General features: G+C 68.0%; 52 protein-coding genes and 1 other annotated feature (2 of these 53 running past the window's edge). Of the genes, 26 read left to right on the top strand and 26 right to left on the bottom strand.

Translation table 11 applies throughout. The features are described from left to right. The 10 genes from HNR07_RS10265 to HNR07_RS10225 form a co-directional block, all read right to left on the bottom strand. Nucleotides 1–1,307 carry the 5' portion of a bifunctional DNA primase/polymerase gene (locus HNR07_RS10265; RefSeq protein ID WP_184364580.1) on the bottom strand. The gene continues 871 nt to the left of window position 1, outside the view, so 1,307 of the gene's 2,178 nt are visible here — the first part of the coding sequence; the start codon lies at nucleotides 1,305–1,307; its stop codon lies off the left edge, out of view. A 202-nt stretch (nucleotides 1,308–1,509) separates the two neighbouring features. Then, complete coding sequence (locus HNR07_RS10260) at nucleotides 1,510–1,899, bottom strand: hypothetical protein (RefSeq protein WP_184364579.1); 390 nt, start codon at nucleotides 1,897–1,899, stop codon at nucleotides 1,510–1,512. A 2-nt stretch (nucleotides 1,900–1,901) separates the two neighbouring features. After that, entirely contained in the window at nucleotides 1,902–2,264 is a 363-nt protein-coding gene (locus HNR07_RS36285) for a zinc finger domain-containing protein (protein WP_425572593.1), read from the bottom strand. Nucleotides 2,265–2,266: 2 nt separating this feature from the next. Further along, nucleotides 2,267–2,794, bottom strand: coding sequence for a hypothetical protein (locus tag HNR07_RS10255; RefSeq protein WP_184364577.1), 528 nt, complete (start codon nucleotides 2,792–2,794; stop codon nucleotides 2,267–2,269). Next, nucleotides 2,791–2,988: a hypothetical protein gene (locus HNR07_RS10250; protein ID WP_184364575.1), complete on the bottom strand. Its 198-nt coding sequence runs from the start codon at nucleotides 2,986–2,988 to the stop codon at nucleotides 2,791–2,793. The genes HNR07_RS10255 and HNR07_RS10250 overlap by 4 nt, the downstream gene beginning before the upstream one ends. Then, entirely contained in the window at nucleotides 2,989–3,225 is a 237-nt protein-coding gene (locus HNR07_RS10245) for a hypothetical protein (protein WP_184364574.1), read from the bottom strand. A 673-nt stretch (nucleotides 3,226–3,898) separates the two neighbouring features. Continuing rightward, entirely contained in the window at nucleotides 3,899–4,312 is a 414-nt protein-coding gene (locus HNR07_RS10240; protein ID WP_184364573.1) for a hypothetical protein, read from the bottom strand. Between the two features lie 2 nt (nucleotides 4,313–4,314). Then, a complete protein-coding gene (locus tag HNR07_RS10235; protein ID WP_184364572.1) occupies nucleotides 4,315–4,620 on the bottom strand; it encodes a hypothetical protein in 306 nt (101 codons plus the stop codon). After that, nucleotides 4,617–4,850, bottom strand: a complete 234-nt coding sequence (locus HNR07_RS10230; RefSeq protein ID WP_184364571.1) for a hypothetical protein — start codon at nucleotides 4,848–4,850, stop codon at nucleotides 4,617–4,619. Before HNR07_RS10230 ends, HNR07_RS10235 begins: the two co-directional genes overlap by 4 nt. 886 nt (nucleotides 4,851–5,736) lie before the next feature. After that, on the bottom strand, nucleotides 5,737–6,336 hold the full coding sequence (locus tag HNR07_RS10225) for an ISAs1 family transposase (RefSeq protein ID WP_376769914.1): 600 nt from the start codon (nucleotides 6,334–6,336) through the stop codon (nucleotides 5,737–5,739). A 71-nt stretch (nucleotides 6,337–6,407) separates the two neighbouring features. On the opposite strand from HNR07_RS10225, the gene HNR07_RS34320 reads away from it, so the two are divergent. After that, nucleotides 6,408–6,824, top strand: coding sequence for a hypothetical protein (locus tag HNR07_RS34320; protein WP_221318652.1), 417 nt, complete (start codon nucleotides 6,408–6,410; stop codon nucleotides 6,822–6,824). 23 nt (nucleotides 6,825–6,847) lie between these two features. After that, entirely contained in the window at nucleotides 6,848–7,858 is a 1,011-nt protein-coding gene (locus tag HNR07_RS10215) for an IS3 family transposase (protein WP_184371167.1), read from the top strand. A 289-nt stretch (nucleotides 7,859–8,147) separates the two neighbouring features. Here HNR07_RS10215 and HNR07_RS34860 read toward each other — a convergent pair whose 3' ends face one another. Both HNR07_RS34860 and HNR07_RS10205 read right to left on the bottom strand, forming a co-directional pair. Further along, nucleotides 8,148–8,426 carry a transposase family protein gene (locus HNR07_RS34860; protein ID WP_246420232.1) on the bottom strand — a complete coding sequence of 93 codons (279 nt, stop codon included), beginning with the start codon at nucleotides 8,424–8,426 and terminating at the stop codon, nucleotides 8,148–8,150. Between the two features lie 170 nt (nucleotides 8,427–8,596). Continuing rightward, a complete protein-coding gene (locus HNR07_RS10205) occupies nucleotides 8,597–8,935 on the bottom strand; it encodes a hypothetical protein (protein WP_246420230.1) in 339 nt (112 codons plus the stop codon). 99 nt (nucleotides 8,936–9,034) lie between these two features. Between HNR07_RS10205 and HNR07_RS10200 the strand changes: the two genes are divergently transcribed. The 8 genes from HNR07_RS10200 (at nucleotide 9,035) to HNR07_RS10165 (ending at nucleotide 21,298) form a co-directional block, all read left to right on the top strand. Further along, entirely contained in the window at nucleotides 9,035–9,805 is a 771-nt protein-coding gene (locus HNR07_RS10200; protein ID WP_184364570.1) for a helix-turn-helix domain-containing protein, read from the top strand. Then, a complete protein-coding gene (locus tag HNR07_RS10195; RefSeq protein ID WP_184364569.1) occupies nucleotides 9,805–9,975 on the top strand; it encodes a DUF397 domain-containing protein in 171 nt (56 codons plus the stop codon). The genes HNR07_RS10200 and HNR07_RS10195 overlap by 1 nt, the downstream gene beginning before the upstream one ends. A gap of 239 nt (nucleotides 9,976–10,214) precedes the next feature. Then, on the top strand, nucleotides 10,215–12,017 hold the full coding sequence (locus tag HNR07_RS10190; protein WP_184364568.1) for a hypothetical protein: 1,803 nt from the start codon (nucleotides 10,215–10,217) through the stop codon (nucleotides 12,015–12,017). 72 nt (nucleotides 12,018–12,089) lie between these two features. Next, a complete protein-coding gene (locus HNR07_RS10185; protein WP_184364567.1) occupies nucleotides 12,090–12,740 on the top strand; it encodes an alpha-ketoglutarate-dependent dioxygenase AlkB family protein in 651 nt (216 codons plus the stop codon). 34 nt (nucleotides 12,741–12,774) lie between these two features. Then, a complete protein-coding gene (locus tag HNR07_RS10180; RefSeq protein WP_312893725.1) occupies nucleotides 12,775–18,585 on the top strand; it encodes a type I polyketide synthase in 5,811 nt (1,936 codons plus the stop codon). Nucleotides 18,586–18,718: 133 nt separating this feature from the next. Next, entirely contained in the window at nucleotides 18,719–19,171 is a 453-nt protein-coding gene (locus HNR07_RS10175) for an acyl-CoA thioesterase (protein ID WP_184364566.1), read from the top strand. Between the two features lies 1 nt (nucleotide 19,172). After that, complete coding sequence (locus tag HNR07_RS10170; protein WP_184364565.1) at nucleotides 19,173–19,688, top strand: flavin reductase family protein; 516 nt, start codon at nucleotides 19,173–19,175, stop codon at nucleotides 19,686–19,688. Further along, the gene (locus tag HNR07_RS10165; protein WP_221318771.1) at nucleotides 19,685–21,298 is read left to right on the top strand and encodes an acyl-CoA carboxylase subunit beta; all 1,614 of its coding nucleotides are present in this window, start codon (nucleotides 19,685–19,687) and stop codon (nucleotides 21,296–21,298) included. The genes HNR07_RS10170 and HNR07_RS10165 overlap by 4 nt, the downstream gene beginning before the upstream one ends. A gap of 24 nt (nucleotides 21,299–21,322) precedes the next feature. On the opposite strand, the gene HNR07_RS10160 is transcribed toward HNR07_RS10165, so the two are convergent. Beyond that, on the bottom strand, nucleotides 21,323–21,985 hold the full coding sequence (locus HNR07_RS10160; RefSeq protein WP_184364563.1) for a TetR/AcrR family transcriptional regulator: 663 nt from the start codon (nucleotides 21,983–21,985) through the stop codon (nucleotides 21,323–21,325). Nucleotides 21,986–22,064: 79 nt separating this feature from the next. On the opposite strand from HNR07_RS10160, the gene HNR07_RS10155 reads away from it, so the two are divergent. Beyond that, nucleotides 22,065–23,296 (top strand): IS3 family transposase gene (locus tag HNR07_RS10155; protein WP_246420228.1). Its coding sequence is split into 2 segments (ribosomal slippage): nucleotides 22,065–22,350 and nucleotides 22,350–23,296, totalling 1,233 coding nucleotides; the frame shifts between segments, so codons are not numbered across the junction. After that, nucleotides 22,343–22,456: a sequence feature (AL1L pseudoknot), on the top strand. (Overlaps the previous gene by 114 nt.) A gap of 208 nt (nucleotides 23,297–23,504) precedes the next feature. On the opposite strand, the gene ltrA is transcribed toward HNR07_RS10155, so the two are convergent. Then, nucleotides 23,505–24,974, bottom strand: a complete 1,470-nt coding sequence (gene ltrA, locus HNR07_RS10150; RefSeq protein ID WP_221318691.1) for a group II intron reverse transcriptase/maturase — start codon at nucleotides 24,972–24,974, stop codon at nucleotides 23,505–23,507. 754 nt (nucleotides 24,975–25,728) lie between these two features. Here ltrA and HNR07_RS10145 point away from each other — a divergent pair. The 10 genes from HNR07_RS10145 to HNR07_RS10100 all read left to right on the top strand — a co-directional run bounded on the left by HNR07_RS10145 (nucleotide 25,729) and on the right by HNR07_RS10100 (nucleotide 39,125). Further along, the gene (locus tag HNR07_RS10145) at nucleotides 25,729–26,550 is read left to right on the top strand and encodes a transposase family protein (RefSeq protein ID WP_184364562.1); all 822 of its coding nucleotides are present in this window, start codon (nucleotides 25,729–25,731) and stop codon (nucleotides 26,548–26,550) included. 626 nt (nucleotides 26,551–27,176) lie between these two features. Then, complete coding sequence (locus HNR07_RS10140; RefSeq protein ID WP_312893723.1) at nucleotides 27,177–28,007, top strand: helix-turn-helix transcriptional regulator; 831 nt, start codon at nucleotides 27,177–27,179, stop codon at nucleotides 28,005–28,007. 1 nt (nucleotide 28,008) lies between these two features. Next, complete coding sequence (locus tag HNR07_RS10135; RefSeq protein ID WP_184364560.1) at nucleotides 28,009–29,031, top strand: DUF1702 family protein; 1,023 nt, start codon at nucleotides 28,009–28,011, stop codon at nucleotides 29,029–29,031. A gap of 108 nt (nucleotides 29,032–29,139) precedes the next feature. Further along, nucleotides 29,140–30,087 carry a DUF1702 family protein gene (locus tag HNR07_RS10130; RefSeq protein ID WP_221318770.1) on the top strand — a complete coding sequence of 316 codons (948 nt, stop codon included), beginning with the start codon at nucleotides 29,140–29,142 and terminating at the stop codon, nucleotides 30,085–30,087. Continuing rightward, the gene (locus HNR07_RS10125; protein WP_184364557.1) at nucleotides 30,084–31,439 is read left to right on the top strand and encodes a cytochrome P450; all 1,356 of its coding nucleotides are present in this window, start codon (nucleotides 30,084–30,086) and stop codon (nucleotides 31,437–31,439) included. Before HNR07_RS10130 ends, HNR07_RS10125 begins: the two co-directional genes overlap by 4 nt. 56 nt (nucleotides 31,440–31,495) lie before the next feature. Next, complete coding sequence (locus HNR07_RS10120) at nucleotides 31,496–32,065, top strand: DUF5987 family protein (RefSeq protein WP_184364556.1); 570 nt, start codon at nucleotides 31,496–31,498, stop codon at nucleotides 32,063–32,065. Further along, on the top strand, nucleotides 32,062–33,711 hold the full coding sequence (locus HNR07_RS10115; protein ID WP_184364555.1) for an FAD-dependent oxidoreductase: 1,650 nt from the start codon (nucleotides 32,062–32,064) through the stop codon (nucleotides 33,709–33,711). Before HNR07_RS10120 ends, HNR07_RS10115 begins: the two co-directional genes overlap by 4 nt. Nucleotides 33,712–33,806: 95 nt before the next feature. Continuing rightward, nucleotides 33,807–34,793 carry a carboxymuconolactone decarboxylase family protein gene (locus HNR07_RS10110; protein WP_221318769.1) on the top strand — a complete coding sequence of 329 codons (987 nt, stop codon included), beginning with the start codon at nucleotides 33,807–33,809 and terminating at the stop codon, nucleotides 34,791–34,793. Continuing rightward, nucleotides 34,790–35,614: a TIGR03084 family metal-binding protein gene (locus tag HNR07_RS10105; RefSeq protein WP_312893721.1), complete on the top strand. Its 825-nt coding sequence runs from the start codon at nucleotides 34,790–34,792 to the stop codon at nucleotides 35,612–35,614. The genes HNR07_RS10110 and HNR07_RS10105 overlap by 4 nt, the downstream gene beginning before the upstream one ends. A 232-nt stretch (nucleotides 35,615–35,846) precedes the next feature. Beyond that, nucleotides 35,847–39,125: a BTAD domain-containing putative transcriptional regulator gene (locus HNR07_RS10100; RefSeq protein ID WP_184364554.1), complete on the top strand. Its 3,279-nt coding sequence runs from the start codon at nucleotides 35,847–35,849 to the stop codon at nucleotides 39,123–39,125. On the opposite strand, the gene HNR07_RS10095 is transcribed toward HNR07_RS10100, so the two are convergent. Both HNR07_RS10095 and HNR07_RS10090 read right to left on the bottom strand, forming a co-directional pair. Next, nucleotides 39,115–39,489, bottom strand: a complete 375-nt coding sequence (locus HNR07_RS10095; RefSeq protein WP_184364553.1) for a hypothetical protein — start codon at nucleotides 39,487–39,489, stop codon at nucleotides 39,115–39,117. The genes HNR07_RS10100 and HNR07_RS10095 overlap by 11 nt on opposite strands. Nucleotides 39,490–39,548: 59 nt before the next feature. After that, nucleotides 39,549–41,360, bottom strand: a complete 1,812-nt coding sequence (locus HNR07_RS10090) for a hypothetical protein (protein WP_184364552.1) — start codon at nucleotides 41,358–41,360, stop codon at nucleotides 39,549–39,551. Between the two features lie 341 nt (nucleotides 41,361–41,701). Here HNR07_RS10090 and HNR07_RS10085 point away from each other — a divergent pair, with 341 nt between their 5' ends. The 3 genes from HNR07_RS10085 to HNR07_RS10075 all read left to right on the top strand — a co-directional run bounded on the left by HNR07_RS10085 (nucleotide 41,702) and on the right by HNR07_RS10075 (nucleotide 44,514). Continuing rightward, nucleotides 41,702–42,127 carry an SgcJ/EcaC family oxidoreductase gene (locus tag HNR07_RS10085; protein WP_184364551.1) on the top strand — a complete coding sequence of 142 codons (426 nt, stop codon included), beginning with the start codon at nucleotides 41,702–41,704 and terminating at the stop codon, nucleotides 42,125–42,127. A gap of 131 nt (nucleotides 42,128–42,258) precedes the next feature. Further along, complete coding sequence (locus HNR07_RS10080) at nucleotides 42,259–42,927, top strand: DUF899 domain-containing protein (RefSeq protein WP_184364550.1); 669 nt, start codon at nucleotides 42,259–42,261, stop codon at nucleotides 42,925–42,927. A gap of 6 nt (nucleotides 42,928–42,933) precedes the next feature. Continuing rightward, entirely contained in the window at nucleotides 42,934–44,514 is a 1,581-nt protein-coding gene (locus tag HNR07_RS10075) for an MFS transporter (RefSeq protein WP_184364549.1), read from the top strand. Nucleotides 44,515–44,577: 63 nt separating this feature from the next. On the opposite strand, the gene HNR07_RS10070 is transcribed toward HNR07_RS10075, so the two are convergent. Further along, on the bottom strand, nucleotides 44,578–46,140 hold the full coding sequence (locus HNR07_RS10070; protein ID WP_184364548.1) for a GMC family oxidoreductase: 1,563 nt from the start codon (nucleotides 46,138–46,140) through the stop codon (nucleotides 44,578–44,580). A gap of 31 nt (nucleotides 46,141–46,171) precedes the next feature. Further along, complete coding sequence (locus tag HNR07_RS35880) at nucleotides 46,172–47,350, bottom strand: acyl-CoA dehydrogenase family protein (RefSeq protein ID WP_184364547.1); 1,179 nt, start codon at nucleotides 47,348–47,350, stop codon at nucleotides 46,172–46,174. A gap of 277 nt (nucleotides 47,351–47,627) precedes the next feature. Between HNR07_RS35880 and HNR07_RS10060 the strand changes: the two genes are divergently transcribed. Both HNR07_RS10060 and HNR07_RS10055 read left to right on the top strand, forming a co-directional pair. Beyond that, a complete protein-coding gene (locus HNR07_RS10060) occupies nucleotides 47,628–48,095 on the top strand; it encodes an SgcJ/EcaC family oxidoreductase (protein ID WP_312893719.1) in 468 nt (155 codons plus the stop codon). Nucleotides 48,096–48,155: 60 nt separating this feature from the next. Continuing rightward, the gene (locus HNR07_RS10055) at nucleotides 48,156–48,608 is read left to right on the top strand and encodes an SgcJ/EcaC family oxidoreductase (protein ID WP_184364544.1); all 453 of its coding nucleotides are present in this window, start codon (nucleotides 48,156–48,158) and stop codon (nucleotides 48,606–48,608) included. Nucleotides 48,609–48,766: 158 nt separating this feature from the next. On the opposite strand, the gene tpx is transcribed toward HNR07_RS10055, so the two are convergent. The 8 genes from tpx to HNR07_RS10015 all read right to left on the bottom strand — a co-directional run. Next, nucleotides 48,767–49,285 (bottom strand): thiol peroxidase, encoded by a 519-nt coding sequence (gene tpx, locus HNR07_RS10050; RefSeq protein WP_184364543.1) that lies wholly within the window; start codon nucleotides 49,283–49,285, stop codon nucleotides 48,767–48,769. 54 nt (nucleotides 49,286–49,339) lie between these two features. After that, a complete protein-coding gene (locus HNR07_RS10045) occupies nucleotides 49,340–50,332 on the bottom strand; it encodes an NAD-dependent epimerase/dehydratase family protein (RefSeq protein WP_184364542.1) in 993 nt (330 codons plus the stop codon). Nucleotides 50,333–50,334: 2 nt separating this feature from the next. After that, nucleotides 50,335–51,681, bottom strand: a complete 1,347-nt coding sequence (locus HNR07_RS10040; protein ID WP_184364541.1) for a nucleotide sugar dehydrogenase — start codon at nucleotides 51,679–51,681, stop codon at nucleotides 50,335–50,337. Nucleotides 51,682–51,759: 78 nt separating this feature from the next. After that, nucleotides 51,760–53,064: a lipopolysaccharide biosynthesis protein RfbH gene (gene rfbH / locus HNR07_RS10035; protein WP_184364539.1), complete on the bottom strand. Its 1,305-nt coding sequence runs from the start codon at nucleotides 53,062–53,064 to the stop codon at nucleotides 51,760–51,762. Between the two features lie 40 nt (nucleotides 53,065–53,104). Beyond that, on the bottom strand, nucleotides 53,105–54,175 hold the full coding sequence (locus HNR07_RS10030; protein WP_184364538.1) for a glucose-1-phosphate thymidylyltransferase: 1,071 nt from the start codon (nucleotides 54,173–54,175) through the stop codon (nucleotides 53,105–53,107). Continuing rightward, nucleotides 54,172–55,332: a DegT/DnrJ/EryC1/StrS family aminotransferase gene (locus tag HNR07_RS10025; protein ID WP_184364537.1), complete on the bottom strand. Its 1,161-nt coding sequence runs from the start codon at nucleotides 55,330–55,332 to the stop codon at nucleotides 54,172–54,174. The genes HNR07_RS10030 and HNR07_RS10025 overlap by 4 nt, the downstream gene beginning before the upstream one ends. Continuing rightward, nucleotides 55,329–56,663 carry a nucleotide disphospho-sugar-binding domain-containing protein gene (locus HNR07_RS10020; protein WP_184364536.1) on the bottom strand — a complete coding sequence of 445 codons (1,335 nt, stop codon included), beginning with the start codon at nucleotides 56,661–56,663 and terminating at the stop codon, nucleotides 55,329–55,331. The genes HNR07_RS10025 and HNR07_RS10020 overlap by 4 nt, the downstream gene beginning before the upstream one ends. A 38-nt stretch (nucleotides 56,664–56,701) precedes the next feature. Continuing rightward, nucleotides 56,702–57,113 carry the 3' portion of an SAM-dependent methyltransferase gene (locus HNR07_RS10015; RefSeq protein ID WP_246420225.1) on the bottom strand. The gene runs 401 nt beyond the window's last position, so 412 of the gene's 813 nt are visible here — the last part of the coding sequence; its start codon lies off the right edge, out of view — the gene reads right to left on this strand; its stop codon occupies nucleotides 56,702–56,704.

Here is a 57,113-nt window from a genome sequence, read left to right as displayed (position 1 = left end):
TCCAGAGTGAAGAAGCAGTTGTGCCGTACCTGCTTGGTGACGCGAACCTTGACCGGGGTTCCGTCCTTCTTCTTCTCAGTGTGACTGTCCTCGTAAGTCACACCCCAGTAAGCAGCCGAGAAGCCTTCACCCGAACCAATAGGAAGACCGTCTCGGAACCCTTCGAGGTCTAGCGGAGTAGGCATGAGCTTCTTGCCAACGGAAACGCTAGACGACTTACCCGCACCGGACTGACCAACCACGGCAACGAACAAGTTCAGGGAAGCAGGCGACTTGACACCGGTCTTAATGCGGGTGTTGTGGTCAACCATCGCACTCATACGGGCAAGCGTCGTGTACAGAACAGCATCCGCACTGGATACCCGGGAATGCGCGGCATCCCGGATGTGCTTAAGCGACTTGCGAGACTCCCAGAACGAAGCAGGAAGGTTGAGCTTGTTGACGTCACAGGGATCCCCGTCAGTCAGGGGAGTGTCAGCGATCAGGTAAAGGCCGTTGAGTCCTCGGTTGAACTCTCCGGACGCGTCGCGTTCACCCTCAACCTGAGACAGGTACAGCCCTTCGAGGGTGTCCATAGCGGAACTGACACCCTGGTGACCCGACTCGCCTAGCTTCATCAGGTTGTACTGACCGGTGATCATCGACCCGTAGCGCGACGCGCCGTTGTCAGTGCGCGCGTTGTACCTGTCGAGTACCTGCGTCACTTCGTCACACGGAAGCCCCTCGGTGAGAAAGGCGTCTTCGCATCCTTCGGTGCGCTTCTCAGCGACGTTCACCCGATCCTTGCGCAGGTGTTCCAACCACGCGTCAGGAAGCTTGGGAAGGGACTCGGGTCCATTCTTCCACATAGGCTCTTCATTAACCGGGTGCCAACGGTAGGTATTCCCGGTCTTCTCGTGCTGGGAAGGCTCGACAACAACCGTCCTGTGGAACCACTGGATTAGCTCGATACCCGGTAGTTCACCGACCGACTCAAAGTCATCCGGAACCCTGAACAGGTAGATACCGCTGGGGGCTTCTCGCGACCCGCTTCGGTCAGTATCAGGAAGCGGACCTAGCTTGCGCTCAAGCCGCGCGAGGGTGTCACCCCCGACCTTTCCGTCATAGGCGTCAACATCAATACCGATGACACCCTTGGGAAGTCGCAACGCGATGTTCTCGCCCTTGCGCGGCATGTCGGGAGTGGTGTTGTCAGTGCGTCCGGTCAAACCGCTTCGAGCAGGCTTCTTGCCAGCAATCCCAATGGGCTGCCATCCGGTCGCTACGTATTCGTCGAACTGCTTGCGTGGTACACTATTAATGGACATAGCATGTATCCTTCTTGTTGAGCACCCTGGTTGGGTGTTGTGAACTTCATGCGGTTCCTCTTCCTGGTGGTGCGGGAATGTGTGCAGGGTCTTCTTGGTGGATAAGGGGGCTTCTTCCTTCGGGAGGAAGCCCCCTTGTTGTTTCCAAGGACCGTGGGGGATCCCGCTATTCAATTGTATCGTTCGCTGACCGAATGGTCAGTTATTCGTCGGGAACGACCATCACCGTCTTGGTGTCGTCGGTCCAGACCATTTCGTCAGCGGGTACGACACGCTCGGAGTTTTCGATGTCTCGCACGTGCCGTCCGTTTTCGTCCACGGTAAAAACCCGCTTGGAAACGTGCCACACCCGCACGCGGTGCGGGTCGATGCTGTCGTACCGCTTACCGGTCTCGCGCTCTTCAACGAACTTGTATTCCGGAGACCAGCGTCCGTTGTTGTTGGAACCCCGGGTGCGGGTTAGGTGCATCTTCCGGTTTCCCCGCTTGACGTCGCAGTCAATCCAGGGTCGCGCCTTACAGGTGGGACACACCCTGGACAGGTAACAGTCTTCGAAGCTGGGAAGCGGGGTGTAAATCGTCTTGGTATCCATGTTCATCCTTCGTTTTGGTTGTCGTATCGAGCCTTCAGTTCCGCACCCCGCTTGGATCGTTGCGCGTGCCATTCCACACGACCCGTACAAGGGTTGCCCGGAGCAGCCTTGCATTGTCTAGCTGGACACCTGACAGTCAGGGTGAAGCTTTCCACCAACGAACTGTCCCCAAGGGGCTCGACTATCTGAACCTTGCGTCCCTTGTTCAGGGAGGCAGTCCGCTTCTTCCGGGTGGCTTCAAGTGAGCGTTCCCAGTTGGCAGACTTCTGGACTCGCGACCTGTGGTAACTCCCGAAAGAGAAGGTCCGACACGCCTCACCCTTGGTCGCCCCGCATTCGCAGGAAACCTCAATCGGTTCGGTCATCGTCACACCTCCCTCTTGATCTCGGCCGCTACGTACCGAGCGTCGGTTTCACTCAACCCGTATTCACGGGCAATGGTGGCGCGTCCGGGCTTCCTGCCAGGAACCACCCGAAGCTCAGAAACGATCTGGTCGAGGTTGGTGGCAACCTGGGAAACGTCTCCCAGTTCCTTGGGGCGGATCATCCGGAGAACGATTCGTTCCGACATCACCAGGGTGATAACCGGAATGGAAAACGCGAACGCTCCCAACCACCCCGAAGCAATGAAGCCGACCATCCCGGTGCACACCAGAGTCAATCCCAGTCCAACCCAGAAGCCCCCAAGGGAATCCAGGTTCGGATCCATCATGTGGGTAAAGAGCCCCAGGACTAGCAAGCCGTCAATGCACAAGGCAGCGATCTTCGAGTAAACCGGGTGGGTCATCCCAAGAGCCACCAGCCACGTGGTGATGGTCGTAAAATTCACGACCAGCGCTCCCAGGCACATTAGGATGACCACCCCGATCAGGGTTCCTCGGATCCAGGGATTCACTTGCGTTCCTCCCGTAGTCGATCGTTGGCAACGTCGATCAGGTCGCGCTCTTCCACGCAGAAGAACTCATACGCATTGTCAATGTCTTCCGTGGACACGGTCAGGTCCATAAACCAAACCTCTTCACCGGTTCGGTGGGGCTTGGTGACAGGAACAGTCCAGGGATTGAACTCAACAGCGATGAAATTCGACATTCAGGCCACCCCCGCTTCGGTCAGCTTGCGAGCGAAACGGGTGCGGTCATCGGTCGCCAGGTAAGAAAAGGTATCCTCGGCAGTCTCAAGAAGCGCAAGCGTCCTAAGCCGGTTCCACTCGGAACGCGCTTCGATAGTGCGGGGGTCATCGACACCCCAACGCCGGGTGCGAATCGACAGATTGGCTACGGCAGACCGCAACGCAGCGGCCGTAGCTTCAGAGCAGTTGTAACGCATGGTGTAACTCCTGTGGGTTTTCGTTCACGTAGAACGAGTAAGGATCAAAGTGAAGCCGCTTAGTAGCGGCTAGTGATTCTCTGAGGCACCCACAGGTGGCGGAACTGAATCCGACTTCGCTCCTAAGAGCGGGAGATCCATCAAGTCTCTATGACTTGGTCTCCTAGGTACTGCTACCGGGTTACTTTCCTGGACTCTCGGGAACTGGTGTTCTTCACCCGGGGGTCTTCCTAGAAGGTGTTTGGTGACCCGGAACTCTGTGGTTCCGCGTGCTTTACCCTCTGCCTTCTATTCTAGCAAGAGGGCTCTGACGAAATACACACCGGCTTTTCGCAGGTGAAGGGGGTATCCGGGGCTGGTCAGCCGGTAAGAGAACCAGCCCCGGAAGAGTGATCCATGCGGGCTTCCCGTTCGCATGGAAGTTCTAGGGGTGGAGTCCCGGGGCACGGTCCCGTTCCGTGCCCCGGGTCATCCTGGGAATGTACGTCGGGCTTTCAAATCGACGTACGCGGCATGTGCGGGAAGGAGGAAGACCGCTGCCTTGGTTCTGTGTGGGAGCGTCTACGCAATCCTGCGGCGCTCAACCAACGGGGGTGTAAGGCTGTGAGTGTTCGTCCGAACGACTCTCAGCGTGGCTTGTAGGGGACTCCCAGGTATCCACCCGGGTAACTGACTAGCCTTCGTTGGCAGCGGCTTCTACAGCGCGACGCTGCTTCTCTTCAGCTACTCGCTGGTCGAAGTCAGCGGGTCGCGTCGCAAGAGCACGAAGCTTGTCGCGTAGCGAGTCAGCAGCAATCGAGTCACGGTCACGGGCTTCAATGTCCCGTACGGCTTCGTCGACACGCTCCCGGTCAGCCTTCGCGTGCTCAGCGGCACGAGCCGCCTGGATCTCCCGGGTTGCAATCTCCCGTGCCTGGTGAACGGTCATCCCGTGGTTAACCTCTGCAAGCTCGCGAGAACGCTCCCTAATGGCCGCTTCGACCTTTGCCTTGCCCTCTGCGTGGCTCTTCTGCACCTGGGCGTCTGCGTCGCGCTGAGCGTCGTACGTTCCCCTTAGGGCTTCTAGAAGCTTGTCCTTCGTACTCATGGTTAGTCCTTCGTGTTGTTGGGGGCTTGCTTGTTCAGTGCTGCCATCGCGGTTGCTTCGTAGTCGTCTACGCGCTTGTTTGCAATGCGTCGGGCTTCCTCGAAGGTCTTGCCTTGCGACATCAGCAGCTCGACGTGTTCGGAGATTGCGTTACGCATCGCGGTTACCTGTGCGACCAGCGCTTGCACGCGCACGCGGTGCTCTAGAACAGCGTTGCGTCCGCGTGCGATCTCAAGAATCCGGTCACGTGCCGACAGCGGTTCGTCTTCGGTCTGGGGTGACACCCAAGCCTCTACGTTCTGAGTCATGACACGACCTCAGTCTCGTGCCCTCCGGGCACGAGCCCAGTGATCCCGGGGTGTTGCTTCTCCAGAGCGACCAGAGCGCGACCCTGATCGATCCAGGCGTACGCGGTGCTCTGCGCTACCTCGAACGTCCGAGCGATCACGTCAACGTGAACGCCTTCGCTGTAGAGGGTGTACGCCTCGACAGCGCGTTGCCTCAGCCGTGGTGACCGGGGAACCTTCGTGTCCTTCATGGTGTCTCCCTTCTGAGAGTGTTTCGCTATACCACTATTGTACCACGAAGTCAATTCTCGTTATGGAATCGTTATCTAAGACTTGGAACGGGACCCTGTCGACACCAGCGGGTACGGGGTGACGCACTGGAAGACGTGTCCAGGAAGCGGAGCGCAGGAAGCAGGAAGGTGCAGGGACGCTCAACCCCCGGTGCTCCCACGTAAGAGGAAAACGGGTCCTTCCCAAGAAGTACCCAGTTCTCCATGTGCTAGGGGTGTTCCAGGTTCCTGCACCTTCCTGCTTCCTGCGTGTTGGTGGTTGTTGGGGCACGGACCCCCGCTCGTCCCACACAAGGGGAAAACACGTCCCCCTCAAGGAACACCCCCGGCCTTATGTGAAGGTGGCTGAGGGTCCAACACCACCAACACCCCGGGGTGTGAGTGTGAGTCGTTCCGGGCCGCTCTCCCCCGTAAGAGGAAAACGGGTACTCCCCAAAGGAATACCTGTCTGGCTTATGTGAAGAAGGTTCTGAGACTCGTTGAGACTCACACGAAACAGTGTTTCCCCAGGTAGCGGACGCGCTCCCTTGTGAGGTGACATGCGTTGCCTTAATGCGGCTTGGAGTGGCACGAGGTGACACCAGTTGCGTTAATTGCGTACGGTACACGCAGTTAGTTTTCCCACGTCAACCAATGTTCAGGTTTGAGTGGGACTGCTGTTGGATGCGGCCGAAACGTCCCGAACCCGTTCCTTCCCTGGTCAGCGTGATGATTCACCACCAGGACGAAGCTCCGCGGGTGTTCGTGTAGCTACTTAGAGTGATGCTCATAGGCATGAAGAGAGACCAGCAACCCCCCGGTGTGCCAGGGCTGTTGCAAAGTCGGGTGAGGGATTCGTTGCCCCTGTTCAGGGGATCTGGAGTAGCTCTAGAGGGCGAGTGAAGGTCTCGTAGGACACCCAACGGATCGCTTCGGGGATGCTGGTCATCCCCAGCTCCGTCAGCAGCGGAATCGTCAGGTTGCGCAGCATCGCCATGTTCTGTGGGCCGTTCCCGCACCGCACCCTGGAGGCGTCCTCGCCAAAGCTCACGTCCCGCACATGATGCAGCGCCTCGATCCGCCAATGACCCCGCACCAGGCCCGCCAACCGGGCAGCACCGGCCTGCTCTGCGGACAAACTCGTGATCACATAGGCGTAGGTGCGCCGCACCCGGCCAGTGGCCACCTCCTTGACCCACCGGTGCACCCGCACCACCTGGCAGGCGTAGGGAAAAGCGATCCGGGGAGCGGTGAGCACCTTGACCGTGCGCCTCTCCTGGCGCCCGTGCCCACGCGAGGCTTCGGTGAACAGGGCGGGCGCTTGCCTCCACGGAAGTGCTTTGACCTGGTTGAACAAGGTTGGCTGGTTGCGTTTGACGGTGAGTAGGTAGTGGGCCTTGCGTTCCTTGACCAGGTGCTGGGCGGTATCGGTCTGGGTGTGCAGCGCATCCCTCTGTGTCAGGCTCAAGTGGGACACCAAGGGATAACCTTCACTAACTGGCACAAGCAGGGCGAGAACAGGCAACCACCACCGTGACGATGACCAACCACGACCTCCACACCAACGATGAAGGGCCTCGAGCCACCCGGCCCAAGCGCCGGACCTTCACCCACGCCTACAAGCTGCGGGTCCTGGAGGAATACGACACCGCACCCGCCGGCGAGAAAGGCGCCCTGCTGCGCAGGGAAGGACTCTACGACTCCAGCATCCAGCTCTGGCGCAAACAGAGAGATGGCGGCGAACTGAGCACCTCACCGGCCGGGGCGACTTCCAGAAAGAAGACACCTGAACAGGTCGAACTGGAACAGCTGCGCCGGGAGAAAGCCAAACTTGAGCGTGACAACGCCCGGATGTCCAAGAAGCTGACCCAGACCGAGGCAGCCATGGAAATCCTGGGAAAAGCACACGCGCTCTTGGAGATCGTGTCCGAGAGCGCGGACTCGGAGAACTCGTAACCGAGGTTCGCGAGAACACACGAATCCAACTCGAACCGCATACCGGCGTCAAAGAGTCCTGTCGCCTGTCGGGCATCAACCGCTCGACCCACTACCGCAACCGGGACCGAAACCCCTCCGCCCCGACCGAACCCGCCAGGACGCCTCCCCCGAACCGGCTGGAGAGCGAAGAACGCGAACACATCATCGCAGTCCTCAACAGCACGAGGTTTCGGGACAAAGCTCCCCGGCAGGTGTGGGCGGCCCTGCTGGACGAGGGCACCTACCTGTGCTCGGTGGCCACGATGTACCGGCTGCTGCGCGAACGCGGCCAGAGCCGGGAGCGGCGGGCCCAGGCCACCCACCCGCCCAAGACCAAACCCGAGCTGGTGGCCCACGCCCCGAACCAGGTGTGGAGCTATGACATAACGAAACTGCGTGGACCCGGCCCGGGCAGGTTCTTCGATCTGTACGTCATGATCGACATCTACTCCCGGTGCGTGGTGCACTGGGAAATCCACACCAGAGAATCAGGCGAGATCGCCGAAGGGTTCATCGCCAACTCCATCGCGGCCAACGGCCAGATCGCCGCCGAAGTGATCCATTCCGACCGCGGTACCGCGATGACATCGCAGCCCGTTTCCGAGCTGCTGTCCATGCTCGGCATCACCAAATCGCACTCCAGGCCGAAGACGAGCAACGACAACCCCTACAGCGAAGCGCATTTCAAGACGCTGAAGTACTGCCCGGCGTTTCCTGACCGGTTCGGGTCCATTCAGGGAGCCCGGCGGTTCTGCCGCAGATTCTTCCAGTACTACAACCACGAGCACTACCACTCCGGGATCGGGCTGCACACTCCTTTCACGGTGCATATCGGCACCGCGCACGCGATTCAGGACAAGCGAGCGCAAGCCATTGAGGCCTTTCGCGCGGCCAATCCGCAGCGGTTCACCCGCAGGCCTGTGCTTCCTGCTCTTCCCGAGGCCGCGTGGATCAACGAGCCGGACATCGTGCCTACCGCACAGCACAGCGCTGACCTGCGTGAAGCGGCCTGACGATCACCTGCCCCTGTCCGATTCGACTTGACACACTCCGCATCAGCGGAGATCACAGTGCCTTCGATGTCCATCCCGGCCAGGACGTCCTGGAGAGCGGGGATCTCGCTGGTCTTGTCCGCCACCCGGATCTGAGCGGCCACCTGTCCGGTGGGGGTCATCGCGGCCAGTAGGTGCACGGCCTGGGAGCGGCGGGTGCGCGAGCCTCGCACGCTTTTGCCGTCGATGATGAGCACGGCCAGGTCGGCGGCGGTGCTCATGCGGTTCAGCGCGGCGGGGTCCAGGCTGGTCAGCACCCTGCGGATCGTGGCCGCAGAGGGGGCGGTGCGCACTCCGAGTTCGGGGCGGGTGATGCGGGCTCCCAAGCGGGCCAGGGTGTGTTGGGGTGCGTTATGCGCCCACTGGCCGATCCCGCGGTCAGGGAGCGGGCTCCGCAGAGCACGGCGCACAGGCAGATCAAGATGATGCAGCCCAGGCGGTGGCGGCGGCCCCGCCGATCGCGAGGATCGGCTTCTTCTCCGGTGGGCGCGGACAGGGCGGGAGAGGGCGTGGCAGACTGGGGGCGCAACGGAGTCCTTGTGAGGCCAGGGGTGTGAGAGTTCCTGACCTTCTACCAGGGCTCCGTTGTTGTGTGTGGGGTCTTCTACTGGATCGCTGCAGGCTTGTGATCAGTGATAACGCTACTCATCCCCGACTTTGCAACAGCCCTGCCGGTGTGCTGGTCTCTCGGTTCCTGCGTCACTTCCTGCGTGGCAGTGGCGGAGTGAACCCCGCAAACTCGTTGCAGACCTCCCGCACGAGTTGGGCGACGTGGTCGCGCGGGACGTACCGCCACGTCCGACCGTCCCGGGACTGGTAACCCCAGTGGGTTTCGTCTTTGAGCCCCAGTGAGACGTACCCCAGGTACGGGGGTCCGATCAACGCACGGTCAACGTCCGCACCGTACGTCCACGGGAACCGCCTCCACTCGACAGTGAACGCCAACCCCCGCAGGGTCATGAATGCGTCTTTGGCTTCGGTCATCGGGTCGGTTTCGGTGGTTTCGGTCTGCGTCTGAATCTGTCCACGTGCGTCCATAGACCTAGCGTCAGACCACCGCGCGTTGTTTCACAGAAACTGACTTCTAACCCCGGTGGATCTAGTTCTGAGTAGGACAACCTGCGTAGCGTCTGGGACATGACGGAACAAGAATTCGGTCCATACCTCGCACGGGAACGCAAACGTGCTGGTTACACACTTCGTCGACTCGCGAAGGAAGCCGGGACTTCTGCGTCAACCCTGTCCCGCTGGGAGAACAACCACGCTGTCCCGGTGCGGGATGACGCGTTGAAGCTAGACGGGGCACTCGGGTTGAAGGGGACGTTGTTTCGCAAGTGGGAGACGTACACGTCTCCTTCCGCGTTGCTCCCGTGGATGCTTGATGCGGGCAAGCTGGAAGAAGCAGCGACGTCGGTGACGTACGTTTCCCCGGTGTTGGTCCCTGGTCTCCTGCAATCCCCCGGGTACGCGGAAATGATCTTCGCTGAGGGTCAACCGTTGTGGTCTCCGTCAGAGGTCGCGCGGGTAGTCGCTCTGCGGTCGAAGCGGTACGAATACCTGCGTGAGCGCAACAACCCGAAGATCACTGCGGTGTTCCCCGCTGTAGCGCTGTCGATGGTTCCGGACGCGGTTCGTCGTGAACAGGTTGAGCGGCTGGTGTCGTTGATGGATGACGGGGTTCGGGTGCACGTGATCCCACTCCCGGGTGTCCCGATGGGCGTGACGTCTCCACTGCTGCTTGTGAGGCTGGAAGACGGGACACGGGCGGCTTCCTCGGACCACCAGAACGGTAACGTGGTCTTCGACGCAAGCAGCGGTTTGGAGCGGCTGTTTGAGATTGAGCGCCGCGTGCTGTCTGACGCTCTCCCCTTGGAACAGTCTCGGCAGTTGTTGAAGGAGATGATCTAGTGACGGACGGTTGGCACAAGTCCAGCTACAGCAACACGGGTTCTCAGTGTGTTGAGGTGCGGGAGACCCCAGCGGGAGCGGACGTGCGAGACACGGTCAACCGGGACGCGGGTCACCTGTCCTTCCCCGCTACCGAGTGGCGCGCGCTGCTAGCCGCTGAGACGCGCTAGACCCACTGACACGAGACTCCCCTATGTAGTGCGTAGGGGAGTCTCTTCATGTCTGGTGGGTGTGACCTGTGTCACATCCGGCTAGACGCGAAGCTTCAAACGGTTATGATCTGCGTGTAATCACAACTGGACAGGGGTTCCGAGCAGCGGATACCGCTACGGACGGTCAGCGCACCCCGTCAACCTGGGTGTTTGCGTGTCACCGGGAAGCATCCGAATGCACTAACTTGGTCCAAATCATGGCGGCCAAATCTGACCTCGAACTCCTGCGTGCCCACGAACCGGTGCTCATGTGCACCAAGGGGGAGCTCTTCTTCCCCACCGACGTGGACGCCTACGTACGCAACTGCAGCCTCTGGATCGAGGAACCCGGCGGACGCGAGAGCGTCATCGTCCCCGCCGGTGAACTCACCCTCGACCGGCTCTCCCAGGCCGAGGAGGAGTGGCCCGGGCGCCACAAGCACCTGCGTTTCGTGCAGGAGGAGACCCTTCGCGAGGAGGCCCGCCGCTTCAGGGGCATCGCCCGCTCGGTCATCCCCAAGAGCGGTCGCCTGGCCGCCGTGGGCGTGCTCGGCCGCGTCCTGGACATCCTCATGAAGCTCTCGCTGCTCATCCGCGGCGCGGTCCCCGGCGGCGTCACCTTCGCCGCGGTCACCCGCTACCGCGAGCGCGTGGACAACGGCGGCGCCACCTACTACGGGCGCGTCACCCGCGAGGGCGGCTACATCGTCCTGCAGTACTGGTTCTTCTACGCGATGAACGACTGGCGCACCATCTACGGCGGGGTCAACGACCACGAGGCCGACTGGGAACGCGTCACCGTCTACGTGGTGGAGAACCCCGACGGCACCACCCGCCCGGTGTGGGTCGGCGCCTCCTCGCACGAGTACCACGGCGACGACCTGCGCCGCTCCTGGGCGGATCCCGACCTGCACCGTGACGGCGTCCACCCGAAGATCTACGTCGGCGCGGGCTCGCACTCGCACCAGATGCTCCCCGGCGACTACCTCATCCAGGTCGACCCCGCGGTCCTGCGCGGCCTGGTCCGCGGCTGGCGCCGACTCACCGGACGCCTGTTCCGCGCGGACAGCGCCATCAACCGGCACGGCATCGGAGTGCCCTTCGTCGACTACGCGCGCGGTGACGGCGAACGCCTGGGCCCCGGCGGCGACCGCGAGTGGAACGCCGTCCTCATCGACGACGACACCCCCTGGGTGCGCGGCTTCCGCGGCCTGTGGGGCCGCGACACCCGCGACTTCTTCGACGGCGAGCGCGCGCCCAGCGGCCCCCGCTACGAACGCGACGGCACCATCCGCCGCTCCTGGGCCGACCCGCTGGCCTGGGTCGGCCTGCAGAAGGTGGCACCCAGCGAGAGCGCCGCCCGCGCCGAACTGCGCTCCCACGTAAGCGGCCTCCAGACGCGCCTGCGCGACATCGACAGCGACATCGTCAGCCGCCGCGACCACCTCCGCCGGCTCGACTCGGCCCGCATGGTCCTGGACCGCGAGGCCGCCTCCCGGCCGCGCGCCCGCGAGTACTCCCAGCGGATCGAGAAACTGGAGAAGGAACTCGCGGGGGTCTACGAGAAGCGGGTCCTGCTCGCCGACGAACGCGACACCCTGCTGCGTTTCCTGGAGAGTGACACGCCGCTGGTGCCCTCCCCGACCGGGCACCTCAAGGCCCCGCACATGCCCTACGCCTCGGGCGAGCAACGCGCCAACCGCTTCCTGCACCTGTGGGTCGCCCTGAGCACCCCGCTGCTGCTGATCTCGCTGGCGCTGACCCTGTTCCTGCTCGACGGGCAGATGACCCTGTGGGCCATGCTCGGGGTGGTGCTGGCCTTCGCCGCGATCGACTCCGTGGCCCGCCGCAAGTTCGTCCAGTACGTCACCGGGATCGCGATCGCCGCGGTGATCATCGGTCTGCTCGTGGGGGTGGTGGCCGCCTTCATCGCGGACTGGCGCATCGCCATCACCGTCCCCATCGTGCTCATCGTGGTCGTGCTCCTGGTGGTCAACATCCGCGACCTCATGCGCCGCTGATTCTCGCGGAGCCGAACCGAACCCACCCCTGCCCCGCGCGGAAGTGTCACCCGCGCGGGGCAGTATGGGCTTATGGACGACGAAGCGCTGTTCGGCTCACCGCCCGTCACCGTCGCCCCGGGCGCCGTCCACCTGCCCGGCTGGCTGAGCGCCGAGACCCAGGCCGACCTGGTCGGGCGCTGCCGTCAATGGGCCCGGGGCCCCGCCGGGACCCGCCGCCACCCCATGCCGCGCGGCGGCGTCATGAGCGTCTCGATGACCTCACTGGGCTGGCACTGGCGCCCCTACTCCTACGCGCGCGCCCTGCCCGACGGGACCCCGGTCCAACCCTTCCCCGAACTGCTCGGTGCCCTGGCCGCGCGCGCCGTCGAGGCCGCCTACGGCACCCCGCACGAGGGCGACCCCTACGACGTGGCCCTGGTCAACTTCTACGACGCCGACGCCCGTATGGGCATGCACCAGGACCGCGACGAGCTCTCCCGCGCCCCGGTGGTCTCGCTCAGCCTCGGCGACAGCTGTGTCTTCAGGTTCGGCAACACCGAGACCCGCACCCGCCCCTACACCGACGTCGAACTCCGCAGCGGCGACCTGTTCGTCTTCGGCGGCCCCTCCCGCATGGCCTACCACGGGGTGCCCCGCACCCGCCCGGGCACCGCCGACCCCGCCCTGGGCCTGAACGGCCGCCTCAACATCACCATCCGCGCCTCCGGTCTGCCCGGCTGATTCATTCCTGTTTCGCGGAAATGATGACGCTGTTATGGAATATGCGAATCCTTTGACGGCACGATGGAAGAAGACATTCAGTCATTCGTCGCGCATGATTGGTCTAGGTATTCTGGATTATTATATTTCTCTTGGTGGTGCGGGGTTGGTTATGAAGAGTACTCGGATCGCGGTTGTGGGGATCGGTCTGGCCTATCCTGATGCGGATTCCCCCAGTGACCTCTGGGAGAACGTCCTCGCTGGCAGGAGGGCCTTTCGTAGAATTCCGAACGAGCGTATGAATCTCTCTGACTACTGGTCAGAGGATCCCTCCGCTGAGGACAGATTCTACTCGAAAAAGGCCGCCGTGCTCCGCGGGTTCACTTTTGACAGGGTGAGGTACCGGGTTTCCGGGAGTTCTTTCCGCTCCACGGACATGACGCACTGGTTGGCGTTGGAGACGATGTCCCGGGCCTTGCTGGACGCCGGTTTTCCGGAGGGTGACGGACTGCCACGGCGTTCCACCGGTGTGGTGATCGGTAACAGCCTCACCGGTGAATTCTCCCGGGCGAACACGCTGCGGCTGCGCTGGCCCTACGTCCGCCGGACGGTCGCTTCGGCCCTGCTCGACCACGGCTGGGACGAGGACCAGGCCGAGGGGTTCCTGGCCGACCTGGAAGCCTCCTACAAGGCCCCCTTCCCCCGCATCGACGAGGACACGCTCGCGGGCGGCCTCTCCAACACCATCGCGGGCCGGGTGTGCAACCACTTCGACCTCGGAGGCGGCGGCTACACGGTGGACGGCGCCTGTTCCTCCTCCTTGCTGTCCGTGGCCACCGCGGCCACCGCCCTGGCCGAGGGGGACCTGGACGCCGCCCTGGCCGGCGGGGTGGACCTGTCCATCGACCCCTTCGAGGTGATCGGCTTCGCGAAGACAGGGGCGCTGGCCACCGGCGAGATGAAGGTCTACGACAAGGACTCCAACGGTTTCTGGCCGGGAGAGGGGGCGGGCGCCCTGGTCCTCATGCGGGAGGAGGACGCGATCGCACAGGGCAGGCGCATTCATGCCCTGATCGCCGGCTGGGCCGTTTCATCCGACGGCCGGGGCGGCATCACCCGGCCGGAGGAGAGCGGACACCGGCTCGCCCTGGAAAGGGCGTACGCCCGAGCCGGGTACGGAATCGAGACCATCGGTTACTTCGAGGGGCACGGCACCGGCACGGCACTGGGCGACGCCACCGAACTGGCGGCGCTTTCCGGGGCCCGGGCCGCGGCCGACCCCTCCGCTCCACCGGCGGCGCTGGGCTCGGTCAAGGCCAACTTCGGCCACACGAAGGCGGCGGCTGGAGTCGCCGGTCTGATCAAGGCGATCCTCGCGGTGCGCAACGGGGTGATCCCGCCCGCCACCGGCCACCACGACCCGCACCCCTTGCTGGAGGAGGAGACGGCTGCCCTGCGGGTGCCGACCGAGCCCCTCGCCTGGTCGGACGGGTACCCCGTGCGGGCCGGCGTCTCAGCCATGGGCTTTGGCGGCATCAACACCCACATCACCCTGGAGGCCGCGGCCGGGAACCGGGGCGCCGGACTGACGGACCGGACCCGCTCCCTGGCCGCTGGCCGACAGGACGCCGAACTCCTGGTGATCGACGGCACGGACCTCGCTGAGGTCCGGCGAGGGCTGGAAGAGCTGGCCGAGCTGCTGCCCCGCCTCTCCTACGCCGAGCTCACCGACCTCGCGGCCTCCCTCGCGGAGCGGGCCGGTGACCGCCCGGCGCGCGCGGCCGTGGTCGCCTCCTCTCCGGAAGCCGCGGAACGGGCCGTGCGCGTCCTGCTGTCCCGGATGGACGACGGACAGACGGAGGTGATGGCTCCGGAACTCGGTGCCTACCTCGCCCACCGCACCACCGCACCCAGCATCCGGTACCTCTTTCCCGGACAGGGAGCCGGGACCGGCCGCACCGGGGCCCTGCGCCGCCGGTTCGACGCGGCCGACCGCGTCCTGCGCTCGGCTGGTCTGCCCGAGGGCGGGGACCAGGTCGCGACCGAGGTCGCCCAACCCCGTATCGTGGCCGGTTCCCTCGCGGCCATGGCCGTGCTGAATGATCTCGGTGTACGGGCCGACGGGGCGGCCGGGCACAGCTTGGGCGAACTGACCGCCCTGCACTGGGCCGGTGCCGTCGACCAACGGGAAATCCTGGACCTGGCCGCCGCCCGGGGCCGGGCGATGGCGCGGACCGGACGGGCGGACGGCGCCATGGCCGGGCTGGAGACCGGACCCGCCGCGGCCGAGGCCCTGGTCGAGGGCGAGGCCGAGGTGGTCGTGGCCGGGTACAACGGCCCGGAGCAGACGGTGGTCTCCGGTCCCGCCGACGCGGTCGAGCGCGTGTGCGCGCTGGCACGCGCCCAGGGAATCACCGCGACCCGGGTCAGGGTCTCCCACGCCTTCCACTCACCGCTGGTGGCTGCCTCGGCGGAGGTGCTGGACCGCAGGCTCGCCGAGACCGGGTTCGGACCTCTGGCCCCGGGGCTGGTTTCCACGGTCACCGGGAAGGAGCTCGCACCTGACACCGATCCGCGCGCGCTCCTGCGTGACCAGGTCGTCCTCCCGGTACGTTTCCACGAGGCGGTGGTCCGCTTGGCGCGGGACGCCGACCTGATGATCGAGGTCGGCCCGGGGCGGGTGCTCTCGGGCCTGGCGGCCGCGGCCGTCCCGGATGTTCCGATCGCCGCTGTGGACTCCGATTCCCCCTCCCTGGTCCCCTTCCTGCGGGCGGTGGCCGCCGCCTACTCCCTGGGTGCGGCCGTGGACCTGCGAGGACTCTTCGCCGGTCGCCTGTTCAGGGAGCTCCCCGAGGAGTTCGCCTTCCTCGCCAGCCCCTGTGAGAGCGCGCCCGGCCTCGACGTGGGGCGCACCGAGACCGTGCCAGACGGGCACGGAGACGTTTCCGGCCGGGGAGCGCAGGACACACAGGGGGACGGAGCGGCGGACACCCTGGAACTCCTGCGCACGCTTGCCGCCGAGCGCGTGGAGCTTCCGGTCTCCATGGTGGGCGCGGACACCAGACCGCTGGACGACCTGCACCTGAGCTCCATCACGGTCGGCCAGGTGGTCAACGAGGTCACCCGCCGTCTGGGTCTGCCACCGCTCGAAGCGACGTCCGGATACGCCACCTCCACCCTGGGCGAACTGGCCGGAGTGATCGACGGGCTGGCGGACACCGCCGACGGGGGTGCGGCCGCGGGCGAGGCCGCGGGCGCCGCCCCCTGGGTCCGCGCCTTCGAGGTCGCCCACGCGGCCGCACCTGTGCCGCCGCGCTCCGGCTCCGAGGAGGGGGCCGCCTCCGACGGCGGGTGGAGCGTGTACGCCTCCCCGGGCCACCCGCTGGCCGAACCCCTGCGCCGGTCCCTCTCCGGGCTGGGCGAGGGAGTCCTGCTCTGCCTGCCGGACGGCGGGGGACCGGAACTGGTCGGCACCCTGCTCGACGCGGCACGGTCCGGGCTGGCCTCCGGAGCCGGGACCCGGTTCGTGGTGGTCCAGGGCGGCTACGGTGCCTCCGGGGTGGCGCGGACGCTGCACCTGGAGGTTCCCGGGACGCTCACCACGGTGGTCACGCTGGCCGACCCCGAGCCCGTCTCGGCGGACGACCTTCGGGAGGCGGTCCACCGGGTGACCGCCGAAGTCGCCGCCACCACGGGGTTCACCCAGGTCCACTACGACGCGGACGGGCACCGCACCGTGCCGCTCCTGCGCGCCGTCCCCCTGGCGGCCGAACCGGCGCGGGACGCGCCCCTGGGCCCGGACGACGTCGTACTGGTCACCGGCGGGGGCAAGGGCATCACCGCCGAGTGCGCCCTGTCACTGGCCACCGAGTACGGGTCGGCACTGGCCCTGCTGGGTCGCGCCGCCCCGGAGGAGGACACCGAGCTCGCCGCCAACCTGGAGCGCGTGTCGGCGGCCGGGGCCCGGTTCGTCTACCTCCGGGCGGACGTGACCCGCCCGGAGGAGGTCCGTGGCGCCGTGCGCGCGGCCGAGGAGGAACTGGGACCGGTCACCGCCGTACTCCACGGCGCGGGGCGCAACGAACCGACCGCCTTGGCAAGCCTGACCGAACCGCTCTTCCGGCGCACGCTCGCTCCCAAGACCGACGGTCTGACGGCCGTGCTCGACGCCCTCGACCCGGACCGGCTCCGGCTGCTGGTCACCTTCGGCAGCATCATCGGGCGCGCGGGCCTGCGGGGCGAGGCCCATTACTCCACGGCCAACGACTGGCTCACCGAGATGACGGTCGAGTACGGCGCCAAGCACCCGCACACCCGCGTCCTCGCCCTGGAGTGGTCGGTCTGGTCGGGCGCGGGCATGGGGGAGCGGCTGGGCGTGGTCGAGGCGCTGATGCGCGACGGCATCACACCGGTCTCCGCCGAGGAGGGTATCGCGATCTTCCACCGTGTCCTCGCCGACCGCTCCGTCGGGCCGGTGCTGGTCGTCAGCGGCCGCACGGGCGGGCTGCCCACCCTCGCCACCGAGGAGCGCGAACTTCCGCTGGGCCGGTTCGTGGAACGCGTCCTGGTCCACTACCCCGGAGTCGAGCTGGTCACCGAAGCCGTCCTGTCCGCCACCGACGACCCCTACTTGGACGACCACCTGCTCGACGGTGACCTGCTCTTCCCCGCGGTTATCGGAATGGAGGCGATGGCGCAGGCTGCGACTGCGGTCAGCGGCCACACGGGTCCCCCCGTAATGGAGGGTGCGCGATTCCTGCGGCCCGTCGCCGTCCGCCCGGGTGAGACGACCACCGTGCGGGTGGCCGCACTGGTGCGCGACGCGGAGTCGGTGGAGGTCGTCGTCCGCAGTGAGGAGACCGGGTACGACGCCGACCACTTCCGGGCCGTCCTGCGCTGGCCGCGGACGGACCTGGAACGGGGGTACGAGTCGGCCGACGAGCCCTCACCGCCCCTGCCCCGGGTGGCGGTCGATCCGTCTGAGCTGTACGGGGACGTGCTCTTCCAGGGCAAGAGGTTCCAGCGCCTGCTCTCTTACCGCAGGGCCAGCGCGCGCCACGTGGCCGCCGAGCTGTCCACGGCCTCGCCCGGGCACTGGTTCGGGACGTTCCTCCCCCAGGAACGGGTCCTGGCGGACCCGGGTGTGCGGGACGCCGCCATGCACGTCCTCCAGGCCTGCGTCCCCGACGGGACACTCCTGCCCGAAGGGGTGGAGCGGATCGTCCTGGCCAGCCCCCAGGACCAGGAAGAGGCCGAATGCGTTCTCCTGGACGCCTGTGAGCGTTTCCAGGAGGGGGACTCCTATGTCTACGACGTCGACGTGCGCGCCCCGTCCGGCGAGCTGCTCGAACGCTGGGAGGGCCTGAGGCTGCGCGCGGTCCGCAGGAGCGGCGGAGCGGGCCCCTGGGCGCCCGCGCTGCTCGGTTCGCACCTGGAACGGGAGCTCGAGCGGGTGCTCGGCGGTTCCCGTGCGGTCGTGGTCGACCCCGACCCCGCTTCCGGAGCCGGCGGCGGAATCGAGGAGCGCCGGGCCAGGACCGAACTGGCGGTGGGGCGGGCGCTGAACCGCCCCGTCCGGGTCCGTTACCGGCCGGACGGTCGTCCCGAGGTCGAGGGAGCCGTGATCTCCGCCTCGCACGGCGCCGGGGTGACGCTGGCGCTCGCCGGCGGGGGCGCCTGGCCTGTGACGTGGAGACCGTGCGGGAACGCTCCGACGAGGACTGGGCCGGGCTGCTCGGCGGCGGCCTCATGGCGTTGCGTGACCTGGTCGCCGAGCGGGCCGCGGAGTCCCCTCACGTCGCCGCCGCCCGGTTGTGGGGCGCGCTGGAGTGCCTGCGCAAGGCGGGCGGCACCGGACGCTCCCTGACGCTCGATGAGGTCGGCGGGCACGGATGGGTGGTCCTCTCGTCCGGAGACGCCCGGATCGCCACGTGGAGTACCACCCTGAACGGGAACCCCGACCCGGCGATGTTCGCCGTCCTGACCGGAGAGGAGCGCTGATGTCCGACTACTACGAGGTCCGCCACACAGTCGGTTTCGAGGAGACCAACCTGGTGGGCAACGTCTACTACGTCAACTACCTGCGCTGGCAGGGCCGCTGCCGGGAGATGTTCCTCAAGGAGCACGCCCCGGGGGTGCTGGCGGACGTGCGCGGCGACCTGAAGCTCTTCACGCTCCGGGTCGACTGCCAGTACTTCGCCGAGATCACGGCCTTCGACGAGCTCTCGATCCGGATGCGTCTGGAGGAGCTCACCCAGACCCAGGTCCAGTTCACCTTCGACTACTTCCTGTTGGAGGAGGAGGGCGAGACGCTGGTGGCCCGCGGGAGGCAGCGGATCGCGTGTATGCGCGGCCCGAACACCGAGACGGTTCCCACCCGGGTGCCCGAGGAGCTCCGCGAGGCCCTCGCTCCCTACCGGACCGAGGCCGCCGCCCGAGGGGCGGTGGGCTGACATGCCGGACCTGCGCCGGGTGATGTCCGCGTTCGCCACCGGGGTCACGGTACTCACGGTCGGAGGCGACAACCCCAACGGTATGACCGCCAACGCCTTCTGCTCGGTCTCCCTCGAACCGCCCCTGGCGCTGTGCTGCGTGGGCCGTACGGCACGCCTGCACAAGGCCGTCTCCGCCGAAGGGCACTTCGCGGTGTCGGTCCTGTGCGCCGATCAGGAGGCGACCGCCCGCCATTTCGCGGACCGGGCCCGCCCGCACGGATGGGAGCAGTTCGCACCGGTGGCCTGGATCCCCGGCCCCCGCACGGGAGCTCCCCTGATCACCGGCGCGCTCGCCTGGCTGGAGTGCGAGGTGACGGAGGAGATCGTGGCGGGTGACCACACGGTGTTCGTGGGCCGGGTGCTCGAAGCGGCATCGGGGGAGGAGGGCTCCGCCCTGCTGTTCCACGGCGGAGCCTTCCACGGGCTGCCCGGCGCTGCCCCTGCTGTCTCCGACGGGCGGGTGAGAACCGCATGAGCGTGTCCGAGGTCGATCTGCGACCGGTGTCCGTACCCGGACCGGGGGCCGGGGAGGAACTCCGCACCATGGCGGAGCTGCGTCGGGAGCGCGACACCCGCCTGGCCCGTATCGAGGCGGGCGACCCCAACGGTGTCGAACGCCAGCACGAACTGGGCAAGCGCACCGCTCGGGAGCGCCTGGGGCTGCTCCTGGACGAGGGTTCCTTCGTGGAGCTCGGGGTGTTTCGCCGCCGCAGGGAGGCAGGTCCGGACACGGAGGGCCGCCGCCCGCACACCGACGGCGTGGTGACCGGGACGGGCACGGTCGAGGGCCGCCGCGTGTTCGTCTACGCCCAGGACTTCACGATCCTCGGGGGGTCGCTCGGCGCCGAGCACGCGAGCAAGATCCACCGGGTGATGGACCTGGCCCTGGACGCGGGGGCGCCCCTCATCGGGCTGAACGACAGCGGCGGCGCCCGGATCCAGGAGGGGGTGGCGGCACTGGACGGCTACGGCGGGATCTTCCGGCGGCAGGTGGCCGCCTCGGGGGTGATCCCCCAGATCAGCGTCGTCCTCGGCCCCTGCGCGGGCGGGGCCGCCTACTCACCCGCGCTCGCCGACTTCACCTTCATGGTTCGTGGCACGGCGAGGATGTACCTGACCGGGCCGGACGTGATCGCCGCGGTGAGCGGGGAACAGGTGGGCCACGACGAGTTGGGCGGCGCCGACGTCCACGGCGGCCGGACCGGTGTGGCCGCGGTCGTCCACGACGACGAGGACGCGTGCCTTGAGGACGTGCGCCATCTCGTCTCGCTTCTGCCCGACAACAACCTCTCGCATCCGCCCGCTGAGCCGCCGACCGGGGCCCGCGAGGACGTGCGCCCGCGTCTGGCGGACATCGTTCCGGTGGAGCCCAACAAGCCCTACGACATGCGGGACGTGGTCGCCGAGGTGGTGGACGGGGGCGATTTCTTCGAGGTGCACGAGGGGTGGGCGCCCAACGTGCTGTGCGCGCTGGCCCGCGTGGACGGCGCGGTGGTCGGGGTGGTCGGCAATCAGCCGATGGTCCTGGCCGGTGTGTTGGACAGCGACGCCTCGCAGAAGGCGGCCCGCTTCGTCCGCTTCTGCGACGCCTTCAACATCGCGTTGGTGACCCTGGTGGACGTGCCCGGCTTCCTGCCGGGGAGCGCGCAGGAGCACGCGGGTGTGATCCGGCACGGGGCGAAGCTGCTCTACGCCTACTGCGAGGCGACGGTCCCGCGTGTCCAGGTGATCGTGCGCAAGGCGTACGGGGGCGCCTACATCGTGATGGACTCCCGCTCGATCGGAGCCGACCTCTCCCTGGCCTGGCCCGGCAACGAGATCGCCGTGATGGGAGCCGAGGGCGCGGTGAACGTCGTCCACCGCAGGGAGTTGCGGGCCGCGGCCGACCCGGACGCGCGGCGCGAAGAGCTGGTCGCGGACTACCGGGAGCGGTTGATGCACCCCTATCGCGCACCGGAGGAGGGGTTCGTCGACCAGGTGATCGACCCCGCGGACACCCGCGCCGCGGTGGCGGACGGGCTGGCCCTGCTACGGGACAAACGCAGGGAACAGCCCAGGCGCAAGCACGGCAACCTGCCGCTCTGACGCCAGGACTGTCCGGCGGGCTTCTCAGGCCCCGGCCGCTGTCAACGCCGTGAGGCGCGTCGCGGAGTCCGCCACGGACACTCCGGCTGGGCCCGGAAGGTCGCCGCAGCCCACCATGAGGGAGACGAGCTGGTCCTCGAAGCACCGGTCCGCGTCGTAGGGCGGGATGAGGTAGGACCCCAGATCGAGGGTGGTCAGCCCGTGCACCGCGCACCACAGGCGGTGGGAGACCAGTTCGGGGTCGCCGTGGTGGAAGCGACCGGCGGCCATGCAGCGCTGCACGCACTCGGTCACGTTCCGGAGCGTGTAGCGGCCGTGTTGCCTGTCCTCCTCGGAAACGCTGAACCCGGCCAGGGAGCATCCGCCGAACATGACCGCGTACAGGTGCTCGTTGTGCGAGGCGTTGTGGCGGAACGCCCTGCCGAGCAGGGCGAGGTCGGAGACGGGGTCGTCGGTGCCCTCCACCCGGGTGAGGTGTTCCTGGAGGCGGGAGAACCCTTCGCGGACCATTGCGTGCACCAACCCGCCGATCCCGTCGAAGTAGGTGTACACGGCCATGGTCGAGCTGCCCGCTTCCTGGGCGATCCTGCGGGTGGACAGGGCTTGTGGGCCCTCGTCGGTGAGTAGGCGGCCGGCGGTGTCGACGATGTGGGCCCGGGTGTGGGGATCTGCCTTTCTGGGACTCATATGCCCGAGTCTGGCCAAGGCCGTGGGTGTTTCGTGCCGGGTGTGATGGAGGCTCTCAAACCTGGGAAGGATGAGAGACATGCCAGCACCGAGGAAATACCCCGATGAGCTGAGGCAACGTGCCACCCGCATGGCCGTGGACGCTCGCCGGGACCCGGCCAGCCGCAGCGGTGCCATCGCCCGTATCGCCGACCAGCTGGGCATCAACCGCGAGACCCTGCGCAACTGGGTCACCCAGGCCGAGGTCGACGCCGGAGACCGCCCCGGCACCACCACCGACCAGGCCCAACGCCTGGCCGAACTTGAACGCGAAGTGCACGAGTTGCGGCGAGCCAACGCCATCCTCAAGTCCGCGTCGGCTTTTTTCGCGGCGGAGCTCGACCGCCCACACATCAGATAGTCGCGTTCATCGACATCCACCAGCAGGAGTTCGGGGTCGAGCCGATCTGCCGCGTCTTGCAGGTCGCCCCGTCCACCTACTACGCCGCCAAGAACCGGGCCCCGTCACTGCGCTCACGCACCGATGAGGTCACCACCGCCAAGATCCACCAGGTACACGCCGACAACTACGCCGTGTACGGGGCCCGCAAGGTCCACGCAGAGCTGAACCGCCAAGGCCACCGGGTAGCCCGCTGCACGGTCCAACGCCTGATGAAACGGGCCGGGCTACGCGGCATCTCCCGCACCAAGGGACCCCGCACCACGGTCGGGACTACAGCCTCGGACACCCGCCCTGACCTGGTGGAACGCGCGTTCACCGCTGATGCTCCCAACCAGCTGTGGGTTGCCGACATCACCTACATCCGCACCTTCGCGGGCTGGGTCTACGCCGCGTTCGTCATCGACGTGCACTCGCGCCGGGTGGTGGGCTGGCAGGTGGCGAGGTCGCTGCACACCAGCCTGGCCCTGGACGCGTTGGAAATGGCCGTGTGGAACCGGTCCCATGTCGGTCGGCGCATCGACGGTCTGGTCCACCACTCCGACCGCGGCGTGCAATATCTCGCGGTGCGCTACACCCAACGCCTGGCCGAGGCGGGGGCGGTGGCCTCGGTCGGTACCACCGGCGATTCCTACGACAACGCTCTGGCCGAGGCGTTCCACTCGCTGTTCAAGGCCGAGTTGATCCGTAACCGCGGGCCCTGGAAGGGGTTGGACGAGGTCGAGATCGCGGTGGCCGAGTACATCGACTGGTTCAACCACCGCCGTCTGCACGGCGAGATCGGGCTGGTGCCGCCAGCGGAGTTCGAGGACCACTTCTACCGGCAGGAATCGGTGTCAGCACACGACGAAGCGTTGGTTCCGAGCCTCTAAAGAACCCGGCACGAAACAGGGTGTTCGCTACTTGTGGCTGGCGCTTATTACGGCCCGCCGGTTCACCGTGTTTCGGTCTCTTCGTGCGGACGGGTTCGGAGTAGGGTCGGACCGTGGCGCCTTACCGTGATCACTCACGACAGGTTTCCACGGCCCGCCCTCCGAACCCGCCGTGCGCCTTTCAACGCAACGGGCTCTCCACGGTTCCTCAACAGGTTGCAGGTCGTGTGGTCCACGGGGTGGGAATCGAATACCCCCTGAACCGATACCGGGACACCGTGACGTTGGATGCGCCACGGAAAACAGATCCCTGATAGGCGAGCCGCCACCCACGATCGGTGAACCGCCGCCTCAACTCACGCAGACCAATATTGGAGTGCTTGCGGCGGATCCAAGAAGACAACCTCCACCAGGAAAAGGAATCCACAGTGGAGAACATCTTCTTGGACACACCATGACGGAAGTAGTTCGCCCACCCCCGAACCATCGTGTCCACCTCCGCGATCTTGCGTTCGGTGGCCGTGTTCCGGGTGGGTCTGTTCGTTGCCCGCCGCACCCCGTCCTTGATCGCCTGAACGGATTTCTTAGACGGGATGGTGTAGACGTACCGACGTCGGGTCCCTCTCTTCACCCTGCGGCGAATATGAAACCCGAGGAAATCGAACCCCTGGTCGATATGGACAACCCCGGTTTTCTCCTCGGCCAAGCGCAGCCCTAACGGGGTCAGTACCTGGCTCACCTCTTCTTTCAAGACCTCGGCCCGGTCACGGCTCCCTTGCACCATGATGACGAAGTCATCAGCGTAACGAACCAGTTTCCAGTTACCGATTCCCTTCTGGCGACGAACACGTCTACGGTATGCACTGGTTTCCCATTGCGCTGCGATGTATTCGTCCAGTGCTGACAACGCGATGTTGGCCAGCAACGGTGACAGGATTCCGCCTTGCGGCGTCCCGGTGATGGTCTCCTCTCGATTCCCGGACTGTGTCATCACGCCGGATTTCAAGAACGATTTCACCAGCGCGTTGGTCCGCTTGTCCTTGACCCGTCCTCTCACCCTATCCATCAAAGAGGTGTGATCGATCTCGTCGAAGCACGCTTTGATGTCGGCTTCCAGAACCCAGTGGTGGTTCTTCACCGGTGAGGCGAGGCTGTGGATCTCGGCGATCGCGTCCTGAGCGCGCCGGTTGGGCCGAAAACCATAGGAGCAGGGAAGGAAGTCCGCCTCGAAGACCGGTTCCAGCACCGCTTTCAGTGATGCCTGAACCACTCTGTCGATCACGGTGGGGATCCCCAGCTTGCGCAGCTTCCCGCCCGCTTTGGGGATCGCCACCCGACGTACTTCACTGGGTCGGAATTCCCCGCTTTTGAGCAGGTCGCGCACCTGTTGGAGGAACGCATCCCTTCCGATACGGGATCGGACCATGTGCACGGTGACCCCGTCGACTCCTGCTGTCCTGGCACCTTTGTTCCGGGCGGTGCGTTCGAACGCATCGACCAGGAACGCCGGATCATAGACCAGGTTGAATACGTCATCGAACCTGCGTGAAGAATCCTCCTTCGCCCATTGATGGAGTTTGGTCTGCATCTTCCGTACCCGAAAGTAGGCGGTATCGGAATCCGGCCATACGATCGAAGCTCCGGTGTTCACCGGTGCGTCTTCGGATCTTGCATTCACCTGTGTTCTCCTTGGAATCGCTGCCGCCCTTCGCCATGTGACCGGCTTTCCCGGTCTCGGACTACTACGGCGTCTCCGCCCCACTGGCCTTCTTCGGTGAGCATCGCACCTATCCTTTCCTTTCTCGATGGCATCGAGAAGGGAAGGGAGTGAGGACCGGTGGTTCCCACGTTCGCTGTTCTCCGATCGACGGGCGAGGTACCCGGCTTTACCCCCGCAGTATCGCCCTGGTTACGCCGTAGACCTTCACCAGGGCCTCCCTGCCAGATCTCACATACCGGCTCGGGAGTTTTCCACCACGAGAGAGAACTATGGTCCTCTCCGTTGGTGGATGCGCACTGCTTTCCAGCCCGGATCCACCGGGTTAGAGCTGGCGAAAAATTAGGGGGTTTTATGGCACCGGTTCCTTTCGTATACCGTCCCATCTCGCTAACCGCGGCATGACCCATCCGGTAGTACTGGGCCATCCAGGCATTGTCAGGGCTGCTTCCCGTCCTTGGCGGCGATCTCCGCTTCAGACTGCCCCTTGCTTCACCTTCTCGCTACGACGAGAAGGCGGCGGAGTTGCTTTCACCTCCACTCGGATATGTGTTTGAACAGCGCCTCGTGGCGCACATGAGGTTTTCTCAGCGAAATAGCGGGGGCTGTGAGCGAGCGCGAGATCGTACGGGCCGACCTTGACCTCAGACAGACGTGAAGCCCCTGGTAGGACAGGTCTCACCACAAGATCGTCCACAGCACCAGAGGCTTCACGTTGGTCACCTATTCTGCCATGCTCGATGTCCCCCGCCACGTGGTGGAGTTCCTGGCCCGCTTGTTGGCGGCCCACCGGCGGCGGATCGGCACCCCGCAGGGCTCGCGGGCGCTGGGTCCGTTCCGTCAAGCGGTACTTGTGCTGCGCTGGTTCCGTGAGCATGGTTGCGTGCACTGCCTGGCCCGTGATGCCGGTATCTCCCAGGCCACTGGCTACCGTTACCTGCACGAGGGCATCGACGTCCTGGCCGATCAGGCCCCGGGCCTCCACCGGGTTCTGAAGGAATGCCGGGCCAAGGGCCTTGGCCACGTGGTCTTGGACGGGATGCTGGTCGAGACGGACCGTGTCACCGGCACCCATGTGAACAGTCAGGGTAAGCAGGTCGACACGTGGTACTCCGGCAAACACCGTTCCTTCGGGGCGAACGTACAGTTCCTGTCCGCGCCGGACGGTACGCCGCTGTGGGTCAGCGACGCCGAGCCGGGGTCAACGACTGACATTACTGCCGCGCGTGAGCACTGCCTGCCCGCGCTCTACAAAGCCGCCGCTGATGGCCTTCCCACTCTGGCCGACTCCGGGTACCAGGGTGCGGGGATCGGCATCCATCACCCGCACAAGAAGCCGAAAGGCAGCTCCCACCTGCATTTTCATGCTGACACGCAGACCCACAACGCTCTACTGCGAGGGGTCCGGGCTCTGGGGGAGCGTACTGCCGCCGAGCTCAAGGAGCGCTGGCGTGCGCTCAAGCGGGTCACGCTGAGTCCCTCCCGGTTCGGCGACATCACACGATCCGCGCTCGTCCTCAACGGGCAGTGGAAATGATCTTCGTTGAGAAAACCTCAATGATCACCCCTTTTTCTGGCCGACGCGTCGGTGCCGGGCGCCAGGAGTCGCGCAAAGTAGCCGATGCGGCCCGAACGTGACTCGTTGTTTCTTGACTCGGGGGTGCAGGTCTCGCCCAGCCAAAATAAGTACCCGGTTCTGTCTGAATCAATTGCCCGATGATTGCGATTTCTTAGCTTCTCGCACAATCGACAATCACTCAGGGTGGCGCGGCGTCACTGTCGGTGTTTCTCTTGCGGTTGTAAATGAGGGGCGGTCTGTCCTTTTTGTTGCCCCATGGAGCAATCTGGGAGATGATTGCCGCTCTGGCTCGGTGGAACTATGAGTATTGCTTCGCGGCCCTCGGGTTGAGGTCACGCGGGGGTGTACTTGCCTCCGAGTGTGATTGTGGTTTTCTCTTGGTTTGGGATGGAAGGCTGGCGCTCCTTTCTTTGTTTAAGTTACCGTTCGATTGGTTGGGTGGATCAATTATCCTTCGCTGGAGGTCCGTCCCGGCCTGTTTTCGCTCTCTGTTTTTTGCTGCTGCCTCTCTGTGTTGAGTCCTTGATTTATGGTTCTGGTTAATGGGAAAATTTCCCGCCCTCTGCTATGCCTGGGAGAATCGTATGGAGAGAATGGACAGGTCCGTCCGGCAAGCGATCAACACCATGCACAAACGCTACACAGAGGCACTCACGCTGAACCAGATAGCCGCCGAGGTCTTTGTGAGCCCCTATCATTTCTCCCGGGTCTTCGCGCGGGCGACAGGTGTTCCTCCCGGCAGATACCTGACCTCCGTGCGACTGTTCGCCGCCAAACGGCTCCTACTCACGACCGACCTCACCGTCTCCGACATCGTGTGCGGGGTCGGCTACAACAGCGTGGGTACCTTTACTAGTAGGTTCACCCGCGCGGTGGGAATGTCGCCTACCCAGTACCGCGACCCCAGGGTGGCCGAACTGCTTGTGGTCGTCTCCCACGAGTACTCCTGTCTGCCCGGTACGGACGAGATGCGCCGGGCGCGGTTCCTGAAGCCGCGGGCTCCGGGCCCCTGCCACACGATCAGCGGTACGCTCGACCTCCCCGAAGAGGCCGGAGCCAGCGACGTGCTCGTCGCCGTGTTCCCCGAAGCGGTCCCCCAGGGATCACCTGTTGCCTACGAGGTCTTCTCGGCCACCGGCCGGGCGGAGTTCAGCATCGCCGATGTCCCCACGGGGCCGCACGTGGTCATCGCGGTCGCCGTGCCCAAGAGCGACCGCACACGCTCCGGAAGGATGTTCCTCAGCTCCACCCGGCACCCCCTCCGAATCGCCAGAGGACTGCGGACCTACGTACACCTGCCCCTGGAAGAGGTCCAGGAGACGGACACGCCGCTGGCCGTCACTTTGGCCGATCCGTCGGTCACGCTGGAGGGAAAGTTCTCCCGCTCCGCCTGCATCCGTCAGACCGTCGCCTGAGATGGGTGCCGGTCCGCGCCCTGTCGGCGCCCTCGGACGCATGCTGCTCGCACCGCCGCTCCACCGTGTCGGCTTCGCGCACCTGGGATTCCCCGGTCGGGACTCCCCCTCCGCACGCCGCCTGGAGAGGATTCCCGAAGCCGTGGTCTGCGGATTCGAATGGGGGATCGAGGCCCGTGACCCCCGGGAGGTGGAGCATCGGTTGGAGACGGTCGCCCCCGACCTGCGCGGGTTCGCCTTCGAGGGCGTCGCCATGGCGTACACGATCCGTGACGCGCTCCCTCTCGGCGGGAGGGACCGGACCCGTGAGTTCATGCTCGGCCCCGCGTTGCCCCACACGTTCCTCACCTACATCGGCATCGGCTTCGCGATGTCCCGCCTGCCCCGCCCGCTGTGGCGGAACATCCTGCCTGACCTGGAGGGCAACCCCTACCATCCGACCATGAGCTGGCTGGCGGTCGACGGCTACGGCTTCGACCTGGCCTACTTCGACGCCCCGCGCTGGATCGACGGCCAGCGCACACCCAGGCCCTATCCCTGGGAAGGCGCGCCCGAGTACTTCCCCCGAGCCTTCGACCAGGGGCTGGGACGAGCACTGTGGTTCGTCCACGGCGCACGCCACGACGGGGTCGCGGCCGCGGTCGGGCGCTTCCCGCGGCAGCGCCGACCCGACCTGTGGAGCGGGGTCGGCCTTGCCGCGGTCTTTGCGGGAGGCGCGAGCCCCGCGCAGATCCGCGCACTCCTGGACCTCGCGGGCGAGGACGCGCCGCACGTCTTCCAAGGGGCGGTCTTCGCGGCCAAGGCCCGAGTCTTCTCCGGGCACGTGCCCGAACACACGGAGGTAGGAGTCCAGGCACTGACCGGTATGGACTCCGGTACCGCGGCCTCGCTCGCCGACCGGCAGCGCGTCGAACCGGGAGGCGGCGGCACCGAACCCGCCTACGAGGTGTGGCGCGCTCGGGTACGCCGCTGTTTCTTCTGGAGTGCGCCGGACCCCGGCCCTCCTCCGCAGGGCAATCCCTGAGTAGATCCGAACCCGCCACCGCGAGAAGGATGGGGGACAGACCGATCCGGAAGCGACGGGAGCGAGGACCAGTTGGCCACCGTGTGGGGCGCCCTGAGGCGCCGGGTGATGACACCCAACGCATCCGAGACGACAGTGGAGACCCGGGGTTTCCACGACAAGGGACCGCAGGCACGGCAGGTTCTGGAGACCGTGGGGGAGTCCTTCCTCGCCGGTCTCGGGGAGGCGGTGGAGACCGGCTCGCCGGCCGCCACCGACGAAAGGCTGGCCGCGCTGCCCGTCCGCTACCAGGGCTTCGCCTACGAGGGCGCGGCCATGGGGTTCGCACTCCTGGACGGGCTCCTGCCCGGAAGCCGCCGGACCGCGGCATTCCTCCGAGGCCCGGGTGCGGCGCACGTGTACATGGCCTATGTCGGGATCGGCTGGGCCATGGCCCGCCTGCCGAGACCTCTGTGGCCCGACCTGAGCGGTCTCGACCCGCTGCTGCGCTGGCTGGTGCACGACGGCTACGGGTTCCACCAGGCCTACTTCCACACCGACAAGTACGTGCACCGGCAGGCCCGTGACCCCAGGGCGGCCCGGTGGACCGGGGATGGCGCCTACGCGCTGCGGGCCGCGGACCAGGGCATCGGCCGCGCCCTGTGGTTCGTCGGCGGGACCGACCCCGACCAGGTCACCGGACTGGTCGAGCGCTTCCCGGCCTCCCGCCGCCCCGATCTCTACGCGGGGGTCGGGTTGGCCGCCACCTACGCTGGCGGAGCGGACGAGGCCGAGCTCCACCGGCTCCGGGAGCGCGCGGGCACGCACCGCGGTTCCCTGGCGCAGGGCGGCGCCTTCGCCGCCGAGGCCAGGATCCGCGCCGGGCTCCTCGTGCCCCACACCGAACTCGGTGCCGCCGTGCTCTGCGGGACGGACGCGCGGAGCGCGGCCCGTACCTCGCGCGAACTGCGCCCCGACGCCGCAGGACCGGACGACGACACCGCCTACCCCAGGTACGAGGTGTGGCGGGCCGCCCTGGCCCGGGAGCTGGCCCCGCGCGAAGGGGGACTGGCATGACCAGCCCCGGCCTGCGCCATCCGCCGCGTACGCCTTTGTCCGAAGCCCCCGCCATGTTGCGCGACCTGCTCGGGGACCGGCTCGCGATGATGAGCACGGCGACCGACAACCACGGTGACGCCGTGCGTATGGTCGCGGGACCCAAGACCCTGTACTTCTTCAACCACCCCGACCACGCCAAACGGGTGCTGACCGAGAACAGCGGCAATTACCACAAGGGCATCGGCCAGGTTCACGCGAAGAGGGCGCTCGGTAACGGGCTCCTGACCAGCGAGGGCGAACTGTGGAAGGCCCAGCGCCGGACGATGCGTCCGGTCTTCGGCCACCAGCGGATCGCCGGTCAGGCCGACACCGTGGCCAAGGAAGCCGCGGCCCTGGTCGACCGGTTGTGGGCGCGCTCCCGCAGCGGCCCCGTGGACGTGGCCGCCGAGGCCACCGGACTGACCCTGGGGGTCCTGGGCCGTACTCTGCTCGACACCGACCTCCACGCCTTCGACACGATCGGCGAGTCCTTCGAGGCCGTCCAGGACCAGGCCATGTTCGACATGGTCACGATGAACGGGCTGCCCGTCTGGTTGCCCTTCCCCACCCAGACGAGGTTCCGGCGCGCCCGCCGGGAGCTCCAGCGCATCGTGGGCCGTCTCGTCCGTGACCACGTTCCCTCGGCGGGCGCCGACGACGCGCTCTCCCGGGTGATCGCCGACGCCGCGGCCGAGCCCAGCCCCCGGGCCCGCGCCCGCCGGGTGCGCGACGAGTTGGTCACCCTGCTCCTGGCCGGACACGAGACCACCGCCAGCACCCTGAGCTGGGCTTTCTACCTGGTGGACCGCAATCCGGGCACCGCCGAACGGCTTCACGACGAGGCGGTGCGGGTCCTCGGCGACCGACCGCCGACCTTCGAGGACCTGCACGAACTCACCTACACCACGAAGGTCGTCCAGGAGACGATGCGCCTGTACCCGCCGGTGTGGATCCTGCCTCGCAGGGCGCTGGCCGACGACGAGGTGGGCGGATACCACGTTCCCGCCGGATCGGACGTCCTGATCTGCCCCTACACGCTGCACCGGCGCCCCGACTCCTGGGAGGACCCCGAGCGTTTCGACCCGGAGCGCTTCGACTCCGCCAACCGGGACGGACGGCACCGCTACGCCTACATCCCCTTCGGCGCTGGCCCCCGGGTGTGCGTCGGCAGCAACCTCGGGATGTTGGAAGCGGTCTTCGTCCTCGCGACCGTCTCCCGGGAACTGCGCCTCACGCTCGCACCGGGGCACCGGGCCGTACCCGAGCCCATGCTCTCGCTGCGGGTCAAGGGAGGGCTGCCCATGACGGTCCGCCGGGCCCGGAAGGGCTGACCCGGCCACGGCCCGCCAGCCCCACGCACCACTCCGCACCCACAGAGGAGACGACCATGCCCCAGGGCATCCCCGACGCTGAAGACATCGAGACACGAACACTGGAGGCGTTCGCCGACACCATCCTCCCCGGCGCCAAACGCACACCGGACGACGTGATGATCGCCGGACGCTCGCACGACGCGGGAGCGGTCGAGGCGGGCGCGCTGGAACTCCTGCGGACCCCGGCCACCGGGGTCACCTCCGGCCTGGGCGAGTTCGTCGGCCTGCTCAACGACCACGCCGAACACCACGCCGGACTGCGCGGCCTGGAACTGACCGGGGAAGCGCCGCCCTTCGTCCAGTTGCCCTTCGAGGAACGGACCGCACTGGTCACGGCACTCACCTCGCCAGGCCATCCGGAGAAGGAGTTCTGGGTGATGCTGGCGCTCTTCTGCAACATGGCCTACGACAGCGCGGCCCACACCAGTACCCCCGCCGCCATCGCGGCCGGGCACCCGGGCCTGCGGGCCATGGGGTTCGCCGCTCCCGACGCGGACGGCCTGTTGCGTTTCAAGGAGTACTCCTACGGCAGGCCGCTGGCCCGTCTCCACTCGGACACCACTTCCTCGGGGAGCCCCGCATGAGCGTCAAGGACAGTACCGACGTGCTCGTCGTCGGCAGCGGTTTCGGCGGCGCCATCACCGCCTACCACCTCGCGGCGGGCGGGGCGCGGGTCACCGTGCTCGAGCGCGGCCCCTGGCTTGAGAGCGAGGAGTTCGAGCACGACTTCCTCCTCGGTTCCTCCTACACCAGGGCCTTCGACTTCACCGTGGGCGACGGGATGAGCATCCTGGGCGGCAACTGCGTGGGCGGCGGGAGCATGGTGTACTTCGCCGCGCTGCCGCGCGCCCCCCGGTTCGTCTTCGACCGCCGGGGCTCCATCGGGCGGCGCATGTGGCCGCAGGCCATCACGAGGGACACCCTCGATCCCTGGTACGACCGGGTAGCCGAGGCGATGGGCGTGCGCACCCAGGACTGGAGCGACGTCAGCTACGCGGGCGGTCTGTGGGGCGCGGCCTGCGACCACTCCGGTCGCACGGCCAACCCCGTCCCGGTCGCGATCGACAAGGACACCTGCGTCAACTGCAACTGGATGATGGCGGGCTGCCGCTTCGAAGCCAAGAAGTCCCTGATGTTCAACTACCTGCCCGCCGCGCTCGCCCACGGGGCGAGCATACGGCCCCTCCACGAGGTCCAGCGGGTGGAGCGCAAGGTCGACGGCGGCTACCGGGTGCACTACGACGTCATCGACGAGGACGACTACCGCATCAGGACGGACTCCGGCAGTATCGACGCCAAGGTCGTGGTGCTCGCCGCGGGCGCCGGCGCCACACCCGTCATCCTCAAACGGTCCGAGGCCGACCTGGGCACCATGCCCCACGCCGTCGGCCGCTACTTCTCCGGTAACGGTGAACGCCTCAACACGGCCGTGGTCAACGAGGACCGGGTCCGCGACGTCCTCGGACTCTCCCGGGACGAAGATCGCGCCTACGAGGCCTTCCAGATCGGCAAGGGGCCCTGCGTGGCCAACTGGGACCGGCTGGACGCCTCGCTGCCGGAGTACTCCCGCTACTCCCTGGAACAGCTCTACTTCCCGCCCGCGCTGGGCACCATCCTGGCCCAGGTCCCCGGAGCCCCGGCACCAGCCTGGTTCGGTGCGGACAAGAAGGAGATGCTACGCCGCTGGAAGTCGTGGCTGATCGTCTTCACCATGAGCGAGGACGACAACGAGGGGGTCTTCGGCGCTCCTCCGCCCACCGGAAACGCGACCCGGCTCTCCCAGCAGATGCTCGGCAGGGGCTCGCTCAGCTACCGCCCCACCATGAACACCCTCAGGGGATGGGAACAGTCGGACGCCGAGGTCAAGGAGATCCTGGAAAAGGACGGGATCGCCAGCGTCGCCCCCTGGACCAACGACCTGGTCGGCGCCTACACCGTCCATCCGCTGGCCTCGTGCCGGATCGGCGACGACCCGCACACCTCGGCCCTGGACGACCGGCACGAGCTGCGCGGCCACCCCGGGATCTTCGTCACCGACGGCTCCGCCGTTCCCGGCGCCCTGACGGTCAATCCGGCCATGACCATCGCCGCCCTGGCCGAACGCTCGGTGCCGGGCATCGTCGAGGCCGCCCGCGAACGCGGTGTCGACGTCACCTACGGCGCTCCCGCCCCCGACGGCGCCACGTCGGGGCGCGGGAACGTCCTCAAGCTGACCGCACAGAGGACCTGAGGATCACGGCCTCCGTCACCGACCCCCGGGAGGGCCCCGTGTTCCGGACCGCTCTGAGAGCCGCGGTCAGAAGATCCCTGAAGGACGTACGCCACGTGCGGCCCGTTGCACCGCGAAGGGCCCGCGGCGGCATCGCGGACCTCTACCGGCAGTTGGAACGGGATTTCGGTGTCCTGGCCCCGCCTGTCGCCCTGCTCACACCCGCCCCCGAGTGCGCGGCGGCCACCTGGGTGGCGCTGCGCGAGTCGCTGCTGGTCGCCGGGCGAGCCTCGCGTTCCACCCGGGAGGCGGTGGCCACAGCCGTCTCCCGGGGCAACACCTGCCCCTACTGCGTGGAGGTGCACGGCGCTACGCTCGGCTCGCTCGAACCGGGCGGGGGAGGGGGCGACCCGCGGGCCCTGCCCACCGGCGACCGCACGGTACGGGCCGAACTCGACGCCGTCGCCCTGACGTTCGAGCACATCAACCGCCTGGTCAACGTCTTCCTGCCCGATTCTCCCCTGCCCGCCTTCGCCCCCGCGGCGATGCGGGGGCCGCTGCGTCGCGCCACGGGAGCGGCCATCGCCTCGGGAGCCACACGTGCGACCCCGGGGACGGCCCTCGACCTGCTGCCCGAAACGGCACGGCGGGCCCCGGTCCCGGAAGACCTGGGCTGGGCCGTGGCGGCCCCCCGGACACTGCGCGCCCTGACCGCGGCGACCGCGACCATCGACGCCGCCGGATCCCGCGCCGTCCCCGATACCGTCCGGGACCTGCTCCAACGCCACCTCGAAGAGCACGGTACGGGTCCCGCCGGCGTCAGCCGCTCCTGGACCGAGGAACCGGAGCGGGCCCTTCCCGCGGCTGACCGCCCGGTCGGCCGCCTCGCCCTGCTCACCGCCAGGGCCTCCTACCAGGTGGGTGACGACACCGTCGCTGCCTGCCGGGAGGTCGGAACCGATGACGCGACCCTCGTCCGCGTCGTCACCTGGGCTTCCATGACAGCGGCCCGACACACCCTCCGAACCGACGGGCGAGCGCACCCGCGCTCCCTGACCGACCCCCTCCAGGAACCAACGGAGAACGAGAGGAACCAGCCGTGAACAACCTCCCCAACGTCATCACGGAACTGCCCACCGTCATCGAGCACCTGTCCGCCGAGTCCGCGCAGATCGACGCCCTGGTGGCCGACCTGGAGCCAGCCGATTGGGCCCGGCAGACACCGGCTCCCGGGTGGACCGTGGCCCACCAGGTCGCCCACCTGTGCTTCGTCTTCCGGCTGGCCGGAACCGCCGCTTCGGACGCCGACGCCTTCGCCGCCATGACGGCCAAGGCCAGCGAGGACTTCGACGGCGCCGTCAACGCGGTCCTGGCGGCCTACCCCCTGGACGACCCGGAGAAGCTGCTCGCCCGCTGGCGCGCCGACCGTGACTTCGCGGTCGAGGCGCTCGCCGCCGCTCCCGCCGACCAACCGCTGCCCTGGCTCGTGCGCCCGATTCCTCCGGGGGTTCTCGCCTGCGCGGGCATGATGGAGGTCCTCGCCCATGGCCAGGACATCGCCGACGCCCTGGGGGTCACCCCCGAACGCACCGACCGGATCGGCAACGTGGTGGGCTTCGCCATTCTGACCTGGGAGTTCGGTTACCAGTCCCGTGGGATCACCCCGCCGGACACCGAGTTCCGCTACGAGCTCACCTCGCCCTCCGGCGGCAAATGGGAGTTCGGCCCCGCCGAAGCCGAGCAGCGGATCACGGGGGAGGCTGCCGACTTCTGCCTCCTGGTGACGCGGCGCCGCCACCGCGACGACCTTGAGGTGAGCGCGATCGGCGCGGACGCCGACCACTGGCTGGACATCGCCCAGGCCTACCGGGGTCCCGCCGGTGAGGGCCGCAAGCCGGGCCAGTTCGCCACAGGTCAGGGCTGATCACCACGGCCTCGGGTCCCAGGCAGGTCCCGACGCCGATCCGGTTCCCTCGGGGCGGCCCGTTCCGCATCGGCGACCAGCGTTCGCGGCTCGGAGCGAACGCTGGTCGCCGACCCCTTACCGGAGTAACGTGGCAGCGAAAGCTGCGGCGAGACCGCACGCGTCGGCGCCGAGTGCGGAGGGAAGGGACACGTGTCGGCTCCCTGGCCGAGCAACGTGTCTTCGGAAGCCTATGAGATTCGGAGTTCTCGGCCCGGTGGCCGTGTGGACGGAACCGGGCGAGCGGGTCACCGTCCCGGGGCGCAAGGTCCGGGCGCTGCTGGCCTCCCTGATCCTCGCGGAGGGGCGTCCGGTCTCTCCCTCACGGTTGATCGAGGACATCTGGGAGGGCAGCCCGCCCGAGAACCCGAGTGCCGCCCTGCACGCCAAGGTCTCACAACTGAGGCGGGCCCTGGAACAGGCCGAGACCGGAGCCCGGGAGCTGGTCGCCCTCAGGGACGCCGGCTACCTCCTCGCGGTGCGACGTGAGGGGGTGGACGCCTGGCGCTTCCTCGACCTGGTGAACGAGGCGCGCGGGCAGGACGCCCCCGCGGCCCGTGCCAAGGTCCTGACCCGTGCACTGGACCTGTGGAGGGGACCGGCCTACGCTGACTTCGAGGACGAGTCGGTGATCCGCGCGTCCGCCAGCAGGCTGGACGAGGAGCGCGTGGAAGCGCTGGAAGCCAGGGCGGAGGCCCTGGTCGAGGCGGGAGAACACGCCCGGGTCATCGGTGAACTCGAAGAACTGGTGGTCCGGTACCCCCTGCGGGAACGCCTGCGCGCCGCTCAGATGACCGCGCTGTACCACGCGGGCCGCCGGAGCGAAGCCCTGGACAGCTACGCTCGCCTCCGTTCCCGGCTGGCTGAGGAGTTCGGTCTCGAACCCGGGGAGCGGTTGCGCGACCTCCAGGGTTCGATCCTGCGAGGTGACCTGTTCCCAGCGCACGCACCCGGGCCGAAGCCGTCCCGGACCCCGCGTGCCCTATCACGCGCTCTCACCCGCCTGGTGGGACGGGACGGTTTGCTGGACGACCTCAGACGACTCCTGGTGGGTCACCGGCTCATCACCCTGGTCGGCCCCGGAGGTGTGGGAAAGACGCGGCTCGCCCTGGAGGTGGCCGCTCTGGAGGCCGACGCCGGACGCGACGTGGTGTACGTCGAACTTGCCGACCTCGCCACCTCGGCGGAGCCCTCCGACACCGGGCCCCTCGTTGCGAAGTTGGCGCTGGCCCTGGACCTCAGAAAGGGCACCGGGCCCGTGACCGCCGAGGAGGCTGTGGTGGCGGCCCTCGCCGGACGAGACGTCCTCCTGGTTGTGGACAACGGAGAACACGTGGTCGAACCGCTCGCGGCGCTGCTGGGCGGGTTGCTCGGCTACGTCCCCGAAGCGCGGGTGCTGTTGACGAGCCGGGAGCCCCTGGCGCTGCCACCGGAGCGCCGCTACCAGGTCCCCCCGCTGGACCTGCCCGACCCGGAGGCCGCACCGGACCCGGATTCGGCCGCGCGCAGTCCCGCCGTTCGCTTGTTCGTGGAACGCGCCGCGGCGGCCTGCCACGGGTTCACCCTCGACTGGAGCAACGCGGCTGATGTCGTGGCGTTGTGCCGACGACTGGACGGGCTCCCCCTCGCTTTGGAATTGGCGGCGTCCCGCGTGTGCTCCCTGGGCGTGGCCGAGGTGCTCGAACGCCTCGACGGCCGGTTCCACCTGCTGGACAGCGCAAGAGCCGTGTCCGGACGTCGCAGGCGTACGCTGCGTGCGGTCATCGACTGGAGCTGGGACCTGCTTGGGGATGATGAACGCGCGGTGCTTCGACGCCTCTCCGTGTTCTCCGGAGGCTGTGACCTGGCGTCCGCCGAGGCCGTGTGTTCCGGGGGCGGCGTCCGGACCGAAGCCGTGGCCGGTGCGCTGGCCCGGCTGGTCGACCGTTCCCTGGTCACCTCCGTGCGGCCTGACGGCGGCGCGGGAGTGCGTGGGACGAGGCGTTTCGGTCTCCTGGAGACGATCTCCGCGTACGCCGCCGAACGACTGGATGAGTCCGGCGAGCGGGAGCCGGTGTCCCGACGCCATTGGGAGCACCAGACCTCGCTGGTCCGCCGTACCGCGCCACAGCTCCGAGGGAGCGGTCAGCGGGAGGCCCTGGCCCGACTGGACGCGGAGTCGTCGAATTTCCGGGTGGCTCTGGAATCCGCCCTGCGGATGAAGGAGGCGGGCGCGGCCTGGGAGCTGGCTGAGCCGTTGACCTGGTACTGGATGCTTCGGGGCAGGATGGCCGAGGGGCGGGACCTGCTTCACCGGCTCTCGGACCAGGCCGCGGCCCTGCCTCCGGCCCCGCGGGACGACGTGGACGGCTGCTGGCTCGGCCTGGCCCTGTTGGACGGGGCCGGTGCGGACACGGACGGCCGGGTGGGGCAGATCGTGGGGCGACTGCTGGTCGCGGAGCCGGCCTGTTCGTACCGGACCTTGTGGTTTCTCGCCCACGCCCTGCTCAGCACCGGTGGTGATACAGCGGGGGAACCCCTGGCCGAACGTGCGCTGGTAGGGGCACGGGAGTCGGGGGACCGTTGGACCGAGGCGGCCGCGTCATGCGTTCTGGCGGGCCAGGCGCTGTCTCGGGGGGACTTGGCAGCCGCGCGCGGCTGTGGGGAGCAGGGCCGACAGCTGTTCTCCGAACTCGGGGACGATTGGGGCGTCGGTCATGCCTCCTTCGTCCTCGCCTCTCTGTCCGAGGCCGCCGGGGACTACGACCGGGCTCGGGAGCTGCACCGGGACAGCGCCCGACGAGCGCGCAACCTCGGAATGTGGCCCGAGGAGGCTGATGCCGTCACCGGCCTGGCCAGACTCGATCTGTTGGAGAAGGACTACGCCGGAGCCCGGGAACACCATGAGCGGGCCGTCCGACTCGCGGTCGACTGCGGTTACAAGGTGGGCGAACTGTTCGCTCGGATCGGCCTGGGGCTCGGGGCGCGCCGGGAGGGGGAGTACGAACAGGCTCGCGAGCACCTGGACGAGGTGCTCGCGTGGAACCGCCGCTCCGAAGTGGACACCGACGTGGTGGACTCGCTGCTCCTGGTCGAACTCGGACTCGTTGCCGAAGTCCAGGGCCGTGTCGGTGACGGACTCCGGCTCCAAGAACAGGGGTACGCGGCGGCTGCCAGGGTCGGGGACCCCCGGGCTCTCGCACTCTCCCTGGAGGGGATCGCGTCCGCCATGGCTGCGAAGGGTCGCCATACCGTCTCCGCCCGGTTGCTGGGTGCCGCCCACGCCACACGGGAGTCCGTCGGGGCTCCGCTGCCGGACGCGGAGAACGGTGATGTCCGACGGGTCGAGGGCGTGTTGCGGCGCGAACTCGGTGACGCGTCCTTCGAAGTCGTCTTCGCTGAGGGGCGCGGTCTCGAACCGGGGCAGGCGTTCGCACTCGCCTGCCCCGGTCGCTCGGCGCATCAGCGGAGGTCAGGGTCGGTCAGCACGTGAGGGTGACCGTTGCGGACACGCGGTTGAACATCATGTTCGGGTCCCAGACCACGGCCTCGTAGGAATGGGTGCCGCTCCTGCGGCAGTCGAGCCTGACCGACGCCTCGGCACCCGGGAAGACGAAGCGCTCCTCCACCACGCGGGGTTGTGTCGGTGTGGCCACACGCACCAGCCACAGAACGGTCGGTGCCCCGCAGGTGCTGCGCGCGGTTGTGCTCACGTGAGTGCCCTCGGCCGAGAGCGCGGGGTCGTCCGGAACGGACAGGCACGAGGGAAGGGCGGCGGTCGGCGATGGACTGGCCGAAGCGGGTGCCGCCCACAGGAACGGAGCGGCCACCACTGCTGCGCAGACCGTCAGGGTCATGGAACGAGAGAGTTTCACGGGGACCTCCGGTGTCGTATGGTTCGGTGTGCGGGGCGGAGTCAGCCGGCCAGCCGCAGGGCGCGCTCGATCGTCTGCTCCAGGGAATTGCCGTCGGAATCGGTGAGCCCGGCTCGCAGGGAGAGGTACTCGGCCCCGTGCCGGGGGAGCCGGATGATCGCGGTGTACGCACCGGTCCCGTGCGGTACGACCCGGGCCGGCTCCCAGGTGCGGCCGTCGTCGGTCGATGACTCGATGGTCAGCTCCTCGACGGTGCCAGCCGCGGATCCGGGCTGTGAGTCGACGGAGAGCGGGAGGCGGAGCACACCTCGGGCGTGCGCCGAGTTCCACTCGTCGACCTCCGGCTGGTAGCGAACGACCCAGAGGGGCAGGCGTTGCGGTTCCGCCCCCGGTTCGGTGGAGGCGACCGTCCAAGCGGCCTCCACCCGGGTGGACAAGTCAGACACGGACGGACGCGAGGTACGGCTCTCCAACCGCAGCTCACTCGTGCCGGGGAGCAGTTCGGCGCTCAGGTGCCCGGTCTCCGACTCCGCGACGAGTCCACCGTCCTGGTAAAGCCGGATCGAGGCGGAGTCGGTCCGCGAACCACCTTGGTGCATGTCCTGGTCGGAGTACATGGGCATGCCGAACCACAGCTCGTTGCCGGTCCGTACGGCGTGCTCGGACCACAGGAACATGGGCCCCACCACCGCGGCGTTCCACCGTTCCTCGTACTGGTGCCCCGCCTCGTAGGAGCGTGCCACCGAACCGAGCGCGGTGACGTCCTCGACCCGCCCGGCCTCGTTCTCGCGGTTCTCTCCGAACGCGCTGCTCCACTCTGCGTCTCCGGGCTCCAGCAGATGGGTGGTGGAGGAGGGGAGCGCGTGCGGCAGGAAGAGAGTCGCCGTGTGGTCCACACCGGGCGCCGTGCCGAATATCGCCTTCGTCGCTCCGTTCCCCGGGGTCTGCGACAGGTGTTCGGCGGTGACGGAGGCCAGGTCTTCCGGTTCCACCGTCCTGTCGTAGCCGGTGGGGAAGGAGCCCTCGATGGTGTCCAGAAGGTGATAGGTGCTCGGTGAGCCGAGGTAGGAGCCGTCGGTGTTCGGGTGTGCCCAGGTGGAGGCGACGAAAGAGGTGAGGCCCTCGGTCCCTCCCTGAGTACCCTCATCCGGTTCGACCCCGGCCGTGTACAGGCCGGAGAAGTCGTCACCCCTGAGGGAGACGCTCACCGGGACGGCACCCGTCCGGTTCCCCACCCCGACCTCCACCAAGACCGCCTCTGCTCGGGGGTCCCCCAGGACGGTCCCGACGGGTCTGGTCGTGGTGGCGTCCATACGCAGTTCGGTGTCCCCGTCGAGCACGAGGAGGGTGCGCACCAGCCGGTGCCAGTCGGCATCGGGGTCGTCGAAATCGGTGATGTCGGTGACCAACATGTAGCGGCCCTCCGGGAGGTCGAATCTGACCTCAGCCGCATCCGCTCCGAACTCCACCAGTTGCTCGTCCAGCCCGAAGACCATGGAGGCCGCCTCGTCGGTGGTCTCACCGTCCGGCCCCGTGTGGTGGACGGTGAGCGAGTGGCAGGCCTCCCGTCCCTCTCCGCAGCCCCGATCCGCCGAGGGCAGGGGGGCTGGCGCCCCCTCGGTCAGCTCGTAGGCCCCGGCGGCGCCCTCGGCCGCGGAGACCGAACCGTGGACGTCCGACGGCAGCACGTAGGAGCGGTCACCGAGGCGAACGGTAGTGAAGCGGGTGCCGTCGCGCCCCTCACCGGGGTCCACGGATACGGCTCCTGACTCCGGTAGCCGTCGAACGGTGTCGCCGGTCGGCAGCAGGGTCTCCCCGACGGCGGGTGCTCCGGTACCGGGAGGGTCGGACACGGCTGGCCGGGAATCGGAGCTGGCGTTCGCGGAGGGAAGGAGAAGGGACACGACGAGGGCAGCGGTCACGAGGGCGGGGTTGCGCACGGCCCAGGGGGGCGAGGGCCGTGGAAGGCGGGAAGAGACGGTCACTTGCGTTCCTCTCCGGTTCGGGGCAGGGGACGTCCGGAGCCATCCTGAGGCCATCGGGGCCGTTCTGGCTTCCTCCCGCTTGTGCGCCCGCTACCCGGTGGCCCTCCCAGCAAGAGAGGAGACGTCCGCTTCCGTGACCGGCACAAGCATGGGGGGCAGACGGCGGGCGCTCACGCCCACCGGAGCCAGCAGGAGAGGAGAACCAGCACATGGTCCAGGACAAGGACACGGTGTGGGGCGGCAGTGACGAGGAAGCGGCAGTGCGGGCGGTCGTGAGGGGGGTGGAGGCCGCTTGGGCGGATAACGACGCCGACGCGTTCGCGAACCACTTCGACGAGGGCGCCGCTCTCATCGGTGACGCCTACATGCGCGGACGGGAGGGAATCCGGGGGTTCATGGCCCAGGGGTTCGAGGGCCCTTACAAAGGGACCGGTGTCGTGGTCGAGCCCCTGGACGTCAGGTTCGTGGGCGAGGGCGTCGCCCTGGTCTTCACCCGTGGCAGGGTCGAGGTTCCGGGACTCCCCCCCGAGACAGCCGATCTGGCCTTCTTCGCTACTTGCGTGATGGTCCGCCGGGACGGCGGGTGGCTCATCGCCGCCTACCAGAACTCCAAGGCCACCAGCACCGAACTCTGACGGCCCGGCGGGGCGCACCGTAAGCCGAACGGGCAGCCGATCGTAAGGGCGGGGTGACAGCGTGGAGACCAGCGGGCTGGTCTCCACGCTGTCACCGACCCGCTCCGGACCACCTTCTGACGGAGAACACCATGCGTATGCCTGATGCGGTCTCACCGGCCGAGTGGAACAAAGCGCACGAGGAGCTGATGGCCGCGGAGAAGGAGTTGACGCGGGCCCAGGACAGGCTGGCGGCCGAACGCCGACGCCAGCCCGGGGTCCGGATCGACGAGGGCCACGTGTTCGAGGGGGAGGGCGGGGAGTACTCCCTGACCGACCTCTTCCAGGGCCGCCGACAACTCATCGTCTACCACTTCATGCTCCCGCCGGGATCCGACCACCAGTGCGAGGGCTGCTCCATGTTCGTGGACAACCTCGGTGACCCGGCACACCTGAACGCCAGGGACACCACGCTCGCCCTCGTGTCCAGGGCCCCGTACCCGGAGATCGCGGCCGTCCGCGAGCGGATGGGGTGGACGGTGCCTTGGTACTCGTCGTTCGGCGGCGGTTTCAACGAGGCCATGGGGGTGACCGTCGGCGGGGGCGACAACTTCGGGCTGAGCGTGTTCATCCGAGATGACGCCGCCGTCTACCGGACCTATTTCACCGAGGGGCGGGGTGTGGAGAAGCTGGGTACGAACTGGAGCCTCCTCGACCTCACCCCGCTGGGCCGCCAGGAGCTATGGGAGGACAGCCCCGAGGGCGTCCCCCAGGACTCCCCCTACGCCTGGTGGCGCCTGCGCGACGAGTACGGGAGCTGAGAAGCCATGGTCGAGAACACGTCCGCGCCCACGGGTGCCGCACCCCGAGCGCACGCCAGGGACTGGATCGCGCTTGCGGTCCTCGCGCTCCCGACACTGCTGCTCTCCATCGACCTGAGCATCCTCCTGTTGGCCCTGCCGCACCTGACGGCGGACCTCGGGGCCACCGGGGTGCAGCTGCTCTGGATCACCGACATCTACGGATTCATGATCGCCGGTTTCCTACTGATCATGGGAACGCTCGGCGACCGGATCGGGTGCCGCAGACTCCTGCTCATCGGAGCTGTCCTCTTCGCCGTCGCCTCGGTGGCCGCGGCCTACTCCACCAGTGCCTGGATGCTCGTCTTCACCAGGGCGCTCCTCGGTATCGCCGGGGCGAGCCTGATGCCCTGCACGCTGGCCCTGGTACGGACCATCTTCCAGGACGCGCGCCAGCGGAGCGTCGCGGTCGCCGTCTGGATGAGCTGCTTCATGGTCGGGTTCGCCGTGGGGCCGATCGTGGGCGGTGTGCTCCTCCAGTACTTCTGGTGGGGATCGGTCTTCCTGGCCGGAGTCCCGGTCATGGTGCTGCTCCTGGCCGTCGGACCGTTCCTGCTGCCGGAGACCCCGGCCAAGGGCATGGCCCGTCTGGACCTGCCCAGTACCGCCCTGATCCTGGCCGCCGTGCTGCCGGTGATCTACGGGCTGAAGGAGATCGCCTCCGGCGGCCTCACGCCGGTTCCGCTGGCCGTCCTCACGTTCGGTGCGGTCATGGGTGTGCTGTTCGTGGTGCGTCAGCAGAGACTGAGTAATCCGCTGCTGGATCTGACCCTCTTCCAGAACCGGTCCTTCAGCGCGGCCCTGGTCGGCATCCTCATGGCTACCTTCACGGTGGCCGGCGTCTCCCTGTTCGTCACCCAGTACCTCCAGCTGGTCGCCGGGATGCCCCCATTGACCGCCGGCCTGTGGCTGCTCCCCGCCGCGGGCGGCATGATCCTCGGATCCATGTCCGCTCCCGTGCTGATCGAGTGGGTCCGTCCCGCCTACGTCATCGCCGCGGGCATGCTGTTCGGCGCTGCCGGATGCGTGCTCCTGGCCTTCGTGGGGCCGGTGGGCGGTCTCGGTCTGTTGGTGTTCGGCTACTCGCTCGTCTACTTCGGGACGGGCCCCATGGGGGCGTTGGGTACCGACCTGGTCGTCAGTTCGGCACCCGAGGAAAAGGCCGGGGCCGCGGCCGGGATGTCCGAGAGCAGCGGCGAGTTCGGCATCGCGCTCGGTATCGCTGTGCTCGGCAGTGTCGGTACCGCCGTCTATCAGAGCCAGATGTCCGGTACCCCCGGCGCGAGCTCCCTCGCCGGGGCGGGGGCTGCCGCGGAGTCCCTCCCAGCCGCCGAGGCCACGGCGTTGCTGGACACGGCGCGGGCAGCGTTCATGGACGGGCTGAACACGGTCTCCATCGCGGGCGCCGTGCTCCTGACCCTGTTCGCCCTGGTCATCACCCTGGCACTGAGGCACGTGCCGCCGGCCTCGGCTGGAGGGGACGGTGAGGGGAGCGAAGGCAAGGACGAGAGGGACGAGACGGGAGATGCTGTAGCGGAGCCCTCCTGAACCGGGCGGGGCCGCCGACACCGTGTCGGCGGCCCCGCGTTCGCGTGGTTGGGTTCGGCGGTCTCAGGCCTTGGTCGAAGCTCCGGCGACGCCGCGGACGAGGTCCGCGGCCCGTTCCGCGATCGTGATCGTCGCAGCGTTGGGGTTGCCCCGCACCAGGGTGGGCATGACCGAAGCGTCGGCGACGCGCAGGGCCTCCACCCCCCTGACCCGTAGGTCGGAGTCGACGACACGGCCCATCGCGCAGGTGGACGAAGGATGGTAGATGGAGTGCGCGTACATCCGTACGAACTCCCGCAGGTCGTCCGTCGACTCGGAGGCGGGGACCCGGTACGGGGTCTTCGTGTAGTCGCGCAGCGCGTCCTGCCGGGCGATCTCCAAGCCGATGCGCAGGGCCTCGACGGCCGAGTCCATGTCCTCGGGGGCGTCCAGGTAGTTGTGCACGATGCGCGGTTTGGCTGTGGGGACGTCGCTGGCCAGCTCCACCCTGCCCCGGCTCGCCGGGGTGAGCATGGACGGCCCGAATGAAAGTGCGTGCCCGGTCGGTGCGGCCAGGCCGCTGTCAGCGAACATGATGGGGGCGGTCAGGAACTCCACGTCGGGTGCGGGCAGGTCCGCGCGCGTTCGCACGAAACCGCCGACCTCCGGACCGTTGGACGTCATGGGACCGGACCGGTCCTCCTGGAAGCGACGGAGGTTCTCCGGTGAGCCGGCCGTGAGGAGACTGATCGGATGGTCGTGGGTGTAGACGAGGGGGAGCAGCAGGTGGTCCTGGAGCCCTGATCCCACGCCGGGAAGGTCGGCCACTACGCCGATACCCAGAGGTGTCAGGGCGTCGGCGGGACCCACCCCGGAGAGCATGAGCAACTGGGGCGAGTTGTACGCTCCGCCGCACAGCAGGACCTCGCGTTCGGCACGGATCACCTCCTCACCCGATTCGCCGCCCACGACGACCCCGGTGGCCCGCCCGTCCTCGATGAGGACGCGGTGGACGCCGGTACCGGTTCGTACGGTGAGGTTGGGCCGACCCGCGGCCGGGTGCAGGTACGCGGTCGCGGTGCTGCACCGCATGCCGTCCTTCTGCGTGAGCTGGAAGAAGCCGAAGCCGTCCTGTTCCTCTCCGTTGAAGTCGTCGTTGGCGGGGTGCCCCGCCTGACCCGCGGCCTCCAGGAAGGCCGTGGACATAGGGTTGCGGGAGCGGTTCTCGGAGACGGAGAGCGGACCACCGGTCCCGTGGAACCTCGACGCCCCCCGCTCGTTGTCCTCAGCGCGCAGGAAGTAGGGCATGAGGTCGTCGTAGGCCCACCCTTCCTGTCCCCAGCCGTCGAAGTCGGCTCGGTTGCCCCGGACGTAGATCATCGTGTTGATGGAGCTGGTCCCGCCGAGGACACGTCCTCTTGGCAGGTAGACCTTCCGGCGCCCCAGGTGTGGCTCCTCGTGCGTGTGGTAGTCCCAGTCCAGTTCGGTTCGGAACAGATGACCGAAGGTGGAGGGGACGTGGATTCTGTCGAAGGTGTCCGCGGGCCCCGCCTCGATAAGGCAAACACTGATGTCGGGGTCCTCGCTCAGGCGCGCGGCCAGCACACAGCCGGCCGATCCCGCTCCCACGATCACGTAGTCGAACAAGGTCGTACCGCCCTTCCGGGGAGACTCGTCGTCAGACGTAGAGGGTGTTGGGTTCGAGCCCGCAGAGCACGCGTCCGTAGAGCTCGAAGCCGGTTTCGGGGTACATCAGCGCGTGCAGGTTGAGCGCGCCGACATCACGAACGATCCGCTGCATCGGAACGTCGGTGTACACGGACCGGCCGCCGCTCGCCTCACCGAGGACGGTCACCGTCTCCTTGGCCAGCTTGCACACGGCTGCCACGTCCACCCGGCAGCGGGCTCTCTCCCGCAGCGACCACTCCTCTCCCAACGCGCCCTTGCCGTCGAGCAGCCGTGCGGTGCGCTCGCCGTGGAAACGCGCCTGATCGGTCTTCAGGGAAGCCTCCGCGACCTGCAGGTGGGTGATCGGTGCGTCGACCTGCCGTGCGTAGTCGGTGTAGGTGATGCCGCGCTCCCCGGCACGCTCCAGGAAGAGCTCCAGCGCCGCCTCGGCCAGGCCGGTCGGCGTTCCCACCGACGCGGCGGCCGCCACGGCCAGCAGGGGCGCCCGGTACATCGGCAGTTCGCGGTTGGCCTCAGAGGCGGACTCGCCCTTCAACACGGACATGAGGGGGAGCACCCTCTCGGCGGGAACGAAGACGTTCTCGGCCACGGTGCTCACGCTCCCGGAGCCCCGGAGCCCCACCGCGTGCCAGTCGTCCATGATCCGCAGGTCCGACATGGGCACGAGGGCCACCACGGGGTAGCGGTCCGCGCCGTCCGGTGTCGGGGCCAGCGCGATGACCTCCTGCCAGTGGCTGTTCGGGGCCCCGCTGATGAATCCCCAGCGGCCGTTCACGGTGAAGCCGCCCTCGGTGGGCTCCGCCATGGCGCTGGGGCTGAGGGTTCCGCAGACGCGTCCGCCGTGAGTGGAGAAGACCTCCTCCTGTACGTGGTCGGGGAACATGCCGACCATCCAGGTGGGGATCCACGAGACGGACGCGGTCCAGGCGGTGGCGCCGTCCGCGTGCGCCAGCGCGGCAGCGACCTCCGCCATGGTCAGGGCGTCCGACTCGTAGCCGCCGTACCTGGCCGGTACGCGCATACGGAAGACGCCCGTCTCGTCGAGGGCCTCGACCACCTCGTCGTGCAGCCTCCTGTTCTCCTCCTGCCAGGGCGCGTGCCTGCGCACGAGGGGCTGCACGGCCCGCGCGCGCTTGACGAGCTCTTCTCGGTCCGGGGTGTTCTGCACCGGTCGCTCCTTCCAGCTTTGGGGTCCGGCCGCCTTCCGCACGGTTTGCGTTCACACGGAAGGACCGGGGCTCTTCGGAGAATCGCACCTTTTCCCGCGCGAAACGACTTCTCCATTGCGGCTGTCAGACGGCCCATTTCCACGCGTGGCAGCAGCACAATCCAGGAGACGTTCGGTTTCCGTTTCGCGGAGAAAATGGGGGAACGGAAAAGGTCCGGTCCCCGGGACGGGGGCGGGCCGTATCCGGATCGAGAGCGAAACGATCATGGAGGTACCCGTGTCGACCAAGGCACCAACCAAGTCCGCGAGCACGGACGACTACTACGGCCCCTTCACCTCCGACCGTGAGAAGGAGGTCCTGGGCGTCCCCCTCAAGCTGGTCGCCGCCTGGGCGGAGAACGACGGGGACAAGGTCGCCGACACCTTCGTCGAGGACGGCGTCATGATCCTCCCCGGTGACGTCTACAAGAAGAACCGCGAGGAGATCCGCGCGTTCATGACCGCCGCGTACGCGGGGCCGTTCAAGGGGACCGGAGTAACCGGAAAGCCCGTGGACGTGCGCTTCGCCGCCGACGACGTCGCTCTGCTGCGCACTCACGGCGGCATCCTCGCCCCGGGCAAGACCGAGATCGATCCCGAGTTGGCCGTCCGCTCGACCTGGGTCCTGGTCCGTAGGGATGGGCAGTGGAAGCTCGCCGCCTACCAGAACAGCCCCCGCGGCGAAGGCGCGACCCTCCGCTGGTAGCAGGCCGCGTACCAAGACCACCGCAGAGTCCGGCCGAGCGGCCGGGAGAGGAGAACACCGATGGCTAACGACGCCGCCTCGCTCGTCGCCCAGGCGAAGGAGTGGGCCGGAAGTTACGGACCCTTCCCCAACGGTGAGGAGGGTGCCGCCCTGAGCGCGGTCCTCCGCGCCCGGGCGTCATGGGAGGCAGGAGACGCCGACGCGCTGGCAGACGTCTTCGTGGACGAGGGCAGCCTGCTCCTGGGGGACGACCAGTACACGAGCCGCGAGGAGATCCGTGCGGCGATGACTGAGGCGCTGTCCGGCGCCTACAAGGGCACCCGCCTGGTGGAGAGTCCCATCGACATGCGCTTCCTCGACGAGGGGACCGCGGTCGTCGTCACCGAGGGCGGGCTCGCCAGGGAGGGCCAGGAGTCCCCTTCGGCGGAGTACCGGTCGAGGACGGTGTGGATCTCCGTGCGCCGGGACGGTGAGTGGCGGCTGTTCTCCTACCAGTCCAGCCCTGTGGCCTGACCGAGGAGCCGTGAACGGATGGGAGGGGGCGGTCCAGGACCGCCCCCTCCTTCGTGGTCTGCCCGAGGCGGACGGCCGCCGGGTGCGGTGGCTTCGGGGTCCGGACATCAGGGTGCGGGCCCGCGCCATTGCCGCGGGCCCGCACCCGAATCCGCTGCCTACAGGCAGTCGCGTACGGCCTTCAACACGGCCTCGTGGTCGGCGGGTCCGTCGGACGCGTCCACGTACTGCGCGTGCCGCACCGTGCCCCCGGCGTCCACCACGAACAGGGCTCGGGAGAGCAACCGCAGTTCCTTGACGGCCACCCCGTAGGCCAGGCCGAAGGAGAGGTCCCGGTGGTCCGAGGCGACGATCCCCTCCAGCCCGGAGGCCCCGCACCAGCGCCGCTGGGCGAAGGGCAGATCCACGGAGAGGGTCAACAGCTCAGCACCGGGCAGAGCGGCTATCTCGGTACCGAGGAAACGGGTCTGCCGGTCACAGACCGGGGTGTCCACCGACGGCACGGAACACAGCACCCGCACGGTGTCCGGGGCCCAGGAAAGCCCCACAGCCTCCATGTCGGGGCCCACGGCGGTGAAGTCGGGCGCCTGTTCGCCCACACGTACCCCCCTTCCCAGCAGGGTCACGGGACGACCCCGGAAGGTGGTCCCTCCGGGCCTTTCGATCGTGGTGTCCAATGTCGGGCTCCTCTTTCTGTACGGCGCTCATCGCCAGGGGTGATCCGAGGGGCGCTACTGCGCACCCGTGTCCGGCCGGTCCAGCCACTCGGGTGCGGACCGCGCCCAGGTGATGGTCTTCTCCAGTCCTTCGCGCAGCGGGGTTCGGTACTCCCAGCCCAGGAGCTTGCGCGCCTTCGCGGTGTCGGGAATCCGCCGTCCGAGATCCTCGTACTCCGTGCCCAGGCCGGCACCCGTGTCCACGCCGCGCACAGGCACGGTCCCCCCGGTGAGTTCGCTGATCAGAGCGGCGACCTCGGACACGGTGTTCTCCCGGTGACTGCCGATGTTGAACGCCTCGCCGAGCGCGGCCGGGGCGGTGCCCGCAGCCAGCGTCGCCTCTACCGTGTCCGCGACGAACGTCATGCACCTGGTCTGACGACCACCGTCGTACACGGTCAGGGGGAGGCCGTTCAGCGCCCGGTGCACCAGGCGGCTCACCAGGTAGGCGGGCCGCTGGCCCGGCCCGTAGGCGTTGAAGTAGCGCACGATCGACACCGGCAGACGGCGCTGGGAGGCGAAACCGAAGGCCAGGTGCTCGGCCAGGGCCTTACTCGTCCCGTAGCTCCACCTCGCGCGTGAGGTCGCCCCGAGCACCCTGTCGTCGTCTTCTGACCATGGGACGGACGGGTTCTTGCCGAATACCTCGCTGGTGCTGGCCATCACCACCCTGGCCTCCGCCCGGGCCGAGGCCTCCAGGACGTTGCGGGTGCCGGTGAAGTTGATGTCGATGACGTCCAACGGCCTGGCCAGGTACTGGTCGACGCCCACGACGGCGGCCAGGTGGTACACGACGTCCACGCCCCGGCGGATCGCGCGGGCCACATGGTCCGGATCCCGCACGTCCCCGTGGATCCTGGCCGCCCCGGCGCTCTCCGGCGGGGACGGCGCACCCGTGGCCCGGTCCAGGACGGTGACCCCGCACCCCTGCTCCAGGAGGCGAGCCACCAGGTGCCGTCCGATGAACCCGTCACCGCCCGTGACGACCGCGTGCGTGCTTGCGGACATGTCTACCTCCCGATCCCGCGGTACACGAACCCGGAGGCGCGCAGGCGTTCCACGTACTCGCGGGGCAGGTGCGCACGACCGTCGAAGAACAGGCAGGGGCGGGGGACCGGTAGGGCGGTGAGGTCCACCGCCGCCAGTTCCCGGTGGTAGGCCAGGACCGCGACACAGTCCGCGTCGGCCACCGCCGCCTTCAGGGAGGGGGCTGGCTCACGGCCAAAAACCCTCAGAGCCTCCCCCGGATCGACGAGGGGGTCGAACAGGACCACGTCCGTGCCGGCCTTTTCCAGGTGGGTGACGAACGGGAGGGCCGGCGTCTCGCGAAGGTCGCCCGTGTCGTTCTTGAACGACAAGCCCAGGACCGCGACCCGGTTCCCCTCTCGGTGGTGGCCCATACGCTCCAGTTCGGCGAGCACGGTGTCCGCGGCGTGGTCGGGCATCGCGGCGTTGGCCTCCCGCCCGGCCACAGGCGTACCCAGCTCCAGGCCCCGCTCACGGGCGGAGTGCCACACCATCCACGGGTCCTTGGTCAGGCACGAACCGCCCACCCCCACGCTGGGCGTGAGCACGTTGATCGTCCCCGACCCCTTGGGCACGGTGTTCGCGGCGGGGATGACCTCATGAGCGTCCACCCCGAAGAGCTCGCAGTACCGGGCCAGTTCGTTGGCCATCGCGATGTTGAGGTCGATCCACCAGTTGTCGGCGAGTTTGACGATCTCCGCCGCCTCGGGAGAGCCGACAGTGATGACCTCGACTCCCAGGCCCCGGCGCCAGAAATCGGCGGCCGCACGTGTGCTCTGCGCCTCCAGACCGCCCACGACCATCGGGAGTTCCCTGAGTTCGCGCATCGCCGTGCCCTCAGCCAGGCGCTCCGGGGCGAAGGCCAGGCCGAAGTCCTCACCCGCGACCAGTCCGGAGCGCTCCAGGCAGGCGCGGACCCGACCCGAAGTGGTTCCCGGGGGGACTGTGCTCTTGACGATCACCAGCTGATCTCGCCTGAGGTGACGGCTGAGTTCGTCGCAGGCCCGGGCGAGCTGGTCGACGGCCAGGGAACCGTCCTCACGCACCGGTGTCCCCACGGTGATGAGCACCGTGTCGGCCTCTCCGACCGCTCTCTGATCGGGTAGGAAACGCACGCGTTCCGCTTCCAGCCCCCTGGCCAGGCTCTCCGGGAGCCCCTCCTCGCGGAAGCGGCAGTGCCCGCGCGCGAGCTCGTTCACCAGTGTCGTGTCGGTGTCGACGCCGATGACGTCGTGCCCCCGGTCCGAGAGGACCCCGGTGAGGCATGATCCGACGTAACCCAGGCCGATCACCGCCACGGTGGGGCGTCTGTCAAAGGTGTTCCAACGCATGGTCTACCTCGTGTGTGGTGTGGTGTGTGGGGGCGCCCGCGCCGGAGGCCGCGACTCCACCGGGGCGCTGTGGGAGGATCAGCGCCGCGATGCGACGAACTCCTTGACGGAGGAGACGACGTAGTCGATCATCTCTTCGGTCAGGCCGGGGTAGACACCCAGGTGGAAGGTGCTTTCCATGACCTTGTCGCTGTTGACCAGGGGCTCCGCCAGACGGCGGGGCCGGTTCGTGTAGGCCGGGTGGCGCAGGAGGTTCCCCGCGAACAGGCGCCGGGTGCCGATCCTGCGGTCCTCCAGGAAGCCGACCAGGTCGGCTGAGTCGAAGGGGGCGTCGTCGGTGACGGTGAGGACGAATCCGTACCAACTGGGGTCGCTGTCGGCGGTCGCCTCGGGCAGCAGCAGGTGTGGTACTCCGTCCAAACCTTCGCGGAGCCGCGCCCAGTTGGCGCGCCGGGCCGCGCAGAAGCCGTCCATCTTGCCGAGCTGGGACAGGCCCAGTGCGGCCGCGGTGTCGGTGGTTTTGAGGTTGTATCCCACGTGTGAGTAGATGTACTTGTGGTCGTAGCCCTCGGGGAGCTCACCCATCTGCCAGTCGAACCTCTTGAAACACGTGTTGCTCTGCCCGGGAGGGCACCAGCAGTCGCGTCCCCAGTCGCGCAGGGACTCCACGATCCGCGACAGCGTCAGGTCGGAGGTCAGCACGCAGCCGCCCTCGCCCATGGTGAGATGGTGGGCGGGGTAGAAACTCACTGTGGCGAGGTGCCCGAACGTACCGGTGTAGCTGCCCCTGTAGCGGGACCCGAGCGCGTCGCAGTTGTCCTCGATGAGGAACAGGCCCCGATCGGCCGCTATTCGGGCGACCTCCTCCACCTCGTAGGGGTTGCCCGCCGTGTGGGCGATCGCGATCGCCCGGGTACGCGGCCCGATAGCCCGTTCCACCCGCTCGGCCGTGGTGTTGTACGTACCGAGTTCGATGTCCGTGTACACCGGGACGAGCCCGTTCTGGAGGATCGGGTTCACCGTGGTGGGGAAGGCCGCGGCCACGGTCACCACCTCGTCGCCCGGCACGAGGGCCCGCTCACCGAGCTGGTGCGACGTGAGCGCGGTGACCGCGAGGAGGTTCGCGGAGGAGCCGGAGTTGGTCAGGTGCGCCTTGCGCACGCCGACCTTGCGTGCGAGTGCCGACTCGAACTTGCGTGCGCTGCTCCCCGAGGCGATGCGCATGTCGAGCGCGGCCTCGACGAAGGCGGCCCGGTCATCGGCGTCCAGAACTGCTCCGGACGGCCATATCTCGGTCTCTCCAGGGACGAACGCCCCGGATCCCTCCTCCTGCCGGTGGTAGGCCCGAACGGCATTGAGGATCTCGGTCTTCGACTCGCCCATGACGGGGCACCCTGTCCCTTCCAATCGTGTGCTTGCTGCCTCAGATGCCCAGCTCGATGCGGGTGTGGTCCCCGACGACGAACCGGTGTCCGCCAGCGGGACCCGGCCGGGACCGGACCGTGGAGTCCGCGCCGATCAGGCAGCCACGCAGCGGCGCGGGGCCGTACACCCTGGCGCCGTTCAGGACCACGCTGTCGGCCAGGTCCGCTCCGGAGAGCGAACAGCCCCCGCCGACCGACGTCCACGGCCCCACAGCAGAGTCCTCCACCACGGTTCCGGGGCCGATCCACACCGGCCCGCGCACGGTGGACCGCACGATGCTCGCGCCCCGGCCGAGCCGTACCGGGCCGGTGACCCTGCTCGACTCGTCGACGCCGTCCTGCGGAAACGGGCAATCGAGGAGGCCCAGGACATGGCGGTTGGCCGCCAGGACGTCCTCCGGGCGGCCCACGTCGGCCCAGTACCCCGTGTACTCGCTCGCGGTCACGCCGTAGCCGCGCTTGAGCAACCACTGCACCGCGTCAGTGATCTCCAGCTCCCCGCGACGGCTCGGAGCGATGGCCCGGACGGCTTCGTGGACGGCGCGGGTGAAGAAGTAGACACCGATGACGGCCTGGTTCCCCATCGGTTCCCTGGGCTTCTCCACCAGGCGGATGACCTTGCCGTCCTCTCCCGTCTCCACGACGCCGAAGGCACTCGGGTCCGCTACCCGCTGCACCGCCACGTGGGCGTCCGACCCGCGGGCCGCGAACTCCTCGGCGAGCCCACCGATCCCCTCCGGGAGGAGGTTGTCCCCCAGGAACAGGACGAAGTCCTCCTCCCCGAGGAAGCCCCGGGCCATCCGAACGCAGTCGGCCAGGCCCCGGGGCTGCCCCTGGTGGATGTAGGTGATCCGCACCCCCAACTCGGAGCCGTCCCCGAGTTCGTGCCGGACGAGGTCAGCGCCCTCGCCGGTGACGACCCCGATGTCGACGATCCCCAGGTCTCGCACGCTCCGGACCGCGTACTCCAGGACCGGGAGCCCGGCGACCGGTAGCAGCTGTTTGGGTAGCGTGTGGGTGAGCGGGAGCATGCGTGACCCGGACCCGCCCGCCAGGATGAGCGCCCTCATGGCCTGCCCCCCTTCGCCTCGGGTCGCCCCGTGACAGAGGAGACCAGTTCCTCGGCCACGTGTTTGACGTCGCCGTCGGAGAGCCCTTGGTGCTGAGGCAGCAGAAGGGTCCGCTCCGCAGCCTCCTCCGCGCCCGGCAGCCGGACCCCCTGCGCCCCGTAGGCGGGTACCCGGTGCAGCGGCGCGTACCGGAACGTGGTGTAGACGCCCCGCTCCAAGAGGTCGGCCGCCACCCGGTCCCGTTCTCCGGGCTCCAACCGCACCCAGTGGAAGTAGTGTGACGAGGTGTGTCCTTCCGGCACCGGGGGCGGGCCCTCCAAGCCCTCCACACCGGAGAGCGCCCGGTCGTAGAAGGAGGCGATCTCGCGCCTGCGCGCAACGAACTGGGGCAGTCGCCTCAGCTGCACGAGGCCGATCGCCGCGGTCAGGTCGTTGCCCACCACACGTCGGCCGAAGGCCTCCACGTCCAGTTCCCACCACCGGCGCGAGACCGAGCGGGACGCGCTCATGCCGCTCTGGTGGCGCAGGCCGTGGTAGGCGAGTCGCCGAGCCCGGTCAGCCGCATCCGGATCTCGCACCACGACCATGCCGCCGTCACCCGTGCTGAGGACCTTCATCGCGTCGAAGCTCCAGACCGCGACGTCGCCGAAGGTCCCACAGGCGCGCTCGCCGACCCGTGAGGCCACGGCGCACGCCGCGTCCTCCACGAGTCGCACGCCGCGTGCCTCGCACATCGCGGCGATCCGCTCCACGTCGCCGGGCAGGCCTCCGTAGTGCAGGAGCATCACTGCCCGGGTGCGGTCGGTGAGCGCGCGTTCGACGTCCTCCGCGGTGGGGTTGAGGGTGCGGGGGTCCACGTCGCAGAAGACGGCCCGTGCCCCCGCCGAGCAGACGGCGTTCGCCGCGCCGACGAAACTCACACTGGGGAGTACGACCTCGTCTCCGGGGCCCAGCCCCAGGACCTCCACCGCGAGGAAGAGGCCCGCGGTCGCCGAGTTGACGAACAGCACGGTGCGCGGATCGACCCCCAGGTGTTCGGCGAAGGCGGCCTCGAAGGCGGTGGTCCGCTCGCCGAGCCCGGGCCAGGAGTCCTCGAACACCGACGCGACGGCGGCGAGCTCGTCCGGGCCCAGGGCCGGTTGGAACACGTTGATCATGGGGTGCCCTTGTACAGTCCGGTCAGTTCGACCAGGGCCGCGACGACAGCCGACGGGGCAGGGGACGCCAGGATCTCGGCTCGGACGCGGTCGGCGCCCCGACGGAAGGCGGGGTCCTTCAACACCCGGCGCAGACTCTCCCGCATGTCCTCCACGGTCTGTGTCCTATGGTCCAGACGCAGCCCCGCGTCCCGGGAGGTGACGTATTCGGCGGTGATCGAGGACTCGACGTGCTTGGACGCCTCCATCCCTTCTCCGGCCGCGGCGGTCACTCCGTGTTCGTCGTCGGAGTCCGTGATCAGCTGCGGCGTCCCCATCGCGGCTGCGGCCGCGAAGGTGCCGACGCCCCCGTGGTGGATGATCGCGTCACAGGTGGGAAGGAGCTGGTTCAGCGGGAGGTAGTCCACAGCCCGGACGTTCGATGGGACCGAGGCGCCTTCCAGCTGTGTGGCGTCCAGGGTCGCGACCACGTCCACGTCCAACCCGCCGAGCGCTTCCAGGAGGGCGGGGACGTGGCCCCAACCGCCCTTGAGGTACATGCGCTGGGACAGGCCCAGGGACAGGGCGACACGCGGTCGGTCGCCGCTCTGCCGCAACCACGACGGCACCGCGGCCTGCCCGGAGTACGGTACCCAGCGGACCGGAACGGCGGGCACACCGGTGGGCAGCCGCATCGCCTCCGGAAGCGGGTCCAGGGTCCACTGGCCCAGGAGCAGTTCCTCGTCCACCGCGACACCGTGGCGCCGCGCGCTCGGACCCACCGAGGCAGCCAGGGGCTCCTCCCCGGTGATGCCGGAGTCGGCGTCCTGGCGCGAACGGAACAGGTTCCTGCTCCAGCCGAAGTAGTCCTGGCCCCAGAGCAGTCGGGCGTGGGCGGCTCCGCTCGCCGCGGCGGCCACGGCTCCGATCGGCAAGCACGGGTCCCACAGGATCAGGTCGGGCTTCCAGTCCCGTGCGAAGGCGACCAGGTCGTCCACAGCACGGAAGCGGTCCTCATCAGCGGGTTCGACGGGGGAGAAATCCCAGATCGAGGGCAGCATGAAGTGGGTGAACACGTCCCAGGGGTCCCGCTCGTCCCCGGTGGGGGCCAGCGCCTCGGTGAGTTCTGCGACCTGGCGCCGTTCCTCGGGGTAGGGGTTTCCCGGGCCCATGGGGATCATGTCCGGGTTGCCGACCGAGACTGCGGGGAGCCCGACGGCGACGGTCTTCTCCTGGAGCGCGTGGTGCGAGACGACGCGGACCTCGTGCCCCTCCGCCTGGAGGGCCCAGGCGAGGGGGACGAGCGGGTACAGGTGGGCGGCATTGGGCCAAAGACAGAAAACGACTCTCATGGGTCCGTTCCAACTCGTTGAAGGGGGCGGAGGAGGGGTCAGGAGACGCGACCGACCGCACTCAGGAAGCGCTTGGTGGACTCGCCCGCCCCCGCGTCCGGGCGCCAGAGCCCCGGGGCCACCAGCCCCGGGCTCAGCAGTTCGAATCCGTCGAACAGCGAGCCGATCTCTTCGGGGGTCCGGTAGACCATCGGGGCCGGGGAATTGCGGTAGGTCTCCGTCATGAGGCGTTGCTCCTGCTCCGGGGACTCTCCGGTGGACAGGTGTGACAGCGCGACGAACGACCCCGGGGCGAGCCGCGACCGAAACCGCTCGATGAGGCCGTGTGGGTCCTCTTCCGGCCTGATGAAGTGGAAGACCGCGATGAAGAGCAGCCCCACCGGCTGGGAAAAGTCGATCAGCTTCTGTGTCACCGGGCTGTCCATGATGGAATCCGGGTCCCGCAGGTCC

Origin of the sequence: Nocardiopsis metallicus (assembly GCF_014201115.1) — a bacterium.
Classification (GTDB): Bacteria; Actinomycetota; Actinomycetes; order Streptosporangiales; family Streptosporangiaceae; genus Nocardiopsis; species Nocardiopsis metallicus.
This window is presented reverse-complemented; position numbering and strand designations above follow the sequence as displayed.

What these genes read in the sequence shown, in the direction of transcription:
- HNR07_RS10140 (WP_312893723.1), top strand. Translation starts at nt 27,177, where the DNA reads ATGGAGAGAATGGACAGGTCCGTCCGGCAAGCGATCAACACCATGCAC.
- HNR07_RS10170 (WP_184364565.1), top strand. Translation starts at nt 19,173, where the DNA reads ATGCCGGACCTGCGCCGGGTGATGTCCGCGTTCGCCACCGGGGTCACG.
- HNR07_RS10240 (WP_184364573.1), bottom strand. Translation starts at nt 4,312, where the DNA reads ATGAGTACGAAGGACAAGCTTCTAGAAGCCCTAAGGGGAACGTACGAC.
- HNR07_RS10030 (WP_184364538.1), bottom strand. Translation starts at nt 54,175, where the DNA reads ATGAGGGCGCTCATCCTGGCGGGCGGGTCCGGGTCACGCATGCTCCCG.
- HNR07_RS10080 (WP_184364550.1), top strand. Translation starts at nt 42,259, where the DNA reads ATGCGTATGCCTGATGCGGTCTCACCGGCCGAGTGGAACAAAGCGCAC.
- HNR07_RS10120 (WP_184364556.1), top strand. Translation starts at nt 31,496, where the DNA reads ATGCCCCAGGGCATCCCCGACGCTGAAGACATCGAGACACGAACACTG.
- HNR07_RS10230 (WP_184364571.1), bottom strand. Translation starts at nt 4,850, where the DNA reads ATGAAGGACACGAAGGTTCCCCGGTCACCACGGCTGAGGCAACGCGCT.
- HNR07_RS10130 (WP_221318770.1), top strand. Translation starts at nt 29,140, where the DNA reads ATGACACCCAACGCATCCGAGACGACAGTGGAGACCCGGGGTTTCCAC.
- HNR07_RS10175 (WP_184364566.1), top strand. Translation starts at nt 18,719, where the DNA reads ATGTCCGACTACTACGAGGTCCGCCACACAGTCGGTTTCGAGGAGACC.
- HNR07_RS10160 (WP_184364563.1), bottom strand. Translation starts at nt 21,985, where the DNA reads ATGAGTCCCAGAAAGGCAGATCCCCACACCCGGGCCCACATCGTCGAC.
- HNR07_RS10180 (WP_312893725.1), top strand. Translation starts at nt 12,775, where the DNA reads ATGGAATATGCGAATCCTTTGACGGCACGATGGAAGAAGACATTCAGT.
- HNR07_RS10020 (WP_184364536.1), bottom strand. Translation starts at nt 56,663, where the DNA reads ATGAGAGTCGTTTTCTGTCTTTGGCCCAATGCCGCCCACCTGTACCCG.
- rfbH (WP_184364539.1), bottom strand. Translation starts at nt 53,064, where the DNA reads ATGGGCGAGTCGAAGACCGAGATCCTCAATGCCGTTCGGGCCTACCAC.
- HNR07_RS10190 (WP_184364568.1), top strand. Translation starts at nt 10,215, where the DNA reads ATGGCGGCCAAATCTGACCTCGAACTCCTGCGTGCCCACGAACCGGTG.
- HNR07_RS10025 (WP_184364537.1), bottom strand. Translation starts at nt 55,332, where the DNA reads ATGATCAACGTGTTCCAACCGGCCCTGGGCCCGGACGAGCTCGCCGCC.
- HNR07_RS10125 (WP_184364557.1), top strand. Translation starts at nt 30,084, where the DNA reads ATGACCAGCCCCGGCCTGCGCCATCCGCCGCGTACGCCTTTGTCCGAA.
- HNR07_RS36285 (WP_425572593.1), bottom strand. Translation starts at nt 2,264, where the DNA reads ATGACCGAACCGATTGAGGTTTCCTGCGAATGCGGGGCGACCAAGGGT.
- HNR07_RS10075 (WP_184364549.1), top strand. Translation starts at nt 42,934, where the DNA reads ATGGTCGAGAACACGTCCGCGCCCACGGGTGCCGCACCCCGAGCGCAC.
- HNR07_RS10250 (WP_184364575.1), bottom strand. Translation starts at nt 2,988, where the DNA reads ATGTCGAATTTCATCGCTGTTGAGTTCAATCCCTGGACTGTTCCTGTC.
- HNR07_RS10200 (WP_184364570.1), top strand. Translation starts at nt 9,035, where the DNA reads ATGACGGAACAAGAATTCGGTCCATACCTCGCACGGGAACGCAAACGT.
- HNR07_RS10040 (WP_184364541.1), bottom strand. Translation starts at nt 51,681, where the DNA reads ATGCGTTGGAACACCTTTGACAGACGCCCCACCGTGGCGGTGATCGGC.
- HNR07_RS10185 (WP_184364567.1), top strand. Translation starts at nt 12,090, where the DNA reads ATGGACGACGAAGCGCTGTTCGGCTCACCGCCCGTCACCGTCGCCCCG.
- HNR07_RS10235 (WP_184364572.1), bottom strand. Translation starts at nt 4,620, where the DNA reads ATGACTCAGAACGTAGAGGCTTGGGTGTCACCCCAGACCGAAGACGAA.
- HNR07_RS10135 (WP_184364560.1), top strand. Translation starts at nt 28,009, where the DNA reads ATGGGTGCCGGTCCGCGCCCTGTCGGCGCCCTCGGACGCATGCTGCTC.
- HNR07_RS34320 (WP_221318652.1), top strand. Translation starts at nt 6,408, where the DNA reads ATGACCAACCACGACCTCCACACCAACGATGAAGGGCCTCGAGCCACC.
- HNR07_RS10085 (WP_184364551.1), top strand. Translation starts at nt 41,702, where the DNA reads ATGGTCCAGGACAAGGACACGGTGTGGGGCGGCAGTGACGAGGAAGCG.
- HNR07_RS10100 (WP_184364554.1), top strand. Translation starts at nt 35,847, where the DNA reads ATGAGATTCGGAGTTCTCGGCCCGGTGGCCGTGTGGACGGAACCGGGC.
- HNR07_RS10055 (WP_184364544.1), top strand. Translation starts at nt 48,156, where the DNA reads ATGGCTAACGACGCCGCCTCGCTCGTCGCCCAGGCGAAGGAGTGGGCC.
- HNR07_RS10045 (WP_184364542.1), bottom strand. Translation starts at nt 50,332, where the DNA reads ATGTCCGCAAGCACGCACGCGGTCGTCACGGGCGGTGACGGGTTCATC.
- HNR07_RS10245 (WP_184364574.1), bottom strand. Translation starts at nt 3,225, where the DNA reads ATGCGTTACAACTGCTCTGAAGCTACGGCCGCTGCGTTGCGGTCTGCC.
- HNR07_RS10095 (WP_184364553.1), bottom strand. Translation starts at nt 39,489, where the DNA reads ATGACCCTGACGGTCTGCGCAGCAGTGGTGGCCGCTCCGTTCCTGTGG.
- HNR07_RS10260 (WP_184364579.1), bottom strand. Translation starts at nt 1,899, where the DNA reads ATGGATACCAAGACGATTTACACCCCGCTTCCCAGCTTCGAAGACTGT.
- HNR07_RS10165 (WP_221318771.1), top strand. Translation starts at nt 19,685, where the DNA reads ATGAGCGTGTCCGAGGTCGATCTGCGACCGGTGTCCGTACCCGGACCG.
- HNR07_RS10205 (WP_246420230.1), bottom strand. Translation starts at nt 8,935, where the DNA reads ATGGACGCACGTGGACAGATTCAGACGCAGACCGAAACCACCGAAACC.
- HNR07_RS10115 (WP_184364555.1), top strand. Translation starts at nt 32,062, where the DNA reads ATGAGCGTCAAGGACAGTACCGACGTGCTCGTCGTCGGCAGCGGTTTC.